The 57,428-nt window shown below is 51.9% G+C and carries 54 protein-coding genes and 3 pseudogenes (2 of these 57 cut by a window edge); 45 read left to right on the plus strand and 12 right to left on the minus strand.

Annotated elements, in window-relative coordinates; genetic code table 11:
- A protein-coding gene (locus tag AWM70_RS03670; protein WP_068694394.1) for a GH36-type glycosyl hydrolase domain-containing protein crosses the window boundary here: on the plus strand, positions 1–1,391 show its 3' portion. Its footprint begins 988 nt before the window's first position; 1,391 of the gene's 2,379 nt are visible here — the last part of the coding sequence; the start codon falls outside the window, past its left edge; it ends in the stop codon at positions 1,389–1,391.
- Between the two features lie 133 nt (positions 1,392–1,524).
- Here the strand turns inward: AWM70_RS03670 and AWM70_RS03675 are convergent, their stop codons facing one another.
- Positions 1,525–2,415, minus strand: coding sequence for a ketopantoate reductase family protein (locus AWM70_RS03675; protein ID WP_068694395.1), 891 nt, complete (start codon positions 2,413–2,415; stop codon positions 1,525–1,527).
- Between the two features lie 84 nt (positions 2,416–2,499).
- Here AWM70_RS03675 and AWM70_RS03680 point away from each other — a divergent pair, with 84 nt between their 5' ends.
- From AWM70_RS03680 to AWM70_RS03690, 3 genes are all read left to right on the plus strand, one after another.
- Positions 2,500–3,186, plus strand: a complete 687-nt coding sequence (locus AWM70_RS03680) for a TetR/AcrR family transcriptional regulator (RefSeq protein ID WP_237167822.1) — start codon at positions 2,500–2,502, stop codon at positions 3,184–3,186.
- A gap of 245 nt (positions 3,187–3,431) precedes the next feature.
- Positions 3,432–4,400 (plus strand): M15 family metallopeptidase, encoded by a 969-nt coding sequence (locus AWM70_RS03685; protein ID WP_068694397.1) that lies wholly within the window; start codon positions 3,432–3,434, stop codon positions 4,398–4,400.
- 107 nt (positions 4,401–4,507) lie between these two features.
- The gene (locus AWM70_RS03690; RefSeq protein ID WP_068694398.1) at positions 4,508–5,653 is read left to right on the plus strand and encodes a stalk domain-containing protein; all 1,146 of its coding nucleotides are present in this window, start codon (positions 4,508–4,510) and stop codon (positions 5,651–5,653) included.
- A 138-nt stretch (positions 5,654–5,791) separates the two neighbouring features.
- On the opposite strand, the gene AWM70_RS03695 is transcribed toward AWM70_RS03690, so the two are convergent.
- Positions 5,792–6,109, minus strand: a complete 318-nt coding sequence (locus AWM70_RS03695) for an ArsR/SmtB family transcription factor (protein ID WP_068694399.1) — start codon at positions 6,107–6,109, stop codon at positions 5,792–5,794.
- Between the two features lie 222 nt (positions 6,110–6,331).
- On the opposite strand from AWM70_RS03695, the gene AWM70_RS03700 reads away from it, so the two are divergent.
- The 4 genes from AWM70_RS03700 (at position 6,332) to AWM70_RS03715 (ending at position 11,347) form a co-directional block, all read left to right on the plus strand.
- Positions 6,332–7,729: an MFS transporter gene (locus tag AWM70_RS03700; protein ID WP_068694400.1), complete on the plus strand. Its 1,398-nt coding sequence runs from the start codon at positions 6,332–6,334 to the stop codon at positions 7,727–7,729.
- Positions 7,730–8,059: 330 nt separating this feature from the next.
- Positions 8,060–9,022, plus strand: a complete 963-nt coding sequence (locus AWM70_RS03705) for a carbohydrate ABC transporter permease (protein WP_068694401.1) — start codon at positions 8,060–8,062, stop codon at positions 9,020–9,022.
- Entirely contained in the window at positions 9,019–9,843 is an 825-nt protein-coding gene (locus tag AWM70_RS03710) for a carbohydrate ABC transporter permease (RefSeq protein WP_068694402.1), read from the plus strand. Before AWM70_RS03705 ends, AWM70_RS03710 begins: the two co-directional genes overlap by 4 nt.
- Positions 9,844–9,928: 85 nt before the next feature.
- A complete protein-coding gene (locus AWM70_RS03715; protein WP_068694403.1) occupies positions 9,929–11,347 on the plus strand; it encodes an ABC transporter substrate-binding protein in 1,419 nt (472 codons plus the stop codon).
- A 124-nt stretch (positions 11,348–11,471) separates the two neighbouring features.
- On the opposite strand, the gene AWM70_RS03720 is transcribed toward AWM70_RS03715, so the two are convergent.
- Positions 11,472–12,377, minus strand: a complete 906-nt coding sequence (locus tag AWM70_RS03720) for a LysR family transcriptional regulator (RefSeq protein WP_068694404.1) — start codon at positions 12,375–12,377, stop codon at positions 11,472–11,474.
- A 122-nt stretch (positions 12,378–12,499) separates the two neighbouring features.
- On the opposite strand from AWM70_RS03720, the gene AWM70_RS03725 reads away from it, so the two are divergent.
- Together AWM70_RS03725 and AWM70_RS03730 are read left to right on the plus strand one after the other, a co-directional pair.
- Positions 12,500–13,171, plus strand: a complete 672-nt coding sequence (locus AWM70_RS03725) for an O-methyltransferase (protein WP_068694405.1) — start codon at positions 12,500–12,502, stop codon at positions 13,169–13,171.
- A gap of 116 nt (positions 13,172–13,287) precedes the next feature.
- Positions 13,288–14,478 (plus strand): alanyl-tRNA editing protein, encoded by a 1,191-nt coding sequence (locus AWM70_RS03730; protein WP_068694406.1) that lies wholly within the window; start codon positions 13,288–13,290, stop codon positions 14,476–14,478.
- Positions 14,479–14,584: 106 nt separating this feature from the next.
- Here the strand turns inward: AWM70_RS03730 and AWM70_RS03735 are convergent, their stop codons facing one another.
- Entirely contained in the window at positions 14,585–15,553 is a 969-nt protein-coding gene (locus AWM70_RS03735) for a nucleoside hydrolase (RefSeq protein WP_068694407.1), read from the minus strand.
- A 285-nt stretch (positions 15,554–15,838) separates the two neighbouring features.
- Between AWM70_RS03735 and AWM70_RS03740 the strand changes: the two genes are divergently transcribed.
- From AWM70_RS03740 to AWM70_RS03765, 7 genes are all read left to right on the plus strand, one after another.
- The gene (locus AWM70_RS03740; RefSeq protein WP_068694408.1) at positions 15,839–16,318 is read left to right on the plus strand and encodes a DUF6530 family protein; all 480 of its coding nucleotides are present in this window, start codon (positions 15,839–15,841) and stop codon (positions 16,316–16,318) included.
- Between the two features lie 37 nt (positions 16,319–16,355).
- Positions 16,356–16,739, plus strand: a complete 384-nt coding sequence (locus AWM70_RS03745; RefSeq protein ID WP_083180116.1) for a GIY-YIG nuclease family protein — start codon at positions 16,356–16,358, stop codon at positions 16,737–16,739.
- Between the two features lie 157 nt (positions 16,740–16,896).
- Positions 16,897–17,310: a MerR family transcriptional regulator gene (locus AWM70_RS03750; protein ID WP_068694409.1), complete on the plus strand. Its 414-nt coding sequence runs from the start codon at positions 16,897–16,899 to the stop codon at positions 17,308–17,310.
- Positions 17,297–17,725, plus strand: coding sequence for an SDR family NAD(P)-dependent oxidoreductase (locus AWM70_RS24165; protein ID WP_335582143.1), 429 nt, complete (start codon positions 17,297–17,299; stop codon positions 17,723–17,725). Before AWM70_RS03750 ends, AWM70_RS24165 begins: the two co-directional genes overlap by 14 nt.
- Positions 17,722–18,300, plus strand: coding sequence for an SDR family NAD(P)-dependent oxidoreductase (locus tag AWM70_RS24170; RefSeq protein WP_335582144.1), 579 nt, complete (start codon positions 17,722–17,724; stop codon positions 18,298–18,300). Before AWM70_RS24165 ends, AWM70_RS24170 begins: the two co-directional genes overlap by 4 nt.
- A gap of 462 nt (positions 18,301–18,762) precedes the next feature.
- Positions 18,763–20,181 carry a group II intron reverse transcriptase/maturase gene (gene ltrA / locus AWM70_RS03760; protein WP_068693838.1) on the plus strand — a complete coding sequence of 473 codons (1,419 nt, stop codon included), beginning with the start codon at positions 18,763–18,765 and terminating at the stop codon, positions 20,179–20,181.
- Positions 20,182–20,377: 196 nt separating this feature from the next.
- Complete coding sequence (locus AWM70_RS03765) at positions 20,378–21,115, plus strand: glycerophosphodiester phosphodiesterase (RefSeq protein ID WP_068694410.1); 738 nt, start codon at positions 20,378–20,380, stop codon at positions 21,113–21,115.
- A gap of 95 nt (positions 21,116–21,210) precedes the next feature.
- Here AWM70_RS03765 and AWM70_RS03770 read toward each other — a convergent pair whose 3' ends face one another.
- Entirely contained in the window at positions 21,211–22,365 is a 1,155-nt protein-coding gene (locus tag AWM70_RS03770) for a glycosyltransferase family 4 protein (protein ID WP_068694411.1), read from the minus strand.
- A 244-nt stretch (positions 22,366–22,609) separates the two neighbouring features.
- Between AWM70_RS03770 and AWM70_RS03775 the strand changes: the two genes are divergently transcribed.
- The 3 genes and pseudogenes from AWM70_RS03775 (at position 22,610) to AWM70_RS03785 (ending at position 26,234) form a co-directional block, all read left to right on the plus strand.
- Positions 22,610–23,356 carry a DeoR/GlpR family DNA-binding transcription regulator gene (locus AWM70_RS03775; protein ID WP_068694412.1) on the plus strand — a complete coding sequence of 249 codons (747 nt, stop codon included), beginning with the start codon at positions 22,610–22,612 and terminating at the stop codon, positions 23,354–23,356.
- Positions 23,357–23,358: 2 nt separating this feature from the next.
- Positions 23,359–24,273, plus strand: a complete 915-nt coding sequence (gene pfkB / locus AWM70_RS03780) for a 1-phosphofructokinase (RefSeq protein ID WP_068694413.1) — start codon at positions 23,359–23,361, stop codon at positions 24,271–24,273.
- 40 nt (positions 24,274–24,313) lie between these two features.
- Positions 24,314–26,234: pseudogene (locus tag AWM70_RS03785) on the plus strand (PTS fructose transporter subunit IIABC).
- A gap of 81 nt (positions 26,235–26,315) precedes the next feature.
- Here AWM70_RS03785 and AWM70_RS23390 read toward each other — a convergent pair.
- Positions 26,316–26,498, minus strand: a complete 183-nt coding sequence (locus AWM70_RS23390) for a hypothetical protein (RefSeq protein WP_068694414.1) — start codon at positions 26,496–26,498, stop codon at positions 26,316–26,318.
- A 290-nt stretch (positions 26,499–26,788) separates the two neighbouring features.
- Here AWM70_RS23390 and AWM70_RS24045 point away from each other — a divergent pair, with 290 nt between their 5' ends.
- The 6 genes from AWM70_RS24045 (at position 26,789) to AWM70_RS03815 (ending at position 33,420) form a co-directional block, all read left to right on the plus strand.
- Positions 26,789–26,965, plus strand: coding sequence for an MCP four helix bundle domain-containing protein (locus AWM70_RS24045; protein ID WP_083180117.1), 177 nt, complete (start codon positions 26,789–26,791; stop codon positions 26,963–26,965).
- Positions 26,962–28,500, plus strand: a complete 1,539-nt coding sequence (locus AWM70_RS24050; RefSeq protein ID WP_083180118.1) for a methyl-accepting chemotaxis protein — start codon at positions 26,962–26,964, stop codon at positions 28,498–28,500. The genes AWM70_RS24045 and AWM70_RS24050 overlap by 4 nt, the downstream gene beginning before the upstream one ends.
- Before the next feature lie 428 nt (positions 28,501–28,928).
- On the plus strand, positions 28,929–30,572 hold the full coding sequence (locus AWM70_RS03800; RefSeq protein ID WP_083180119.1) for a methyl-accepting chemotaxis protein: 1,644 nt from the start codon (positions 28,929–28,931) through the stop codon (positions 30,570–30,572).
- Positions 30,573–30,772: 200 nt separating this feature from the next.
- Positions 30,773–31,675: a LysR family transcriptional regulator gene (locus AWM70_RS03805; protein ID WP_068694415.1), complete on the plus strand. Its 903-nt coding sequence runs from the start codon at positions 30,773–30,775 to the stop codon at positions 31,673–31,675.
- A gap of 104 nt (positions 31,676–31,779) precedes the next feature.
- Complete coding sequence (locus AWM70_RS03810) at positions 31,780–32,736, plus strand: D-2-hydroxyacid dehydrogenase (RefSeq protein WP_068694416.1); 957 nt, start codon at positions 31,780–31,782, stop codon at positions 32,734–32,736.
- 90 nt (positions 32,737–32,826) lie between these two features.
- On the plus strand, positions 32,827–33,420 hold the full coding sequence (locus AWM70_RS03815; protein ID WP_068694417.1) for a histidine phosphatase family protein: 594 nt from the start codon (positions 32,827–32,829) through the stop codon (positions 33,418–33,420).
- Between the two features lie 48 nt (positions 33,421–33,468).
- Here AWM70_RS03815 and AWM70_RS03820 read toward each other — a convergent pair whose 3' ends face one another.
- Positions 33,469–33,651, minus strand: coding sequence for a hypothetical protein (locus AWM70_RS03820; protein WP_068694418.1), 183 nt, complete (start codon positions 33,649–33,651; stop codon positions 33,469–33,471).
- 188 nt (positions 33,652–33,839) lie between these two features.
- Between AWM70_RS03820 and AWM70_RS03825 the strand changes: the two genes are divergently transcribed.
- The 10 genes from AWM70_RS03825 (at position 33,840) to AWM70_RS03870 (ending at position 39,548) form a co-directional block, all read left to right on the plus strand.
- A complete protein-coding gene (locus AWM70_RS03825; RefSeq protein WP_068694419.1) occupies positions 33,840–34,091 on the plus strand; it encodes a type B 50S ribosomal protein L31 in 252 nt (83 codons plus the stop codon).
- A gap of 159 nt (positions 34,092–34,250) precedes the next feature.
- Positions 34,251–34,976 carry a DUF1361 domain-containing protein gene (locus tag AWM70_RS03830; RefSeq protein WP_068694420.1) on the plus strand — a complete coding sequence of 242 codons (726 nt, stop codon included), beginning with the start codon at positions 34,251–34,253 and terminating at the stop codon, positions 34,974–34,976.
- Positions 34,977–35,079: 103 nt separating this feature from the next.
- The gene (locus tag AWM70_RS03835) at positions 35,080–35,367 is read left to right on the plus strand and encodes a Dabb family protein (protein WP_068694421.1); all 288 of its coding nucleotides are present in this window, start codon (positions 35,080–35,082) and stop codon (positions 35,365–35,367) included.
- A gap of 44 nt (positions 35,368–35,411) precedes the next feature.
- Positions 35,412–35,834 (plus strand): DUF86 domain-containing protein, encoded by a 423-nt coding sequence (locus AWM70_RS03840; RefSeq protein WP_068694422.1) that lies wholly within the window; start codon positions 35,412–35,414, stop codon positions 35,832–35,834.
- Between the two features lie 112 nt (positions 35,835–35,946).
- Positions 35,947–36,345 (plus strand): YtxH domain-containing protein, encoded by a 399-nt coding sequence (locus AWM70_RS03845; protein WP_068694423.1) that lies wholly within the window; start codon positions 35,947–35,949, stop codon positions 36,343–36,345.
- A gap of 171 nt (positions 36,346–36,516) precedes the next feature.
- Complete coding sequence (gene racE / locus AWM70_RS03850) at positions 36,517–37,344, plus strand: glutamate racemase (RefSeq protein WP_206093417.1); 828 nt, start codon at positions 36,517–36,519, stop codon at positions 37,342–37,344.
- A 236-nt stretch (positions 37,345–37,580) separates the two neighbouring features.
- Complete coding sequence (locus AWM70_RS03855; RefSeq protein WP_237167823.1) at positions 37,581–38,519, plus strand: M14 family metallopeptidase; 939 nt, start codon at positions 37,581–37,583, stop codon at positions 38,517–38,519.
- A 51-nt stretch (positions 38,520–38,570) separates the two neighbouring features.
- Entirely contained in the window at positions 38,571–38,813 is a 243-nt protein-coding gene (locus AWM70_RS03860; protein WP_068694424.1) for a YkvA family protein, read from the plus strand.
- 163 nt (positions 38,814–38,976) lie between these two features.
- Positions 38,977–39,285 carry a HesB/IscA family protein gene (locus AWM70_RS03865; protein ID WP_068694425.1) on the plus strand — a complete coding sequence of 103 codons (309 nt, stop codon included), beginning with the start codon at positions 38,977–38,979 and terminating at the stop codon, positions 39,283–39,285.
- A 23-nt stretch (positions 39,286–39,308) separates the two neighbouring features.
- Positions 39,309–39,548 carry a YuzB family protein gene (locus AWM70_RS03870; protein ID WP_068694426.1) on the plus strand — a complete coding sequence of 80 codons (240 nt, stop codon included), beginning with the start codon at positions 39,309–39,311 and terminating at the stop codon, positions 39,546–39,548.
- Positions 39,549–39,591: 43 nt separating this feature from the next.
- Here the strand turns inward: AWM70_RS03870 and AWM70_RS03875 are convergent, their stop codons facing one another.
- Both AWM70_RS03875 and AWM70_RS03880 read right to left on the minus strand, forming a co-directional pair.
- Positions 39,592–41,661 carry an LTA synthase family protein gene (locus AWM70_RS03875; RefSeq protein WP_068694427.1) on the minus strand — a complete coding sequence of 690 codons (2,070 nt, stop codon included), beginning with the start codon at positions 41,659–41,661 and terminating at the stop codon, positions 39,592–39,594.
- A 157-nt stretch (positions 41,662–41,818) separates the two neighbouring features.
- Positions 41,819–42,965: pseudogene (locus tag AWM70_RS03880) on the minus strand (THUMP domain-containing class I SAM-dependent RNA methyltransferase).
- Between the two features lie 117 nt (positions 42,966–43,082).
- Here AWM70_RS03880 and AWM70_RS03885 point away from each other — a divergent pair.
- Positions 43,083–43,715, plus strand: a complete 633-nt coding sequence (locus tag AWM70_RS03885) for an O-methyltransferase (protein WP_083180121.1) — start codon at positions 43,083–43,085, stop codon at positions 43,713–43,715.
- A gap of 110 nt (positions 43,716–43,825) precedes the next feature.
- On the opposite strand, the gene AWM70_RS03890 is transcribed toward AWM70_RS03885, so the two are convergent.
- The gene (locus AWM70_RS03890) at positions 43,826–45,028 is read right to left on the minus strand and encodes an MFS transporter (RefSeq protein ID WP_068700347.1); all 1,203 of its coding nucleotides are present in this window, start codon (positions 45,026–45,028) and stop codon (positions 43,826–43,828) included.
- A gap of 236 nt (positions 45,029–45,264) precedes the next feature.
- Here AWM70_RS03890 and hemE point away from each other — a divergent pair, with 236 nt between their 5' ends.
- The 8 genes and pseudogenes from hemE to AWM70_RS03930 all read left to right on the plus strand — a co-directional run bounded on the left by hemE (position 45,265) and on the right by AWM70_RS03930 (position 54,727).
- Complete coding sequence (gene hemE / locus AWM70_RS03895) at positions 45,265–46,362, plus strand: uroporphyrinogen decarboxylase (RefSeq protein ID WP_068694429.1); 1,098 nt, start codon at positions 45,265–45,267, stop codon at positions 46,360–46,362.
- Between the two features lie 22 nt (positions 46,363–46,384).
- Positions 46,385–47,332: a ferrochelatase gene (gene hemH / locus AWM70_RS03900; protein ID WP_068694430.1), complete on the plus strand. Its 948-nt coding sequence runs from the start codon at positions 46,385–46,387 to the stop codon at positions 47,330–47,332.
- Between the two features lie 6 nt (positions 47,333–47,338).
- A pseudogene (gene hemG / locus AWM70_RS03905) lies at positions 47,339–48,752 on the plus strand (protoporphyrinogen oxidase).
- A gap of 148 nt (positions 48,753–48,900) precedes the next feature.
- Positions 48,901–50,301 carry a CapA family protein gene (locus AWM70_RS03910; RefSeq protein WP_068694431.1) on the plus strand — a complete coding sequence of 467 codons (1,401 nt, stop codon included), beginning with the start codon at positions 48,901–48,903 and terminating at the stop codon, positions 50,299–50,301.
- A gap of 110 nt (positions 50,302–50,411) precedes the next feature.
- On the plus strand, positions 50,412–51,188 hold the full coding sequence (locus AWM70_RS03915; RefSeq protein ID WP_068694432.1) for a glycerophosphodiester phosphodiesterase: 777 nt from the start codon (positions 50,412–50,414) through the stop codon (positions 51,186–51,188).
- Entirely contained in the window at positions 51,185–51,820 is a 636-nt protein-coding gene (locus AWM70_RS03920; RefSeq protein ID WP_099093133.1) for a fumarylacetoacetate hydrolase family protein, read from the plus strand. Before AWM70_RS03915 ends, AWM70_RS03920 begins: the two co-directional genes overlap by 4 nt.
- 6 nt (positions 51,821–51,826) lie before the next feature.
- Positions 51,827–52,660: a DUF92 domain-containing protein gene (locus AWM70_RS03925; protein WP_068700349.1), complete on the plus strand. Its 834-nt coding sequence runs from the start codon at positions 51,827–51,829 to the stop codon at positions 52,658–52,660.
- A gap of 75 nt (positions 52,661–52,735) precedes the next feature.
- A complete protein-coding gene (locus AWM70_RS03930) occupies positions 52,736–54,727 on the plus strand; it encodes an ABC-F family ATP-binding cassette domain-containing protein (RefSeq protein ID WP_068694434.1) in 1,992 nt (663 codons plus the stop codon).
- A gap of 100 nt (positions 54,728–54,827) precedes the next feature.
- Here AWM70_RS03930 and serS read toward each other — a convergent pair whose 3' ends face one another.
- Both serS and AWM70_RS03940 read right to left on the minus strand, forming a co-directional pair.
- The gene (serS, locus tag AWM70_RS03935) at positions 54,828–56,135 is read right to left on the minus strand and encodes a serine--tRNA ligase (protein ID WP_068694435.1); all 1,308 of its coding nucleotides are present in this window, start codon (positions 56,133–56,135) and stop codon (positions 54,828–54,830) included.
- Positions 56,136–56,506: 371 nt separating this feature from the next.
- Positions 56,507–57,428: the 3' portion of a M42 family metallopeptidase gene (locus tag AWM70_RS03940; RefSeq protein WP_068694436.1), read on the minus strand. The gene runs 110 nt beyond the window's last position; 922 of the gene's 1,032 nt are visible here — the last part of the coding sequence; its start codon lies beyond the right edge, outside the window; its stop codon occupies positions 56,507–56,509.

Below are 57,428 nucleotides of genomic sequence, written 5' to 3' on the forward strand. Positions count from 1 at the left end.
TCGTCAACCACTGGCTGCCAAGACAGCTATATTACCACGGCATTACGAACCGGCTGACAACGGACCCGCAGACCCGAAATTACCTGCAGGATAACATGGGCATGAGCTATATTAAACCGGAAATGGCCCGGGCGGCTTTCCTTACGGCGCTGAGCCAGCAGGAAGCAAGCGGAGCAATGCCGGATGGCATTATTTTGCATGAGGATGCCGAACTTAAATATATCAACCAGGTGCCGCATACGGATCACTGCGTCTGGCTGCCGATCTGTCTCAGCACTTATCTGGACGAAACCGGCGATGATTCGATTCTGGAGGAAAAAGTTCCGTTCGCGGACAGCAGCGAAGCTGTCACCGTACTTGACCATATCAACCGTGCGATGCAGTGGCTGCTCCGGGACCGCGATGAGCGGGGCCTTAACTTCATCAATCAAGGCGACTGGTGCGACCCGATGAACATGGTTGGCTATAAAGGAAAAGGCGTGTCTGGCTGGCTGACGATTGCGACGGCTTATGCCTTCCTGGTCTGGTCGGACATTTGCGGGCGCAGCGGGCATGCGGAGGAAGCGGAAGCCTACCGCCGGGCCGCTGAGGTAACCAATGCGATCGTCAACGAGCATCTGTGGGACGGAGACTGGTATGCCCGAGGCATTACGGACGATGGCGTTGTATTCGGCGTCAGCACCGACAAGGAAGGGCGGATCTTCATCAACCCGCAGGGCTGGGCATTGCTGAGCGGTGCTGCGGATGAGCTCAAACGGGAGAAGCTGCTGCGCGCAGTGGAAGAGCAGCTGGAGACGCCTTACGGGGTGGAAAAGCTGGCGCCGTCCTATACGGCCATGCGCGAAGACGTCGGCCGGGTTACGCAGAAACATCCGGGCAGCGCGGAGAACGGCGCGGTTTATAACCATGCCGCTGCCTTTTATATCTATGGGCTGTATGCGGTCGGAGAACGGGACAACGCTTACCGGCTGCTGCGGAAAATGCTGCCGGGACCGGACCGTGAAGATATTGTCCGCCGTGGCCAGCTGCCTGTCTTCATCCCGAACTATTACCGCGGCGCTTACCGTCAGTTCCCGAAGACGGCCGGCCGGTCCAGCCATCTGTTTAATACAGGCACGGTGCCTTGGGTATATCGCTGTCTCGTAGACGGACTGTTTGGTGTGCAGGGCACGAAGGAAGGGCTGCAGATCAAACCGCAGCTGCCGTCCGACTGGCAGGAGGCTTCGGTGAAACGGACCTTCAGAGGGGCGGAGCTGCAGATTGAAATGAAACGTGAAGCGGGCGTTGGAGCGCCGGAAGTATACCTGGATGGGGTTTTGGCGGAAGACGGCATAGCCAGAGGCCTTAAGCCGGGCGCCCAGTATAAGGTGCTGGTGAAGCTGCCGGCATAAAGTTAAAAGAATAATGTGAGTCTGAACCTTAATAATAACAGCGGTAGTATTGGACGAGAAAATAAAGTCCTAGACTACCGCTGTTTTATTTAGTTATTTTTCCGGAAAAGTTAAAACCGTAAGGACTCTGAAATCACCTTATTGATATCTTTTTATGAAACATCTCCTCTAGTAACATTAGTTCTGCTTTTTGGCTGACCGCATGGTGTCCAAGCTTTACATCAACAATAAAATCATTGCTCAGCATCTGGTGGTAACGGGAAATAATGTCTTCTTCGGACATGTCCCTCATGGCTTTCGTTTCGGGCGGGATTACTTGAAATCCGGCATGCTGTACCAAGTTAAGGTTTTGTTTAATATCTGCGGCGATCTTGCTTAACGTGCTTACACTTCTTGCTGCCTCTACATCCATCATTCCGTCATTCGTATAAAAATGTTTGTTGACGATAGCCAATGCCGCATGTGAAATATGGAAGGCCTGAATGTCTCTTTGAATTTCGTAATGCAAATCCGCTGATTCAAGGATTCGTGCTAGCCTATTCACTCTATCAGTAGTCCGTCCATTGATTTCTCCGAAAATGGTACCTTGATGTTTTTCGGAACCGAATTGGGCATATAAAACATCTTCTTTAAGATCTCCACCCGCACCAGGGAATCCCGGAAGCAGCCGGTCCCCCACGATTTCAAGCCACCCATCATATCCAATGGTGTTGGTCAAGGTGACTATGGATTTGCTCTGGTTATCCTTAAGCATAGTTAGTGCAGCTTCGGCCTGATCGTATCGTACGGGAACAAAAATAAAATCATAAATGTCGTCATTCTCAAGCTTTTCTATCGTTCGAATCGATATTTGCTTTAGGCTTCCATTATCGTTATATCGCAGGCCGTCCCTTTTCAGTGTTTTTAGCCTCTTTCCCCGCGCCAGCATGGTTACGTCCAGTCCGTACTGAGCAAATCGGAGAGCATACGTACTTCCAATTACACCAGCCCCAAATATCAAGAGTCTAATTTGTTTTGTATTCATTATTATCCTACCTTTCAGTTTAAATTAACCATCACAAATTGTTTAAGCAACATATGTCTGGTAAGATAATATTACTGCACGCTAATGAATTCAACAGGCAGATTCCCAGGAAAGTTGTATAGCCAACATATGGGGATAATTGATGGTTTTGAAGGAGATCTAGGTATGGTAAATCTGCAGGATCCAAGGGTTTTGCGCACACGACAATTAATAAGGGAAGCATTCAGAGAATTGTTGCGGAATGAAGAATTTGAGGCAATAACCATAAAGGATATCGCCAAGAAAGCTACTATTAACCGCGGCACTTTTTATGCCCATTACGAAGATAAATATGCTTTGCTTGATGAAATCACGGAACAGTTCTTTTATAAGAGGGTTCCCGGACAAGTGATGAATGCTCGGGAGTTTACAGCTGAGATATGTGACCAGTTGATCTTGCTGGCATACCACTACATTGTAGACTTTTATCAGATATGCAGAATGGATTCAAAGTCGATTGCTGCACTGGTAGATGAAAAGATAAAGAAGCTGCTGCAGCAAATAATAGAAGGTATTTTATCGAAAGGGCAAAATTTCGACCGCCACCAAATTCAAATTATTTCGGCTATGATAGGCTCAACGATCTATAGCGCTGCGCATCAGTGGTTAAATGTTGAGGATAACACCCGCACCGATTTGCTTATAAACCTTGTTCGTCCCTATGTGATGAAAGGTTTAGAGCAGTATGACAGCTGCGGTAAGTATACAAACGGCTCGCCGGCAGCGCCTTGAGGGTAACACTCATTGAGCCCTTTTACATCATTTACAAGGAACAGCGGGGGCCAATTGAAAGCACACAGCGAACTGCAAAGCCTATCCCTGGAGCAGCTTTATTTGCTAGCATGCCCGCTGCCTACCGCTTCCAGGAAATTAGAGTTATGAAGAAGCAATTTTAATATTTTCTTAAACAATTTGCCCTCTTTTCTTAAGAACTTTCAGGTATGCTGGGGTTCATTAGGAAAAGGGGGATTTTTTGCGTGAAAAAAAGGGCATTTCTGATTATTATTCTGCTGTTGGCAGGTTTTAAAGGAGTGCTGCTGCTGAAACAGCATGCGGGGAGTCTCATTCATTCGGGAGTATCCGGGGCACCATCAGTCAATCAAGGGACAAGGGCAGATCAGGCTGAATACCGGACCGAGGCGGGAGCCGGAGCCGGGTCGTCAGGAGTTCAACAAGCGGGAAACCAGCCGACTGCCGGTGAGTCCGGCGAAGCTGCAGGCAAGCAGGCCCTGACTTTAAGCGAAAAACAGCTTTATAAAGGGGATTTAATCCTGGTGAACCAGGAGCACAAGCTCCATAAAGACGGCGTGATGCCCGATATCGTCCGCCTCTCCAAGCATCCTGAACTTCTGAACGGGTACGGCCTGCTGGATAACAGCATCGAGCTGTCCGCCAGCGTTACGGAGCAATTTTCCCGGATGGTGGAGGCCGCGCGAAAGGATGGGGTCGATCATTTTCTCATCAGCAGCGGATACAGGGATTTTGACAAACAAGATGAGCTTTACAATCAGATGGGCAGCGATTCCGCTTTGCCGGCTGGGTACAGCGAGCATAATTCGGGCAAATCTCTGGACATCGGTTCCACGGAGCAGCAAATGAGCAAGGCGCCTGAAGGGAAATGGCTGAAGAAAAATGCGTGGAAATACGGGTTTATTTTACGTTATCCCGAAGATAAAACTGCCATTACGGGCATCAAATACGAACCATGGCATTTTCGTTATGTCGGCCTGCCGCACAGCGCCGTTATGCAGGAGAAGAATTTTACCCTGGAGGAATATCTGGATTACATAAAGGAGCAGCAGCAAATCAAGGTGAATGTTGAGGGAACCGATTATGAAATCTTGTATATTCCGGCCGCCCAGAAGAAGGTTCAGATTCCGAACAATCGCGGCTACACCGTTTCGGGCGACAATAGCAACGGTTATATCGTAACTTTGACTATGTAGCAGGGGAAGATGCTGGAAGCAAACCTGCAACCTTTTTCCAGCTGCTGACGTCTGAGCAGATGAAATCATCAGCGATAGCCCGTGGAGGGCTGGAAGGAGCTCTGGACATGAACAATAAGAACAAGGTTATTTTGATCACCACTATACTGGGCGTGCTTGGAGCAGGAACGGCTGCTGGCGCCTCAGGTTTTACTGCTAAAGTAACCGGTTTGCTGAGAGGCGATATGAAGGTTACTGTGGACGGACAGGCCACCTCAATGAAACCTGTCGTAATTAACGGGCAGGTCTACCTGCCGGCCCGCGCCGAAGCGGAAGCGCTTGGGTATACCCTTAATTACAGCGGTTCCAAGCGGTCGATCTCGATTGATAAAAAGGATGAAGGAATCCCTGCTGTCGATCCGGAAACGCATCTGCGCAATACCGGCGTTATTGTCGGCATCGGCAAAATGGATGACAGCCGTTATCAAGTGGAGCTGCTGGGCCAGGGAGACGACCGCTGGATCTTGCTCAACGTGGACGGAGATACGGTTATCAAGAACAGCGATGGCAGCAAGGCGGCCGTGAAAGACCTTAAAGCCGGCATGAAAGTGACGGCCGAATACGGGCCGATCGTGGCCAAGTCTTATCCGGGACAATCCCATGCCGCCTCCCTGACGTTGGGTTCCCAAACACTCATCCGGGAGGACGTCATTCAAGACGTGCAGCATACGAGCGACGGTTGGGTCGTTAAGTTCGGGGAAGCCAAAGGCGGTACGTTGATCGCGACCCTGACGGTAACCTCCGGTAAAGAAACAAGCGTGCTGACCGCCGAAGGGCAGCCTGTAAGCTGGGAAGACGTTAAAGCCGGCCAAAAGGTGCGTGTATACTACGGTTCGAATGATACGGACAGTAAAATGCCGGAAGGCCCGCTTTATTACATGGTGATGCTGGACGGAAACTCTTCGAATGACAGCGGGGCATTAACGGAGGATCAGGTTAAAACCTTCCAGGACTTGGCCTGGAAGCAGATCGCCAGCAACTCCACGGTCATAACCGCCAAGAAGGACGCCAAGGTAGAACGGATCGCGGCCAAAGAGGTCAGTCTCATGACAACAACGGAGGCTCAGAAGAAAGACCTGGAAACCCTCCAGGCAGCGGGAAGCCAAGTGGTAACCGTATCTTTTAATACGAAACAGGATGCGCTCTTGGGGCCGCTGGTGCTTGCTTTTAATCCGGACACCCAGGTGTTTCTTGGATATTTTCCGAGAAAGTAATTTGGTAATTAGCAATTTGAATGCAAGGTAAGAAGAAAAAATTTAGAAATAAGGAAACAGAGCAGGTTATCCGAAGATAGCCGGCTCTGTTTTTAATTCCGGAGCGCTTTGTTTCATTGCTAGGAAATGACGATTTTTTTATTTTTTGCTGCTGACTTCAAAAGCGTTGAGGATAGAATGAAGCAACCCCGGGAATTTGTCCTCCAAATCTTTAGTCCTGATGGATATGAACCTTTGTGTTCCTTGACGGCGAACGAAGACCACCCCTGCTTCGCGAAGCGTTCTCAGGTGATGAGACATCGTCGATTTCGCTATAGGAACCTCAAAATAACTACAAGGTTTCTCCCCATTCAGTTGGATTTCGGCCACAATATTTAATCTGATGGGATCGCTAAGAGCCTGTAGTACTGAAGAAAGCTCTATTTCATTCCGTTTTGGGTGGAACAGCAACTTCATTCGAAAGTCTCCTTTTGTGTTCTACGGTGTCACTGAGCTTCGTGACTGCCCAATTAGAAGTTCATTCCAAACAAGATAAATATCGTTAACTTTGATATAAGCTTATCATTTGGAAGTACCTAATTGCATTTTAAATGATCTCATGCTATATTTCAATTGTTCGTAAATTATCGAAATATAACAAAAAGAGTGGGTGAAATCATATGAAGTCAGCATCAATTGATGTTACTTCTCCTCAAGCCAAAGAGGAAAAAACAATCAGCGAGTTCAGGAATAAAGAAAGAAGGTTTGTTCACGATACTTCTTGGTATTGCAGTTGTTCTGCAAATTATGAACACAACCATGTTCAACCTTGCAATTCCAAAGATCTCGTCACAGTTCGAATTAACACCTTCGGTTGCTTCGTTGATCGTAACGGTCTATTCTATTGTATTCGCGGTCGCAGCAATCACCTACAGCCGGCTTTCTGACTTTATTCCTCTGAGAAGAATGATGATATTTGGTCTTCTCGTATTAGGCCTGTCAGCTTTGGCAGGCATATTTAGCAGCAGTTTTATTTTCTTGCTGATCATGAGGATTATTCAAGCTATAGGCGCCGGCTCCGTGCTTTCATTAGGAATGGTGTTATTTACACGTTATATTCCTGTTGAACGGCGCGGCAAAGCTATGGCCTTTATTATGTCGGCTGTTTCACTGGGACTTGGTCTTGGACCGGTAATTGGCGGTATGATTGTTGATTACTTGGGCTGGCGTTATTTATTTGCAGTCATTGCCTTAGTTTTGCTCCTTATTCCGTTTTTCTATGTACTTATGCCGCGGGAAGTCCCTAAGAAGGGAGTTTTTGACACTCTGGGTGCCATTTTTATAGCAATTGGTACATCCGGAGTTCTGCTCTACCTGACCAATCATTATTTGATTGCTTTGTTCCTGGGTATTATTGGGATTATTTTGTTTATTATTCGGATTCGCACCAGCGCACATCCGTTCGTCCAGCCCTCTTTGTTTCGAAACGGCCGATACTTGAGCCTTGCTTTAACCGGTGTATTTTCTTATATGGTTAGTTTTGGGATTTTGTTCTTGATCCCTCAGGTTCTGGTGCACCGCTTTGGTTTTACGGCTAGTCATGCGGGGTTTATTATTTTCCCGGGTTCACTGTGTGCGATTATTGCTTCTCGTAAAGTAGGTTCTATTATCGATCGTCATGGTAACTCGTCTCTTCTCCGTTTTATGCCGCTTGTTCTGTTAACAGGTACAGTTTTATTCGCGTTGTTTGCTGCGGATTCATGGCTGTCTATTTTATTTTTCTACATTCTGGTTAGCTTGAGTTTCTCTACCCTGACAAGCAGCGTTTCGAACCAGATTTCTAGGGTTCTCCAGGGACCGCAGGTTGGTGCGGGAATGGGTTTGTATCAGCTTTTGCAGTTCTTCAGTGGTGCCTTCAGTGTCGCTCTGGCATCAAGTGCTATGGAATGGCAAAAGGGACGGGTACTTCAAGTAGTTTATACGAATATCTTCTGGGGAATGGCCTTATTGGCGGTTATCTGCGTGTTGTGCTCCTTATTCTACAGCCGTAGCTCTTCCCTGGCTGCCGAATCTAACAAAGGGTCTGTCCCAAATTAATCCTGTTATGAAAATAGGAAAATAGCGCCTGATACAAAGGCCCTGAAGCGGACGTCTCAAATCCTCAAACTAGCTTTAAAGAGAGCAGATTATCAAAAGATAATCTGCTCTCTTTTACAAATAAATAAGATTTTGAGAAGTAGTTGGAGATATATACCGCAACCACTTCTGTTTTTTTATGTTACTGCCCTTACCAGCTTTGTTTACAAACCAGATAATTTTTTACATATACCAAAAGATCCGGTGACTTTATCTTAACAAACGAGATTTATAGTGAGTAGGACAAAGCTTCGCCTAACCCCATTCTTGAAAGTTAAAGGAGGCCTCGTGATGAGCGAGCTGGACAATCAGCTGAACATACCCATTGCAGGGAAACCAGCGGCTGAGGTTGCCTATAGTCGAACGGCGTCGCTGAAGAAATTGAGGTTTAAGGAAAACGCCCTGGCCTATACGTTTCTAGCGCCATCCCTGATTTTATTTATCGTTTTCCTGTTCTATCCGCTGGTTAAGTCGGTTTATCTCAGTGTACACAGCACAGACCCTACCGGCCGTATCGCCGCTTTTGTCGGATTCGAGAATTTTGCGGATTTATTCTCCTCCGGTTTATTTATCAGCGGAATAAAAATTACGGCTTTGTTTGCTTTGCTGACGGTTCCTACCGGCATTCTGCTGGCCTTGATTTTGTCGGCGCTGACCCATCATCTGCTGCGGGGCAAACGATTTTTTCAATTTGCCTTCTCGCTACCGATGGTCATTTCGGTGGGTTCCGCCAGCGTCATCTGGAAGTTTCTGTTCCATCCCACGCTCGGCATGCTGAATTACCTGCTCGAGAAGGTGGGCATGACTCCAGTTCAGTGGCTGATCGATCCGCACTTCGCGCTGTTGTCCATTTCCATTATGACCATATGGATGAATTTGGGATTCAATTACATCATTTTATCCAGCGGCATGCAGGGGCTGCCTGATGAAATTTACGAAAGCGCCAAGATCGACGGCGCGGGACCGCTGCGAGTTTTTTACCGGATCACAATGCCGCTGCTTTCGCCGACTTTGTTTTTTGTGCTGGTGGTATCGACCATCAGCGCGTTCCAGTCCTTTGGTCAAATCAATATTTTGACCCAGGGCGGACCAGTGAATGCCACCAACGTGTTCGTTTATTCGATTTACCAGGAATCCTTCATCAACTTCCGCTTCGGAACGGGCAGCGCGCAAGCGATCATGCTGTTCCTGGTCATCATGCTGCTGACCTTAATCCAGTTCAAATGGGTGGAAAGGAAAGTGCACTATCAATGAGAAAGTTTACAGCCGCGCAAGCCTTGTCCTACCTGCTGCTCCTTGCGGCAGCCGTCATGGTGCTGTATCCGGTGGTATACAGCCTCTTTATGTCTGTCATGTCGCAGGCTGAAGCCAGTGCTTATCCGCCCAGCCTGTTCCCGCATACTTTTCATTTAGCGAATATGCAGGAAGTATTCCATATCGTGCCGATCGCGGTGTTTATCGGGAATACCTTCCTCGTATCCGGCATTGTGATGGTGGGCCAGCTCATAACCTCCAGTCTGGCGGCTTATGCTTTTGCCAAGATGGAATTCAAGGGCAAGGGATTGATGTTCAGCTTGTTTGTTGCGACCATGATGGTCCCTTGGGAAGTCACGATGATTCCGAACTATTTGACGGTTCGTGGTCTGGATTGGCTGGATACTTATCAAGGCCTGACCCTTCCTTTTCTGGCGACAGCGTTCGGCACCTTTATGCTGCGGCAGTTCTTCCTGCAAATTCCGAAAGAGCTGTTTGAGGCGGCCCGCATGGACGGCTGCGGACATTTCCGCTATTTTCTGCTTCATATGCTGCCTTTGTCCCGGCCGGCGCTTGGCACACTTGCCGTTTATTCTTTCCTGAATATGTACAACTCTTATCTGTGGCCGCTGCTTATCACGAACAGCAAACCGATGAGGACCATCCAGATCGGCATTTCGATGCTCGAATTCCAGGAGAGCACCTCCTGGAACCTCGTTTTTGCCGGCATTACGCTGGCGATTCTGCCTTCCTTGATTCTGCTGGTTTTTGGCCTGAAGCAGCTGGTGCGCGGGATGGCGGCAGGAGCGCTCAAGGGTTGAGCTCAAGCAAACTAGAAGTATCAAGCGGTCTTTGCCGCTTCATATAAACCAACAAATATACAATAACTAAGGGAGAGATCTGTGCATGAAGGGGTTTCGTTTCAAGAAAAGTTTGCTTCTGCTGACTACGGCTTTGACTGTAGCCTTGGCAGGATGCGGTTCCAATTCCGGCAGCGGCAATGCGGGCGCAAGCTCAAACAACGGCGGCGGCAATAATGGCACGGCCAGCAACAATTCCGGTACGGCAGCTGCTGCAACGGCAGCCCCTGCCCCTGTTAAACTCACATGGTGGCACTCCATGTCGGGAACCAACGAGAAGGCGATTAATGAAATCGTGTCTGATTTCAACGCAAGCCATCAGGACATCCAGGTTGAAGCCGTATTCCAGGGCAGCTATGACGAAAGCTTGAATAAACTCAAAGCTTCGATCGGATCGAACAGTGGCCCCGACCTGATGCAAGTGTACGAAATCGGCAGTAAATTCATGATCGATTCCAAACTGATTACGCCGGTTCAACAATTTATTGATGCAGACAACTACGATCTGTCCCAGCTGGAACCCAACATTACCCGTTACTATACTATTGACGGTAAGTTGAACGCGATGCCGTTTAATACTTCCAACCCGATCCTGTATTACAACAAAGACGCCTTTAAAGCGGCCGGACTTGATCCGGAGAACCCGCCAAAGACGTACGAGGATTTCGAGAAAGCGGCCAAGGCTTTGGCTAAAAACGGCAAACCAGCTGCCTCGATCGCGATTTACGGCTGGTTTATGGAGCAGTTCTTCGCCAATCAAAATGCCGACTACGTCAACAACGGCAACGGCCGTGAAAGCACAGCTACGGAATCACTGCTTAATTCCGACGCCGGCGTAAAAACGCTGGAATGGTGGAAACGGATGCTGGATGAGAAAGCCGTCTCCAACCTGGGACGGAAAACAGACGATACTGACGCCGCGTTTGCTGCAGGGCAAATCGCTATGACGCTTGATTCCACAGCTTCCCTGCGCAACATCGTACAATCCGTTGGCGGCAAGTTCGAAGTAGGCACAGGTTTCCTGCCTAGACCTGCTGACGCTAAAGAAGGCGGCGTGGTTGTGGGCGGCGCCAGCTTGTATATCATGAACAACAAACCTGAAGAAGAACAAAAAGCAACATGGGAATTCATCAAATATTTGGCCACCCCTGAAGTTCAGGCGAAATGGAGCGTAAATACAGGTTACTTCCCGATCACAAAAGCAGCTTACGATCAACAGGTATTGAAGGACAACATGGCTAAATATCCGCAGTTCCAAACGGCTGTTGATCAGCTGCATGCTTCTACGGAATCCACGGCTACTTCGGGCGCGGTAATGGGCGTATTCCCGGAAGCCCGCCAAATCGTGGAAGGCGCTATTGAAGCAGCACTGAACGGCCAGAAAGAACCAAAAGCAGCTTTGGATGAGGCTGCTAAACAAATTACAGATAAAATTGCTCAATACAACAAAACCGTTCAGAATTAAGCTCGAGAGGAATAAGAAGGATCAAACAAGAAATTAGGCACAGCTTGTGACGTATCCCTCGGCCCGGACTGCAGGAAGGAAATGTTCCTCCCTTGCGGACAGGCCGGGGGATTTTTCTAATGTCTTATACCGGAGTTTGCACATAAGGACTCTGCCGGATCATCTGGATGAAGTGATCAGCTGCGGCCGACAAGGGTTCCTTCCTCCGGGTACATACGCCGATGGTGTTCCGAAGCCGGATCCCCTCTACGTCCACCCTGCATAACGCGCCTCGCTCTACGTAATCGCGCACCACCAGCGAAGAAACAAAGCTGGCCCCATAACCGGCAACGACGGAGGTAATGGCTTCGTGCAGGCCGTTAAACTGCAGGGCCACACGGGGAGCCGGCAGATTATAGGTACGGCACAGGGAGAATAACCGCTCACGGGTGGAGCTTCCTTCTTCCCGCATGACAAAAGGCTGCTTGACCATCTCCTCCAAGCCGATCTTCCGGCCGGCATAAGGATGCAGCGGAGAGACAACAAACCACAGCTCGTCTTCAAACAGCTGCTCCATTTGAATGCTGTCCTCCCACTCTTCCGCTGCGCCTCCAAATACCGCCATATCTGCCTCCATATTTAGCAGCAGCTTCATGGCACCGGCCGAATTGGTGGTGGTGATGGACATTTCGACCTGCTCGTATTTTTGTTTGAAACCCGCAATCCATGCGGGAAGCAGAAAATTTGCGGGCAGATAGGTAGCCGCAAGCCTGATGGCACCTTTGGCGCCGGACTGGTAATCCAGCACGAGCTGTTCGATCTGCTGCTCAACGGCAAACAGGCGCGTTGCATGGGCGGCTAATTTTTCACCGGCTTCCGTCAGCGCGATTCCCCTGCCCTGGGGTTTCAGAAGGTTTAGACCGAGCTCCTTCTCGAATTTCTTCACCTGCGCGGTAATGGCCGGCTGGCTGATATTCAGCTGCTCCGAAGCCCGGGTTACGCTGCCTGATGAAGCAATGACATGGAACAGACGCAAGGCATGCAGATTCAAAATGGACAATCCCCTTTCATAACTTATATATATGATTAAGAATAAAAGATATATTATATTTATTGTTTGTATTCCCATACACTATACGTGTAAAGAACAACAAAAACAAGGAGCGGATGACAATGGGATGGCAGAAATTGTGGACGCAAGTAGATGGTTACATGGCGGATCGTTTGGTCGCTGAAGATGAAGTGCTGAAGCGGGTTTGGCAAAACAACAGAGAAGCCGGACTCCCTGAAATCGACGTCGCGCCTAATCAGGGACAGCTGCTGCAGCTGCTCGTGCGGATGCAGGGGGCACAACGGATTCTGGAGATCGGCACGCTGGGAGGCTACAGCACGGTTTGGATGGCCCGAGCTCTTCCGGAAGACGGCGAGCTGGTCACGCTGGAATATGATCCTCATCATGCAGAGGTAGCCCAGCAGAATCTGGAGCTGGCAGGCGTAAGCGACAAGGTGACAATCCGGGTAGGAGCGGCGCTTGATGAGCTTGCGAAAATGGAACAGGAGCGGGCCGGCGATTTTGATTTTATCTTTATCGATGCCGACAAACCAAACAATCCGGGGTATCTGGAGTGGGCCTTGAAATTTTCGCACCCTGGAACAGTTATTGTCGGGGACAATGTGGTGCGCGGCGGGGAGATCTTGAATCCAAACAGCGAAGATCCGCGGGTAAGAGGGGTGCAGAACTTTTTCGACATGCTGGCTAAAGAACCCCGCGTCACCGCAACCGCCCTGCAAACGGTTGGGATCAAAGGTTATGACGGGTTTATGATGGGGATTGTGAACGGATAAGCTTATAACAACCAGACCCGTAAATATTTGAATAAGGATTATCATATCGTTCTGACTTAAGCTACAATAGAGGAAAATCAGCAAACAGGAACGCGCAAGGGAAAGGACAACCATCTATGACGACTAGGCTTTATTACGGCGATGCCGGATTACGGGAATGGACAACAACGGTTACGGACAGGCAGGAGCGTGATGGCGGTTATTATGTCCAGCTGGAGGAGACGGCTTTTTATCCGGAGGGCGGGGGACAGCCGTCGGATACCGGCAGGATTAACGGGATTCAGGTGCTTGAAGTGCAGGCGGACGACAAGGAAACCATCTGGCACCGGGTTGAAAGTTTTCTGGAGGAAACCGAGGTTCGATGTGTCCTAGATGGGGAGCGGCGGTTTGACCATATGCAGCAGCACAGCGGACAGCATTTGCTTTCCGCCGTCTGTTTGAGCCTGCATGGAGCGGCGACATTAAGTTTTCACATGGGGACCGATTATGCCACCATCGACGTGGAGGCTCCGGAATTGAGCCCTTCGCAGCTGGATGCGCTGGAGCAGGAGGTTAACCGGCACATTTATGAGGACCGGAAAATTACCGCTTATTTCGTCAGCCGGGAGGAAGCGGCTTCGCTGCCGCTCGTCAAACAGCCAAAGGTCATGAACAACATCCGAATCGTGGAAATCGACGGCATTGAATATAATGCCTGCGGCGGGACCCATGTTTCTTCGACCGGAGCCATCGGTATGATCAAGCTGCTTAAAGCCGAGAAGCAGAAGGGACATACCCGGATATACTTCAAATGCGGGAGCCGGGCGCTTAAGGAATTTAACGATAATCTGGTTATTCTAAACGCGCTGGCCGCCAAATTTAATACCGGCAAAGAGGAGATCCTGGACCGCTTTGCCAAATGGGAGCAGGAACAGCAGACACTGAAATCGGAGCTCGCGGTACTAAAGGAGCAGAATGACCAATACGTGTCCAAGGAGCTGCTAACGGGGGCTAACGAGGGGGTAATCGGGCAGGTTTTTGAAGAAAAAACGCTTAAGGACGCCCAGAACCTGGCCGTCAAGCTGGCGGCGGACAGCGGTCTTCCTGTCCTGTTCCTGACCGGCATCGACAACAAGGTGTTGCTTGCGTACGGCGGGAAAGGGGAACTCTCCTGCGGCGCGTTCTTTAAAGCCCACCTGGCCGAATATCACGGCAAAGGCGGCGGAAGCGACAAGATGGCTCAAGCCGGATTCGGCAGCCGGGAAGAGGCGGAGCGTTTTTATCAATTTGCTGTAAATGCAGTCGCACTGAAACCTTTAGACCAATAACCTGGCAGTTCGAGCATAAAGGAAAGAGGGTGTCCCCCAAGTAACCTGGGAACACCCTCTTTTTTTATGTGCAGAAACCAGCTTATGAGCAGAAACCCGACTCTAATCAGGCAACCGGATATTCGCTCAGGAATAAAGCCATCATCCGGCTGATGGCGCGTTCTCCGTCAACACCAAGGCAGAAATCGACAGGCCGCCCGACATGCGGTTTGGCTCTCCGGTCGGTGACGACCATGCCGGCCACCTGCTCACCTTCCGTTGCAATAAAAGCGTGCAGATTTTGAGTTGTAACCAGGCTTGGATTCTCGGCGACCAAAACGGCGAGCAAATCATGCATCGGGCAGGCGCCGATCAAGTGGTTGGCCTCCTGGTAGAACCGGAAATAATGCTCGAGTGAATCGCGGAGGAAAGCCACCATCGGCTGCTTAGCAGCCGGGGCATGCTCCAGCAGGTATCCCAGCTGATGCCGGGTCAGCAGCGTCTGGAGGGTGACGTCAAGCCCGACGATGGTCAGAGGCATGCCGGATTGAAAAACAGCCGCCGCCGCTTCGGCGTCCCCGGCGAAATTGGCTTCAGCTACCGGAGATACGTTGCCGGGCACCAGGACGCTGCCGCCCATAACGACAACCTGCTTGAACATGCCGGCAATGCCGGGATCAAGCTCCAGAGCCAAAGCCAGGTTGGTCATGCGGGCCAGCGTAACCAGCGTAATTTCGCCGGGATATTTATGAGCCATCTCAACGATGTATTCGGCTGCCGACTGGCGGATCACCTGCTGGTTGGATGCGGGCAGCTCGGCGCCGCCGATGCCGTTGTGGCCGTGCACATGCTCGGAGAACCGGACGTCGGTTCGGACTAGCGGATGAGCGGCCCCTTTGGCGACGGGAATGTCATTTTCCAAGCCGGCTAATTTTAATAATCTTAACGTGTTGTCCGTGGCTTGCTCGACATCGATATTGCCGAAGCAGGTTGTGATGCCCTCGACTTGGATTTCAGGCGAAAGCAGGGCATAAAGAAGCGCGATCGCGTCGTCGATGCCGGTGTCCGCATCCAGAATCATACGTTGCTTATTCATATATTTCCTCCAAATATAAACGAAAAATAAGATGTTAGGGGAAAGACCCCCGTCCTATTATCAGGGATACGACAGAAGAGGACAAGACGTGAGCGGAAAAAGCTTAATAAAACTTATTTGAGTAAGTAGCGGTCTGTTTTGAGCGGCGCGGCTTGACAGGGGATGGCGGGTATGGATAAAATGAAATCATGGATTTAGTAAATTAGTAATTTAGTTAATTAGTAAATGAATAAACGAGAAAGTCCCTAACCTGGTGACAGCAAATAAATCGAAGGTGGCCTTTACATGAAAATTCCTACCAGTCTTAAACATAAGCCGGTTATTGTTTCCGAGAATTATGAAAATGTGGACGGCAGATACGCCGGAGAAACGGACGCCAAAGGCCTGTCCCTGGGTTTGGCCCAATGGAATGACCGCGGCAAGGTGGATATTTCCGCCAAGGTCTGGCGGTACACCGGGGAGAAGTGGTCAAGACAGTCCGAGGAGCTGCCGCTCCACCGGGTGCTTGACCTGGCGATTTTGGTGACGAGCAGCATGGCCCATTTTCGTGAAGCGTACCGGTATGAAGATTTGTATGATCCGGAGAATCCGGTTATTGACCGCGTGGGCCTGCAGGGGGACGCCATGACGGTTGCGGTGGCTACGGACAACGACAAAATCAAGGAAGACATCAAACTGTTCAGCCAGGCGCTTAGCGATGACAGCGAGCTGATCGGAGAACGCCTGCGGACGCTGTCGCGAATTTTAAAGGAAATGGGATATTAATCGAAGGGACTTTTTAATAACAGGGGAGGGGTAATTCGTGTCTTTGGACAAACAGCGCAAGAAGGAATTGGCATCACAGTACACCCAGACGTTTCGCAGAATGGGCATTTATCAAATCCGGAATACAGTGAATGGAAAAAGATTAGTCGCTTCCGCGATGGATCTGGACGGCGCCCGCAATCGTCTGGCCTTTACCCAGCAGAACAACGTAAACAGCATGGGTGCGCTGCAGCAGGACTGGAACCGGTACGGGGGAGCAAGTTTTGTGTTCGAAGAGCTGGATGAGATCAAGCCGGAAGAAGATTTTGCCGATGCCGCCGGATTGGAGAAATACAAAGGAGAGCTCGAAGCGCTGCTGGAAATGTGGATCGAGAAACTCCAGCCGTTCGGGGATCAGGGATACAATAAACGCCCCAAATAAGGGAAAAGATAAAATCGTTCTGCTCTGAATAAGAGGGGGCGATTTTTTTTATAAAAGGAATTGATTTGTAAATTTATGGGTTTGACTTGGAGTTCACTCCAACGGGTATGATGATCGTGTTAACCGAATTTCGAGCCATAGCAGGGGAGGTCGCCAAGTGTACGGGTTTGATCATAACCGGTCCTACACCATTGCCGAAATTGCCGAACAGACCGGTCTTTCGCCGGATACGCTCAGGTATTACGAGAAAATCGGGCTGATTCTTCCGCCGGAACGTGGGTATAGCGGGCAGCGCAAGTATAGTCCAGCGGACTTAAGCAAAATCGTATTCGTCACTCATCTCAGAAACACGCGCATGCCGCTTAAGAAGATTCAGGAATATATTGAAGCTTATAACGTACAGAATGAGGAAAAATGCTACGCCCTGCTGGACGAGCACCGGCAGACCGTTGAATCGGAAATTGAGGAATGGAAAGCCACGCTGGATTTGCTGAAGTACAAGCTGGAGCATTTCCAGGAAGTGAAAGACGGCAAGTTATCGAAAGGAGCAGATCAACATGAAGACAAATGACACGATTACACCTCAGGAGCCGCTGAATACCGGTTTCGGACCGCGCACAACGGCGGCGGAAGCGGTTGGGAAGGTCAATCTAGAAGGGAAGGTCGCCATCGTCACGGGCGGTTATTCCGGACTGGGGCTTGAAACCACGCGGGTATTGGCCGCTGTAGGAGCCAAGGTGATCGTGCCGGCGCGTACGCCTGAGAAAGCCAAGGCCGCCCTGGCTTCGATTCCCGGGGTGGAGCTGGAAATGCTGGATCTGATGGATCCGGCTTCTATCGACGCTTTTGCCGAGCGGTTTGTCCGCTCCGGACGGCCATTGCATATTTTGGTCAACAGCGCAGGGGTCATGGCTTCGGAGGAGGCTTATGACAGCCGCGGGTATGAGCAGCAATTTGCCGTGAACCACCTGGGCACTTCCAATTGACGGCCCGGCTGTGGCCCGCGCTTAAAGCTGCCGGCGGCGCCAGAGTGGTGTCCGTATCCTCCAAAGGACACCGGCTTGGAGGCGTAGATTTCGACGATTTGTTCTTTAAAAATAAACCTTACAGCAAGTGGGCGGCTTACGGGCAGGCCAAAACGGCTAACGCGTTGTTTGCGGTAGAGCTGGACCGCAGGGGCCAAAAGGAAGGGGTGCGGGCCTTTTCGGTGCATCCAGGCAGCATCCTTACGGATCTGGCCCGTCATCTTTCTGACGATGAGCTGATGGCGATGGGGGCAGTTAACGGGCAAGGCGAACGTGGATACGCTGCTTATGACAATGAGCGGAAAACGGTTCCCGAAGGCGCGGCGACCATCGTCTGGTGCGCAGTGAGTCCGATGCTGGACGGAAAGGGCGGCGTTTATTGCGAAAACGTGGATATCGCCCGCCAGGTTGAACCCGGGAAAGAAGGCGAGCCGAATATGTCCGGCGTCTGTTCCTGGGCGGTTGACCCGGAAGCCTCTGCCCAGTTATGGAACGTCAGCGAGCAGTTGACGGGCGTAAATTTTGAAACAAACTAACCCGGTGCAAGCAGGATTACAGAAAAGGCGTCTCCGTTAATCGGGGATGCTTTTTCTTAGTGTGCCACGCATGGCGATTAACTAGGTGGTGAAAGTCCACTGTGGGGGTTTGTAGTTACCAACCACTAGCCAAGAGCAAGGGTGTCCACCGCGAGGTGGAATCCAAAGGAAGCTGGAGGCAAACTTCCGGCCCAAGGAACACGAACATCATCAGGCATAGGATACGGGATGAGTCTGCTAAACAAGACGAAGTCCAATTAACTACACGGACGTACCAATGTAAATGATGTGGGTATATGGAAGGAAAGTGAATCGTCTTACCGTGGGAGGTCTCATGGACGTGAGGAGATGCACTTCGAATCACGGTTGAAACAAGATTTATCATGAGAAGTCAGCAGACGCCATAGTACCGCGAACAGTCGACGGTTCGAGGGAAGGGCTGAACCTTAGGAGGTGAAGTCAATGAAAGTTACCGAAACAGGAGCCAAGGGCAGCCAACTTCTAACGGAAGACTCTTTGCAAAAGAATAGTGCGGAACACGAAGGATATGCGGGAGTGCACAGTCCTGCGAGGATAACCGAAACCGACGACACCAACGCAACCGAGTCGAAGGACCGGTTGCTTGAGAAAATCGTTAGCAGGGACAACTTGAACGAAGCATTCAAGAGAGTCAAAGCGAACAAGGGATCGCACGGAATCGACGGGATGGGAGTAGATGAACTTCTACAATATCTCAGAGACAACGGCGAGACCATCAAGCAACTGATCTTGGGCGGCAAGTACCGCCCGAATCCCGTTCGAAGGGTAGAGATTCCCAAAGAGAACGGAAAGAAGAGAAACCTTGGCATCCCAACAGTGGTTGACCGAGTCATCCAGCAGGCAATCGCCCAAGTGCTTACGCCAATTTATGAGAGGCAGTTTTCAGACAACAGCTACGGATTCCGACCCAAACGGAGCGCACACCACGCGATGAAACGAAGCCAACAATACGTGCAAGAGGGATATCGTTACGTGGTGGATATGGACTTGGAGAAATACTTTGACACCGTCAACCAAAGCAAGCTTATCGAGGTGCTTTCAAGAACGATCAAAGACGGACGAGTGATCTCGCTCATCCATAAGTATCTCCGGGCGGGAGTCGTCGTGAAGCATAAGTTTGAGGACACGGAAATCGGCGTACCGCAGGGAGGGAACCTAAGTCCGATTCTCAGCAATATCATGCTGAATGAATTGGACAAGGAACTGGAAGCAAGAGGACATCGATTCGTGCGATACGCAGACGATATGCTCATATTCTGCCGGAGCAGGAGGAGTGCGGAGCGTACCCTGACGAAAATTCTCCCTTACATCGAGAAGAAGTTGTTTCTCAAGGTAAACCGGGAGAAAACGATTGTGGACGATGCGACAAAAGTTAAATTTCTTGGCTTCTCATTCTACCAGAGCAAAGGGGAAACGCGGGTCAGAATCCATCCCAAATCCGTATCCAAGATGAAAGCTAAAGTGAAAGAGCTAACGTCGAGAAGCAACGGAATGGGCAACACCGACCGGGCGCTGAAGCTTAGGCGTTACATCATGGGATGGGTAAATTATTTCAAGCTTGCTGACATGAAACAACTACTCCAAACCACTGATAAATGGATGAGAAGGCGTATCCGAATGGTCTTCTGGAAGCAATGGAAACGAGTGAGGACGAAACTCGAAAGGCTTATATCGCTCGGAATTCATGAACAGAAGGCGTGGGAATACGCAAACACAAGAAAGGGCTATTGGAGAATCTCCAATAGCCCAATCCTCTCGAAGTCCCTCGGTAACAATAGGCTGAAGAACCTCGGATTCCTTTTCTTTTCTGATTATTATCGACAAGTTACTGCGCATTCCTAATGGAACCGCCGTATACCGAACGGTACGTACGGTGGTGTGGGAGGTCGGCTGCCCAATTAATGGGTAGCCTCCTACCCGATTTGATTTCCTCATAATATTAAAGGAATAGCGATAACATTTTACATAAGTCATGATTTCTCTAAATTTTGAGGCGATAAAATAGTTTGTACTCATTCGTAAACATGGAGGTAATCTGGTGAACAACTTTTTAAATATTGCCCACAGGGGAGCATCCGGCTATTGTCCGGAAAATACGATGGCAGCGTTTAAGCGTGCTATTGAGCTTGGCGCAAACGGCATCGAAACTGATGTGCAAATGACGGCTGACGGTCATCTGGTGCTTATTCATGACGAAGGGCTGCAAAGAACCGCCGGTTCGCCGAAGCGGGTCAAAGACGTGACCTTGGAAGAGCTCCGCACTTTGGACGCAGGCTCCTGGTATGACCCATCTTTTGCCGGAGAACGGGTGCCAACGCTTCGCGAGCTGCTGGAATTGGTGCTGCCGACCTCTGTCCAGGTCAATATTGAACTGAAGAACGGGATCGTGCAATATCCGGGGCTGGAAGAAGCCGTTATCCAGGAAGTCCGCGAACTCGGATTAAGCGACCGGATCATTATTTCCAGCTTTAATCATTATTCGCTGGTGAAATGCAAACAGCTGGCACCGGAAATCCGGACAGGCGTGTTATACATGGAAGGTTTATATGAGCCTTGGAAATATGCGGCCGGTTTGGGGGCGGATGCGCTGCATCCTCACTACTTTGCCGTGCTGCCTGAATGGGTGGCGGCTTCGGCGGAACAGAACATCGCTTACCATCCTTTTACCGTTAATAAGGAAGAGGACATGAAGCGGCTGCTAGAAGCCGGCGTTGCGGCCATCATCACCGATTATCCCGACAAGCTCGGCAGCCTGCTGCAGGTGAAGAACAAGTAAAGTCACGTTAGGAAAATGGTCAGGGGCACGCTTTTAAATGAAAAAAATCCCTCCTTGCTGCAAGTTCAGCAAGGAGGGATTTTTTTGCTCCAGAATCAGCCTGTTTTAATTTCCCGGTTTGCCCGTCTCGTTTCGATGGCTTCCTCGTAATCCCGAATCAGGCCGTCGAAGATGCTTTCCCAGGATTGGCGGAGCGCATGGTTGCGCGCTTCACGCCCCATATCAGCAAGCAGGGAAGGCAGCGCCGCGAGCCTGCTGATCTCTTCGGCCAGCACATCGGCGCGGCGCGGCTCCACGAGGCTGCCGGTAACGCCCGGCATAACGAGATCCTTGACCCCGCCTGCATTCACGCCAATAACGGGCAGTCCGGAAGCCATTGCTTCCAGGACGACGTTCCCGAACGTTTCCGTGCTGGACGGAAACACAAACAGGTCGGCGGAGGCGTACAGCTCCGCCAGTTCCTCGCCGTGTTTGTACCCAGTGAAGGTGACGTTGCCTGGGACCTGGCTTCTCAGCTCGGGCAGCATCGGCCCATCGCCGACTACCAGCAGATGCATCTGCGAGCGGACGTTGTCCGGCAGCTGCTGCATAGCCTGGGCCAAGGTAGCGATATCCTTCTCCGGCGCGATCCGGCCAACGAACAGCAGCAGCAGCGGGGCGGTGATCCCGTAGCGTTCCTTGACGCTGTCAGTGTTGCGTGCAGCCGGGGTGTAGAACGTACAGTCGACGCCGCGAGACCAAAGACGAAGCCGCTGGAATCCCTGCATGCGAAGCGTGTCTATCGTTTCCTGGGAGGGAGCAAAGGTGGCATCGCAGGTCTGGTGAAACCATCTCATGTATCTCCAGTACAGGGGAACGATTTTCTGCAGGCGGTAATATTCGAGATACCGGTCGAAATGAGTATGATAGGAGATGACATGAGGCAGGTTATGGGTGTTGGCATAACGAAGTCCGCATAATCCAAGGTTAAACGGGGTCGCCATGTGAAGCAGATCAGGCTGAAAAGCGCTGAGCTGCTTGCGGATGGCCGGCAGATTCGGCAGCGCCAGGCGGCATTCCGGATAGAGCAGAAAGGGAATGCTTGCAATCGGGCGGATCGAACCGGCGTATTGCTCCTCGGGAGCCGATTTCGGGGTAAACAAAAGATGTTCGATGCCTCTGCGTTCCAAATGCCGGGTCAGCCGGTTGAGCGTCAGAGCAACACCGTTCGTCTGCGGGAAAAAGGTGTCCGTAAACAAGGCTAATCGCATGGATGACCTCCTCACTACTCGTATTCCTCTTATCTTAGTCTTTAAATATTCAGCACAAATCAAATGGATGTTAAGGCAATAAAAATCCCTTTACTTTAATGAAAAAGGAATACGGCTTTTGCCTTCAGCATAAGCGCTGGGCCCTTCGGTTAAAGGGCGATGAAAGTTTTTTGAATTATTTTGAATGAATTTGATTGATTTTGATTGATTTTATGTTATGATAAAAGCAGTTGGAGGTATGCATATGCTGACTGAAGAACGCTACAACTTAATTTTACAGCGCTTACATGATCAGGGGATTGTAAAACTGCAGGAGCTGGTAGACTTGATAGGCGCTTCGGAATCCACGATCCGCCGGGATTTGGTTGATTTGGAGAGCAGGCGGCTGCTCAAGCGGGTTCATGGAGGAGCCAGCTTGCCCGGGGAGAAAAGCAAAGAACCGGGTATCGAAGAGAAAACGTTCAAAAACGTTCAGGAGAAAGCAGCTATCGCCCGGATGGCAGCCAAGCAGCTGCAGGACGGGGAATGTATCTATCTGGATGCAGGAACGACAACTCTGGCCATGATTTCCTTCATTGAGGCCCGTGACATCACGGTTGTGACAAACGGCTTGTCGCATGTAGAAGCCCTGGTGAGCAAACAGATTCGCAGCTATTTGTTAGGCGGAATGATGAAAACGCATACGAAAGCGGTGATCGGCAGCATTGCGCTCCAGAATATCGACAACTTCCGGTTTGATAAATGTTTTCTCGGCACAAACGGGGTGGATCCCGAAATGGGATATACGACACCCGATCCTGAAGAGGCTTTGATCAAACGAAGGGCCCATGAATTATCCGGCCAATCTTATGTGCTGGCGGATGCCAGCAAGTTTGGTGAAATCACTTTCGCCAAGCTGTTCGATCTGGAGGAAGCCGTATTGATTACTGACAGGATGCCGGAACGCTGGAGAACCTCCATCACACAGAAAACCAACATAATTGAGGGATAACCATGATATATACGGTAACGCTGAATCCTTCCATCGATTTTATCGTGGAAGTGGAAGATTTCAAACTGAACGGCTTGAACAGGATGACGAGGGATTTGAAGCTGCCCGGCGGCAAAGGCATTAACGTCTCCCGGGTGCTGAACCGGCTCGGAACTGACAACACTGCAGTCGGCTTTATCGGCGGATTTACGGGCTGCTACGTGGAGGATTGCTTGAAAGCCGAATCCGTACGGACCGGTTTTGTTAAAGTCCAGCAGGACACCCGGATCAACATCAAGCTGAAGCACGGGGAAGAGACGGAGATCAACGGACTTGGACCCGCCATCCGTGAAGAGGATGCCTTGCAGCTGCTGCGGCAGCTGGAGGGGGTGGGTGTAGGCGATGTATTGGTGCTTTCGGGGAGTGTGCCTCCTTCACTCGGGGAAGATTTTTACGACCGATTGATCGAGGGATGCCAGCGGAAGGGGGCTGAATTTGTCATCGACACCACGGGGGCAGCCTTAAGAAACGCCTTGAAGCACAAGCCGCTTCTGATTAAACCCAATCACCATGAATTAGCGGAGCTGTTTGGCGTCACGCTGAAGGACAAAACCGAAGTTGCTGCCTACGGCCGCAAGCTGCTTGAGCTGGGAGCACAGCACGTTCTTGTCTCCATGGCAGGAGAGGGTGCTTTGCTGCTCACAGAAACAGAAACCTACGAAGCCAACGTACCGGCCGGCCGGGTACGAAATTCCGTAGGTGCGGGGGATTCCATGATCGCCGGATTTATCAGCGCATGGACCGAAGGCAAAGGTTTGCTGGAAGCTTTCCGGACAGGGGTGGCTGCCGGCAGCGCAACCGCCTTTTCCGATGATCTGGCCACAGGGGAATATATCCGCGAATTACGTTCGCAAGTCCATCTTACGAAATGGAATTAACGGGTGCAGGGAAATCGATATTAGCTAAGGGGAGAAAGTCATGAAAATCACGGATCTGATGATTAAAGAAACGATGATTATGAATCTGAAGGCGGTAACGAAAGAAGCGGCCATCGATGAACTGATCGCTAGTCTGGCCGCGCATGGCCGGATCAACGATCCGGTTTTGTTCAAGGAAATGATTTTGAAGCGGGAAGCGGAGGCCAGCACCGGCATTGGCGGAGGCATTGCGATGCCTCACGCCAAAACGAAGGCGGTCAACGAAGCGACGGTTGTTTTTGCCAAAAGCGAAAAAGGAGTCGATTACGATACGTTGGACGGAGAGCCTGCAACCCTCTTCTTTATGATTGCCGTACCGGAAGGTGCAGGAAATGTGCATTTGCAGACGTTGGCTTCGCTTTCCAAGCTGCTGATTGACAGCGGTTTCATCGAACAGCTGCAAGCCGCTTCCACGCCTGACGAGGTGGCGGCCTTGTTTAACGGGAAACAGCAGGAAGAAGCGGGGGCTCAAGACGACTCATCAAAATCCGAACCGTCTGGATCGAAAGCTGACGAATCCGATGATTTTGTAGTTGCCGTTACAGCTTGTCCTACTGGCATTGCCCATACTTATATGGCCGAAGATGCCTTAAAGAAAAAAGCGGCCGAGCTCGGTGTGCAGATCCGTGTGGAAACCAACGGCTCGGAAGGCGCAAAAAAACGTGCTGACCGCCGAGGAAATCCGCCGGGCCAAAGGGGTTATTATCGCCGCCGACAAGCAGGTCGAAATGAGCCGCTTCGACGGCAAGCCGCTGCTGCAGAGACCGGTAAGCGACGGCATCCGCAAACCGCAGGAGCTGATTGAGAAAGCGCTGCGCGGAGATGCGCCGGTTTACCGCAGCACAGGGGCCAAAGCCGAGCCGAACACTTCTTCCGGCCAAGGCAAATCAAGCGTAGGCAGTAAAATTTACAAAGATTTGATGAACGGGATTTCCCACATGCTGCCGTTTGTGGTTGGAGGCGGTATTCTGATCGCGATTTCCTTCCTGTTTGAACAGGTAGGAGGAGCGGACAATCCGATTTACAAACTGCTGATGACCATTGGCGGAGATGGAGCGTTCCACTTTCTGATTCCGATTCTGGCCGGCTTTATTGCGATGAGCATCGGCGACCGTCCGGCTCTGATGCCCGGCATGGTCGGCGGCCTGATGGCAGTCAACTCGAATTCCGGTTTCCTTGGCGGTCTGGCGGCAGGTTTCCTGGCCGGTTATATTGTCATCGGTTTGCGGAAAGTATTTGCCGGTCTGCCGAAAACGCTGGACGGCCTGAAGCCGATCCTTCTGTATCCGGTTGTTGGCCTGCTGATAACCGGCGTAATCATGTATTACATCTTTGATCCTGTCTTCAGCACCATCAACGAATGGGTGGTTTCCGGCCTGAATAACCTGGGCACCGGCTATGCCGTCTTGCTTGGCCTCGTTCTGGGCGGCATGATGTCCATCGACATGGGGGGGCCTTTCAATAAAGCGGCTTATACTTTTGCGATCGGCGTATTTACCTCAAGCGGCAACACCAACGGTACGATGATGGCAGCCGTTATGGCAGGCGGCATGGTTCCGCCTCTCGCCATTGCGCTTGCGACGACATTGTTCAAACGCAAATTTACGGAAGATGAGCGAAAATCCGGCATAACGAACTATGTACTCGGTTTGTCCTTCATTACGGAAGGCGCGATCCCGTTTGCGGCGGCCGATCCGCTGCGCGTGCTTACTTCCTGCATCCTGGGTTCTGCGGTGGCCGGTGGCCTGACCCAGCTGTGGCACATCAATATTCCGGCTCCGCACGGCGGCATTTTTGTGGCAGCTCTGGCCAATCACGCTTTGCTGTTCCTGCTGGCGGTGGTAATTGGAGCTGTGTTGTCCGGCCTGATACTCGGCATTTGGAAAAAAGCTCTGGATCCCGAGCGGAACCAGGCTCTATAAGGAGACCAAGGAAGAAACCGGCAGCCGCATGGCTGCCGGTTTCTGTACGAGGTCACCAGTCCGGCTCGGCATAAAGGTTGATCAGATTGCTGCCGCATGCCTCTTGCGGGTGTCGTAAGAGCGGCTGGCCAGCACAAGCGCCAGATTGCCGAGATGCTGGACGCTTCGGCTTCGGAAGCCGTGGGAGCAAGGATGAAATCGGCCAGCGTCCATCAAGAACATCTGCCGCCCTTCCTCCAGAACCTGCTCTTTTGGGTCAAGCAAGCATGTCCCGGCAGGACTCCTGCCACTGGTGTCCTTGCTTACCTGCATTTCCGTGAACCAGCCATATGTTGGGAGAAGATAAATCCGGATAGTCTTTTTCGTTAAGTGACTGTCAAAATTTACAATCCAATTATTAAAAAATAAATATAAAAAAACAAAACCTATTTCCGATATGTATAGTGGTGACTCCGTTTCAAGCACAGCCCCTGCTTACGCAAGAAACCTAGCACATCAAAGAATAATAATGGGAAGAACGGCATGCACTGCGGTTCACCTTTGGAGGAGAAGACATGTTCAACTTGCGTAATGTGAAAATTCGATTCAAACTCCTGTTTCTAGTCATCACGGCAATCGTATTTTTACTGCTGATCGGAGGCACGGGCTATTATTATCTGGACCTTACCGTGAACAACTCAAAGGTGCTTTATGAGAAGAACCTGATGAAGGTCAAAACGATTAACGAATGAATTCAAATTTTAATACGGCTATGAATGATATACTCGGATTAATGCTGACCGAGGATGTGAAACTGAACGATAACCTCAACAAAGATTATGGCGAAATGAACAAAGTAAATCTGATGCTCCTTGAAGACTATGGAAAGCTGATTGCTGGACAAGAGGAGAAAAAGAACTATGACGAGCTGGTCAAGCAGGTTGACAAGCTGATCAAGGACTCGGACAAAATGGTAGTTCTCGCTACCAACAACCATAACGCTGAAGCTTATAAAATTTATCTGAATGAAATCACCCCTGTTAAAGATTCGATTGAGAAGTCGATTGGGGAGTTAAGCCAAATTACGGCTCAGGACTCGATGAACCGGAATGATGAAAATATCCAGGCTGGCACAACGGCTAAAATGGTGAGCATCGGCCTGCTGGCCCTGGCGGTTCTGCTGCTTGCTGCGATGGCTCTTCTGATCATCAGACTTATTACCCGTCCTCTGGAGGGTTTAGAGAACCTGATGGCGAAGGCCGCAGGCGGAGACTTGACGGTCAAAGGCACTTATTTGTACCGGGATGAGCCGGGCAAGCTCACCCAATCTTTCAACAAGATGGCAGACTCGCTGCGCTCTCTGGTCATAGAAGTGAACGAGAAATCCTCGATGCTTGCGTCCAGCTCTGAAGAGCTGCTGGCTGTTTCCGAACAAACGGCAAGCTCTACGGAGAACATCTCCAGACAAATTCAGGAGATCAGCGAAGGAACGGATTCTCAGGCACGGGGCTCGGCGGAGGTGAGCCGGACCATGCAGGAGATGACCAAAGGCATCAGCCGGATCGCAGAATCTACCGGAGATTTGGTGGAAACGTCCCGCCAATCAGAGAATAACGCAATCACCGGGCATGAGTTTGTAACACAGGCGATGCGGCAGATGGAGCAGATTCATGAGTCTGTTGTTCATCTGGCCGAAGCGGTCGAGGAGCTGAACCGCAAGTCGGAGAACATCGGGGAAATTACGAATACGATCAATGACATTGCGGCACAAACCAGCCTGCTTTCGCTGAATGCGGCCATCGAAGCCGCCCGGGCGGGGGAAGAGGGCCGGGGATTTGCCGTTGTAGCCGCAGAGGTGAGAAAGCTCGCTGAACAAACCGGACAGTCGGCAGGCAACGTATCAGAGCTGATTGGCGAAATTCAAAGGGATACGTCGAGCCTGTACCGCACAATGGAGGACAGCAGGCAATATGCGCAAAGCGGACAGTCGGTGATGAAGGATGTCAGTCATAACTTTGACAACATCCTGCAGAACATTCGTGAGCTGTCGGAGCAGCTTCAGGAGGTATCGGCCGTCACGGAGCAAATGTCGGCAGCTTCTGAAGAGGTGCTTGCTTCCGCCGAAACTTCAGCCGAGATCGCCGACAATGCCAAAGGGCTGTCCCAGAACGTAGCAGCTGCGGCTCAAGAGCAGCTGGGTTCTGTCGAGGAGGTCAGCGGCTCGGCCGGTCATTTGAGCGGGCTGGCTCAAGAGCTGAAGGCTTCAATTGAACGATTTAAGGTGTAAGCGCTGACCGGATGCGGCTGGTTTGTTTTCAGCAACTGGTTGTCGGTAATAACCAGAGTCTGCTCCTTTAAGACGCGGTCCTTCGGGACCGCGTTTTCCTGCTTGGACAATGTATAGGAATCGGAAGGGTCTCCTGGGGAGAAAGGCTGCCGGCAAAGTTGTCTTTTTTGGGTAAGCGAGAAGGTCTCTGGGACTTGAGGCTTAAAATTTTACGCGCCGTTTACAAAACTAGATAAAGAAATTATCAAATTTAGTCGATAGTTAAATTGTCTGCAGTAACATTAGCAAGATAAAAGGGACAGCACCGCTTACGGAGGCGGCTGTTCATGGAGGAGAAGCCATGTTGAATGTACTTAAAAAGCTTAGCTTGCGTCATCTCAAAATCCGCCAGAAGCTGCTGATTCTAAATTTGACGTCGATCGTTTTTTTTGCTGCTGATTGGCGGGACCAGCTATTATTATGTGAACCTTACAGTGAACAACTCCAAAGTGCTGTACGAGGAGAGTTTGATGAAGGTTAAGAAAATCAATGAAATGAAAGCCAATTTCAATGTGGCCATCAATGATATTTTAGGCTTGGTCCTTACGGATGATGAGAATCAGAATCATGATTTGAACAAGAACTATGAAGATATGATGAAAGCCAACCAAACGCTTCTCGAGGAGTATAAAACGCTGATTGATGACAAAGCGGAGCAATCTCAATATGAAAGTTTGGTAGATCAGTTTCAAAGGCTTATCAAAGACTCCGATCAGATGGTGGCGCTTGGCTTATCCAACAAAAACGAGGAAGCCTACCAGACTTACGTCAATCAAATCGTGCCTAATAAAACAGCCGTAGAAAGATCCATTGATGTCTTGACCCAAAATACGGACCAGGATTCCAAGAAACGTTATGATGAGAACGAATCCGCCGGTAAAACGGCTAAAATCGTCAGCCTTGGCTTGCTGGCCCTGGCCGTCCTGCTGCTGTCAACGATTGCTTACCTGCTGGTCCGACTGATTACTCACCCGCTTATAAATCTCCAGAAGATGATGGAGAAAGCTGCAGGCGGAGATTTAACGGTGAAGGGTACATATCTGTATAAGGATGAACCGGGCAGACTTACCTTGTCTTTTAATCAGATGGTGGATTCGCTGCGCTCCCTCGTCATACAGGTGAACGAGAAATCTTCGATGCTGGCCGCAAGCTCCGAGCAGCTGACGGCTGTATCCGAGCAAACCGCCAGCTCGACTGAACATATCTCCAGACAAATTCAGGTGATCAGCGAGGGAACGGATTCGCAGGCGCGTGGATCAGCGGAAGTCAGCCGGACGATGCAGGAGATGGTTAAAGGCATCAGCCGGATTGCCGAGTCCACCGGAGAGCTGGTAGAAACCTCCAAACAATCCGAGCACAACGCAGTCACCGGTCATGAATTTGTGGCCAAAGCCGCCCGGCAGATGGAACAGATTCATCAGTCCGTTGTTCAGCTTGCTCAAGCGGTCGAAGAATTGAACCGGAAATCCGAGAATATCGGAGAAATAACGAATACGATTAATGATATTGCGACGCAAACCAGCCTGCTTTCACTGAATGCGGCTATCGAGGCCGCACGAGCCGGGGAAGAGGGCCGAGGGTTTGCGGTCGTTGCTGCGGAGGTCAAGAAGCTGGCCGAGCAAACAGGACAATCGGCGGGCAACGTTTCAGCGCTGATTGGAGAAATTCAAAACGATACGTCCCAATTGTTCCGCACCATGGAGAGCAGCAAACAATATGCGCAAAGCGGACAAGCCGCGATGGCGGATGTAGGGCATAACTTCGACAACATCCTGCAGAATATCCGGGAGCTTGCCGCCCAGCTTCAGGATGTGTCAGCCGTGACGGAGCAGATGTCGGCCTCTTCGGAAGAGGTGCTTGCTTCGGCCGAAACTTCAGCCGACATTGCCGATAATGCCAAAGAGCTTACGCAGAGCGTAGCTGCAGCCGCGCAGGAGCAGCTGGCTTCTGTCGAGGAAGTCAGCGGTTCTGCGAGCCATTTGAGCGGTCTGGCACAAGAGCTGCAGACTTCGATTGAGCGTTTTAAAGTGTAATTTGGATCTGACGGCTGATTGAGCTGATCGCTTTGGAGCGGCCCTGCGGGGCCGCTTTTTGGGTTCACAAGAAGGTGCTGTCGATTTGGAGCCCCAAGTTCTTGCTGAATGAAAGTCGGCGATCAATATATAATAGAGCTGGTAGATAGAAGCTGCAGAGCAAGTTTAACAGGCTGGCACAGGTTGAAAGGAGTGGGCAGATGACTTTACAGCAGCTGAAATATGTCATTGAAATTGCGACCCGCGGCTCAATGAACGAAGCGGCCAAACGTTTGTTTATTACCCAGCCGAGTTTATCCAATGCGATCAAAGATTTGGAGGAAGAGCTGCGGATTACAATCTTTGAGCGGACGAACAAAGGGATCATTCTCTCTAAAGATGGGGTAGAGTTTCTAAGCTACGCCCGGCAGGTCGTCGAGCAGGCCGAGCTTTTGGAAGGGCGGTATTTGAACGCCAAACCGTCCCCGCAGCATTTTTCGGTGTCGGCTCAGCATTATGCTTTTGCGGTCAACGCTTTTGTGAAGCTGGTTCAGGATCACGGACAAGAAGAATACGAGCTGGCCCTGCGGGAAACGAAAACCTACGAAATTATTGACGATGTCAAAACGCTGCGCAGCGAAATCGGCATTTTATACCTGAATGAATTTAATGCCAAAGTGATCAACAAGCTGCTAAAAGATGCCGGTCTGTTGTTCACGAGCCTGTTTATTGCCCGTCCGCATATCTTCATCAGCGTCAAGAACCCGCTTGCACGCCAGTCGGTCGTTCAGATCGAACAGCTGCAGGACTATCCGTACCTCTCCTTTGACCAGGGGGAATATAATTCCTTTCATTTCTCGGAGGAGATACTGAGTACGTTGTCTCATAACAAAAGTATCCGCGTGAACGACCGGGCTACGCTCTTTAACCTGTTGATTGGATTAAACGGCTACACGATTTCAACCGGCGTGCTCAGCGCCGAATTAAACGGCCGCGATATTATTGCGGTTCCGCTTGCCACGGACGAGACCATTAACGTCGGCTGGATCAGGCATAAAGACGCCGCCTTGTCCAAGCTGGGCCTTGCCTATGTGGAAGCGCTGAAGGAATTTGTTCCTCTATAAAGTAAAGCCAATATAAAGGAAAGCAAGCAAGGCCGGATGCCATTTGACACCTCTGTCTGCGGATGCTAGCATCTTTGTCAGACAAAGGAAACGGAGGGATTACCATGGGGAAAATCGTAGCGGTCCGCCCGCTGGAGGAAGAAATCCGCGGGAGAATTAAAGCAGCCGCTCCCGGCTGGGAGCTGGTGGACAGCAGGGATGCGCAGGAGCTGGAACGTCATTTGCAGGAAGCCGAGGTTCTGATGGGCTGGAAGAGCAGCTATGCAGACCTGCTGCTGCGGGATGGAACCTCCCTAAAGTGGGTGCAGAATTGGGGAGCGGGCGTGGAACATCTGCCACTCAAGCGCTTCAGGGAACTCGGCATTGTCTTGACTAATGCCAGCGGGGTGCATCCTTTTCCGATCTCAGAGCATATTTTTGCCCTGCTCTTATCTCTGACCCGCCGCGTGCATACGGCCATCCGCAATCAGGCGGCCCGTAGGTGGGATTTGCCTGAGGAAGGGATCGGCGAAGCCCATGGCAAAACCATCGGCATTTTAGGGGTTGGAGCGATTGGCTCGGAGACGGCGAGGCTGGCTAAAGCTTTTCATATGACGGTTCTCGGGCTTCGAAATTCAGACAAGCCGGACGAGTGGGTCGACCGGATGTACAAACCGGAACAGCTGAACGAGCTGCTGGCTGAATGTGATTATGTGGTGAACTGCCTCCCGCATACGAGAGAAACGGAGAAGCTGATCGGGAAAGCCCAGTTTGCCGCGATGAAGGCCGGGGCTTTCTATATCAATATCGGCCGCGGGGCGACGACGGATACGGAAGCCCTGGTTGAGGCCCTGCGAAACGCAGCGATTGCCGGGGCCGGGCTGGATGTGTTTGAGGAGGAACCTCTGCCGTCCGATCATCCGCTGTACGAACTGGAGCAGGTTATTATTACGCCTCATAATGCCGGCGCGTCGCCAAGTTATAATGAACGGCTGGTAACCATTTTTATCGATAATTTGAAGCTTTACCTGCAAGGCCAGCCGCCTGGTGTTAATGTGGTTGATCTGGTAAGGCAATATTAGGATTAAAGAATAATGGAAGAGAGGGGAGAACCCCAATAAACTCTCTTCCGGCAGGTAGTGCAGGGTGTTGCAATAAAGGAGGTACGCTTCATGACGCACGTGGGATTAATTAGACATGGCAGCACCTTGTGGAACAAAGCAGGCAGGGTTCAAGGCTTGACGGATAATCCGCTGGATGAGGACGGCAGAAGGGAAGCGAAGCTGCTGGGGCAATGGCTGAGCAGTCAGCAGTGGGATCGGATTTATGCCAGCGATTTGATCCGGGCGCGGGAGACGGCTGAAATTATCGCCGGGGAACTGGGGATTAAGGATATACAGGTTGACCCGCGGCTGCGTGAGATGAATGCCGGACAAATTGAAGGAACAACCGAAGAAGAACGCCGGAGCAAATGGGGGCTGGAATGGAACAAGCTTGAGCTTGGACTGGAGGCGCCCGACCAAGGCATGGAACGAGGTTCTGCGGTGATCACGGAAATTGCCGACAAACACGCGGGTGAACGTATTCTGATTGTGAGCCACGGCGTGCTTTTGCATCACAGTCTCAGAAAGCTTGTTCCCGGGCTGGCGGATAAAATGAACTTGAGCAATACCGCCTTTACGTTGCTTGTACGGGACAACGGGAACTGGGTTTGTTCTTTATATAACGGGACTGAACATTTAGGTCGCAAAAAAACTTCCCTGTGACCGCCAGTCAGATGGCGGGCAGGGAAGTCTGTTATTAAAGAAAAAAGTTTAACCTATCTTGCGGTTCTCAAGCAGATGAAGCTTGTCCCGCATGGCCAGGTGAAAATAAATGCTGTTCATCAGCTCCGGATTATGCAGGCTTTCTGCTTCGCGAATCCGGCGGAGTTTCACTTGGTCCGAACTGCACAGAAATTCAGTCATCCACAAACTCAAATTGGTTTCGGGTTTCATACCAAGTCCTCCTTCAGCTTTTTAAAGTTACTTCATGTTTCTATTATATCCAAAAGATATTAATATATTATTAAATTTCCATAAATAATTGATATTTTTATTTCATGCTGGCGTTTTTCTGACGAATTAGTTATAATAAAAAGTATCGTAAAAGTTACGAAATAATTTCAACAGTAAAGGTGATCACAGTGAAAGAGCAAATTCACCCTAAATTTCAACAGGTGATTTTTTTTGACGCAAGTGCAAACTACAAATTCCTGAGCGCGTCCACGAAATCTTCCAACGAAACTATGGAATGGGAAGACGGCAACACTTATCCGGTAATCCGTGTGGATACGAGCTCCGCTTCTCACCCGTTCTTTACAGGCAGACAACGTAACAATGACGTTGGCGGCCGTGTAGACCGTTTCAACAAGAAATACAACCTGAACAGCAAATAAGTTGTTCATCCGAAGACATCTGCCAAACCGAAAGGGATGGCGGATGTCTTTTTTTTGTATGATTATTGCCTTTTATTTGGTTTAGTAACTAATGGAGGGGCTTGAGCGTTAGGTTTATAAGATAAAGACATAAAGCAGTTTCTACCCCAAGGAGGTTTTATGAGGCGAACAAAATCTGAACTCCATTATCCGGCCAAATGGTATGTGGTTCTGGTGCTGGCATTGGTTACGGCAGTCTGTCTCAAGAATTTATACGATTTCCAGCTAAACTCCGGACGGAGACCTTATTTGTTTATATTCTGGAATATGTTTCTGGCTTGGCTGCCGGTTGGGTTTATGCTGCTTATCGACTGGACGCTGCAGCTTTCTCCCGGCAGATTCAGACGGCTGATGCTGGCGGGATTCGGGCTGCTGTGGCTGGGCTTCTATCCGAACGCGGCTTATCTGGTTACCGATCTGCTGCATGTATTTGTGAATTATCCGGTGGATACATCCAGTCGTTTCTGGCTGGCCGTTCCTTTCTGGGACCATCTGCTGGCTATGCTGCTGACGGCCGTTCTTGGGCTGCTGTTGGGCTCCTTCTCACTGCTGTCGATCCATGAGGAAATCCGCCGCCGGTTTGGTGCTTTGCTCGGATGGCTGTTTGCAGGCCTTATGCTGTGCCTTGGCAGCTTCGGCATTTACATGGGGCGGTTCGTACGCTGGAACACCTGGGATTTATGGGAGAACCCGAGGATGATCCGCCGGGATTTATTGGATCTGGTGAACGATGCCGGACAGCGTTCGTTTGCAGCTGATTTTTGCCTGAAGATGTTTATGTTGACGGCCGGCTTCTATATCATTTTATATTTTATCGGCTCTATGCAGGCGGTACGGCGAGAATAGGCCGGTTCAAAAGCCTGCCAGGTGGCAATTTTTGAAACAGATATGTTATATTTTGATCAGATCGTACCCGCAACAACTAATACAAGCAGAGGATGGAGTTTACATGATCAAACATATCGTTTTGTTTAAATTGAAGGATCGTTCCCCTGAAAGCGTGGAGAAGACGTATGCCGTCCTGAACGGAATGAAGGGAAAGGTCGAGCAGCTGGTCGATCTTCACATCGGCAAAAATGTGGTGGATACCCCGCGTTCCTATGATCTCTCGTTAGAAGCAACGTTCCGCTCGCTTGAAGACCTTCAAGGCTACCAGGTCCATCCGGAGCATAAAAAGGTCATCGAGCATATCAGCGAAGTCCGTGAGTCGCAGTCGGTGGTCGACTACGAATTTTGATCGGCGGCTGGCAGAAGCCGCTTTCTGAATGAGGGGGAACGTTCATGTATTATGTCAACCGCGAGCAAATTGATTTGAGGCTGAAGGTGCTGCCTGAGATTATCCAGGTGCTTGGCAGCTCGGAACAAACGTCCGGCGAGGATTTGCTCCATCGTTATGCGAAAGAACGGGCTCTGCATCTGGCGCTTGAGGTCGTTACCGATGTGGGCAGCTATTTAATTGACGGCTTTATTATGCGCGATGCCAGCAGTTATGAAGACATCATCGACATCATTCATGATGAGAAGGTGATCGGGGATGAGCTTGTTGCCGTATTAAAGGAACTTGTCCGTCTCCGCAAGCCTTTGGTCCAGGAATATTACGGCCCGCTCACGGAACGGCGGATCGGTACATCTCAGCTCACCACCGCACTAGAGCAGTTTGCAGTAAAGGTCCAGGCTTATCTGGACCATGAGCTGGCCCTTTAAAAATATATTTCTCCGCTTTGTGACCGGTCAAGCCCATGCTGCTTATAATGAACTAAACAATAGGCATTCGCCCGGAAACGGATTGGGCGCGGCCGCAAAGGAGAGATGAATCATGGGCAAAGCAGGCAAAGGTTTTCTTTGGGGAACGGTGGTTGGGGCGGTGGCCGGATCGGTAACGGCGCTTCTGTTTGCGCCAAAACCTGGCAAGGAGCTGCGCCAGGACATCGCGGAAACCGCACGGACTGCGGCGGAGAAAACCCACGCGGCAGCCGAAAGAGTCGGCGAGCACAGCGCAGAGTTATATTCCCGCATCAAAACGGCTGCCGGGCATCTCGTACAGGACGTACAATCCCGGTTAAGCCAAGAGAAAGAGCTTGAGGAGGAGGTTCTTGTTTCCTCTTTTGAAGAAGAATCGGATTTCTCCGAAGACGAATTCTTTGATGAAACGGATGAAGCCTCCTTGGAGGAAGAATTGAATGAAGAGCAGGCCGCTGAAGCTGCGGAGAAATAAAGGATGAACGTTCATCCGCAGGGCCTCCGGCAGGAGGCCTTTTTGGTACGCCCGGCGTTTCATTTATAAAGGGATTGGGTGAAGCGGCATCGGTTAACCATCAGGTACGCTTTAATTTGTCTATGCATAAAGTAACGGAGAGTCTTTCAAACCTACGATAAAGGAAGCGGTATGTTCGTGCATCAAGCTATCGCAATATTGGATTCAGGAGTGGGCGGATTAACGGTTGTCAAAGAAGTGATGCGCCAGCTGCCCCGGGAAAAAATCATTTATTTTGGAGATACGGCGAGAGCTCCTTACGGTCCACGTACTCCCGAACAGGTCCGCTTGTTTACAGAGCAGATTGTAGATTTTCTGATTCAATTTAATCCTAAAATGGTGGTGATCGCCTGCAATACGGCGACTGCGGCGGCGCTTGACTTCATTTCGGAGAAGCTGACGATTCCGGTGATCGGCGTCATTCATCCGGGGGCCCGGGCAGCCATCAGCGCAACCAAAACGGGGCGTGTTGGAGTGATCGGGACCATCGGCACGATTCAAAGCGGGGCTTACACTGTTGCGCTCAAGGAGCTTTCGCCCTATATCGAGGTCGTCAGCGAAGCTTGCCCGGAGCTGGTGCCGCTGGTCGAGCAGGGAGAGTTTGAAACCGAGCACACCAGAGAGATCGTACGCAGCTCCTTAGCCGGAATCAAGCAGTATGACATGGATTGCCTGATTTTGGGCTGTACGCATTATCCCTTCCTCCGCAAGGCTATCAGGGAAGTGATGGGGCCTGGAGTGAAGCTGATCAGCTCGGCGGACGAGACCGCCAGGGAAATCAGCACCGTGCTGTATCAGAAAGGCCAGCTGGCCCGCGGAGCGGAGGCCCCTGTTCATCAATTTTTCTGCAGCGGGGATGAGAGGATATTCAGGCAGATTGCGAAAGAATGGCTGGGTGAAGAAATCCAGCTGACCCCGATTGTCTGGCATGTCGGACGAATGGCGGAAGATGTGGGATAAAGGGAGCATTTGAAGTTTCAATATTTGGACGCAGTTCGAACGATGGGAACCATGGCTGCTTTCTGCTGCTGCTTCTAGCAGCAGAAAGTCCCATTGGGATCAGAAGAATGGGCGCGTTCTTGCTGAACAAGAAGATAAACCGCAGCCGCAGCGTTTGTGGAAGCGTTTACTTTACGGGGCATATCGGACAACAAGGTGATCATACAGTTTACCAAACAGGTGGAGGTGTTCTTGATATGATGCCGTGTCACGGGGACAACCCGGAACGTATTGTCCATATTGAAGACCGGAAATTCAGATATGCCGACTTTTGCCAGCAGTGCGGCAAGCTGCAAAGCCGATATTCGGTGCTGAAGTTTGCTTCCATTGGCCAAAGCGTGCTTGGCAAGCCGATTTGGTGCGTCCGTATCGGCAAAGGCTCGCGGCAAGTTCATGTGAATGCGGCGGTACACGCTAATGAATGGATTACCGCTGCACTGCTGCTGCGATTTCTCGAGGATTATGCAGCCGCGCTGGAGGATGAAGATCCGAAATCAGGCCAGACCACTACTCGCAGACAGGCCGAGGCCTGGTACAGCGATTACACCTTATGGGCGGTGCCGATGGTTAATCCGGATGGCGTAGACCTGTCGCAAAACGGGGCGGACCACTGCGGTCCCTACAGGAGCAGACTGCTGGAATGGAATGGCCAGTCCCCGGATTTTACCCGCTGGAAAGCGAATATACGCGGAGTCGACCTGAACGACCAGTTCCCGGCCTTCTGGGAAGTGGAGCGCGAACGAAGGGGCATAGGCGGACCTTCTCCCCAGGATTACAGCGGGCCCGCTCCGCTGAGCGAACCGGAAGCTTCCGCATTGGCGGTTCTGACCCGGGGGGTCCCTTTTGAGCATGTCGTGTCCCTGCACAGCCAAGGCAAAGAAATTTATTGGAATTACAGGGATCTCGAGCCGGCTGAAGCCGAAAGCATGGCGGCACGCCTGGCGGCAGCCGGACGGTATCGGGCCGTGAAGCTGGAGGGGAGCGATGCAGGGTATAAAGACTGGTTTATTCAGGAGTTTCGGCGTCCGGGCTTTACGGTAGAGGTAGGGGAAGGCGTTAACCCGCTGCCGCCTGAGGATTTTGAGGAGATTTACCTGGACGTTCACGCCATCCTGGCGGAAGCCTTGTCGCTTTAACTTTTCGAATAACCGGAAATGGGGTATCCTTACTGCAAAGGAGGGATAACCATGAAGTGGAGAAAAATCTGGTCGATCCGGCGGTGGGTCCATGTGTTCAAACGACTGCCGGGTCTGCTTTTTTCATCCCGGGTGCCTTGGTCGGACAAGCTTCTGCTGCTCGTTCCCGCGGCTCTCTATTGGGTGCTGCCCGATGTGCTTCCTTTTATACCGATAGACGATATGGCCGTAACTTTACTGCTGATGAACTGGTTTGTGGACCGGGTCGAGCGGCGGAATCCGAGCCTTCGTTAAATTCGGGGGAATTCGGCTTCCGTGCGCATTTATCCCGGGTTATACCGCTTCGGATGCCCTGAGGGAGAAAGGTTGTCCTTGCGCAGTACGGCCGGATTCTTTACAATAGGAATGTTAATTCAGTTTTAGATAGCGGATTTCAAACAAGACAGGAGCGAATGCAATGAGTGTCAAAATTACCCGCAATGCGGCCAAAGTGATAAAGAGAGAACTCGATAAAGAAGAGAACAAAGACAAAGGACTTGCGCTTAAAGTATTCGTCACCCATGCTCATGGCGACCACGCGCATTACGGCCTGGATCTGGTTAAACCGTCCGAATCAGACCAAGTGATATCCACGGATAAAGAAATTGACGTTCTGATTGATCTTAGCGATCCTTTCTTGAACGGCGTGAAGATTGACTACCTTTATTTCCCTGAAGAAGGTTTTGTCATCACCAACCCGTCTCAAGGCAACCACGGCGATCACTGATCGGCGGGGAGCGGAGAAGAATCATGGCTAACGACATTCGCGTATGCGATAAATGCAAGTTTACCCGGATCAAATCGATTGTGCCCAAGCTGCAGAAGATGGCCCCAGATGCCGAAATCAAGGTCGGGTGCAAATCCTATTGCGGCCCATGCGGCAAGCGCGCCTTTGTTTATATTAACGGACGTTATGTCAGTGCTCCTACTGAAGAAGAAGTGCTGGCCAAGGTTGAACCGTTTATCAAAAAAACTGTGCAATCGTCCTGACGTACTTTTGAGCATAAATATCAAAGCACCCCTTAAGGAAATCTTAAGGAGTGCTTTTTTCTTGTTCCAATTGGCGGATCAGATCGTAAGTAATCACCTCATCGGAGATCTGCAGCCGTTTCTGAGCTTCTTCGCTGCCGGCCCTGCACGATCCGATAGCCACTTTCTCCCCGCTTTCTTCGCTGTAACAGGATCCGTTCTCGAACAGGCCGTCCGGAGAAGGAATGTAATGGACACGTCCGTCGGTGAAAGCTCCTGTGCGCAGGACAACCAGGTGGTTCGGATTGCCGTCAAACATATTGTTGCCCATCATATATTTGTCGGCTGTGGAGATGCCGAGCAGGTGCAGCAGGGAAGGTGCCAAATCGAGCTGACCTTCGGCTTCCGCATAAGTGCCGGCTAGCTTGTCGTCAGGCAGATGGATAAACAGCGGCACCTGGTTCATGATTTTGTGCATGTCCAGCTCGTTCAGGCTGCGGCCGAGGAATTTCTCGTAATCGGCCTGATCGGCAACAGAATTATCATGATCGCCGTAAATGCAGAGAATGGTATTGTCCCACAGCCCTTCGGCTTTCATCTGGTCAATCAGTTCGCCGATCGCTTCATCTACATAATGAACGGCCTCCAGATAGTCGCCGAAGATTGTCCCCTTAAAGGAGCCGACATCCAGCGTCTGTACCTTCTCCGGCAGGGTATAAGGGTGATGGCTTGTCAACGTAATCATAAAGGCGTAAAAAGGCTGTTGTTCTTCAGACAGCATCCCAAGCGACTGCTTGAAAAACGACTTATCCCCCAGCGACCAGCCGAGCGGCTCGTCCATCTGATAGTCTTTTTTGCTGAAGAAACGATCATATCCCATCGAATTGTACATCGTCAGCCGGTTCCAGAAGCTGCTGTCATAAGCATGGAACGCAAAGGCGTGATAGCCGTCTTCTTCCTTCAAAATTTGCGGCATGACGTCGAACTTGTGATCGGCGAACCGGGTGGCTACTGAACCGCTTGGAAGCGGATGTAGGGAGCCGTTCGATGCAAAATCCGCATCCGAGGTCCGCCCTTGGCCTGTCTGATGATAATAATTCGAGAAATAGAGGCTCGTCTGCTGGAGTTTGTTCAGGTTTGGCGTTACTTCCTGGCCGCCGATCTGCTTCCCGATCATAAAGTTCATCAGCGCTTCGGTCTGAATCACGATCACGTTGCTGCCCTTGTATGCCCCGAAAGTGGCATTCCTAACGTCGCGGCTCTGGCCCGCTGCTGCAAACCACTGCTTCATCTCTTCTTTCTCCTGGGCAGTCAGCGGATCTCCGCCGATATGATCCTTGGCAAACCGGTAGATGTCGTAGAAATGGAAACCCAGCAGACCTGTAACGTTATACAGGGACATGCTCCAGTAGTTTCCTGTAAAAAGTCCGGCGGCCCAGGTGCTCGTATAGGACTTGATCGGCCCGAGCGTAAGCGCGAGGCCCAGTATAAAGGCGGCCAGCCCGCTTGAAAGCCGGAGCAGCGTTTCTTTAAGCCCTTTTCCTTTAAGTCCTTTGTGCCCGCGATTGCTGCCGGCGCTGCCATTAGCGCTGTAAGAGTGGACAGAAGAAAGGGAAGGGGAGGGGGAAGCCATTTTCCAAGGAGCCGCTTGAACCCGATAAGAAGCTCGGCGGCGGCGCCGAAGGATTTTGTAAATGGGGAACAAGACAATCAGGGCGATCCAGTCGGCTGCAAACCGGAGGTCAGAGCTATGCAGCAGCGATTTGATGCTGTCGCCGAGTTCTCCAACCTGCCCTGCCTGCAGCAGTACGGGAACCGTAATAAAGTCCTGGAAATAACGGTAATAAACCAGATCTGAATAAATAAGAGCGGTAAGCAGCAGATCCAGAACCAGCAGGGCGATGATTTCGGCGCGGACAGAAAGCCAGAGCGTCCAGAACGAGACCAGCATCAGAGAGCCCATCGCGATGACGAAATCCGTCTTGTTCATATCAATATAACGAGCATGCAGATGGGTATGCAGATACCAAAGCTTCAGCACCATGACGATGAGGAACAGCAGATAAACCCCGTATTTCCGGATCAGGGAAGGCAGCCTATCCGGAGGCGAGTCTTTGATAAACAAGGCCTTCATGAGCAGACAGCTCCTTTCCCAGGACAAACGGCCCTACATTTAAGAACAAATAACCCCACAGCTGTGGGGCAGAGGTTTGGGGGCAGCTTTGCGGCCGCAGCAGGAAGGCAGCCCGTCCGGATTCCCTTTGCAGCGGCCAGCGGCCGCATTTAGCTGTTTAATCCCGGTTTCTCGGGGGAAGTGGGCCCAGGTATTGATAATACTGGCATTCGATTCGCCCATTGAAGAGCTTGCGGCGTTTGTCCGCCGGACGGCCGAAATCTTTTTCAAAGGTTGGAGTCGGACTGATCGCAAAAAAAAGACCAGGTCGGCATTTCCGCAGACAGCCGTCCCAACTGGGAAATCAGCCTGCGGATTTCTTTCTCATCGCCAATCCGCTCCCCGTAAGGAGGGTTGGCGATCAGGCAGCCGTATTCGCCGGTTTTGGTCATGCGTGCGGCAGGCTGCACATGGAATTTGATTTCTTTGGCGAATCCGGCGGCTTTGGCTGCCGCCCGGGCGATTTCAATCGCTTCCGCATCTATATCGCTGCCGGTTATTTCAAGCGGAATAGAATCGTCTACCGCGTCAAAGGCTTCTTCCCGCGCCTGCTCCCACAGCTCCTCCGGAATGACCGGCCAATTCTCCGAATTGAAGGAGCGGCGCAGACCTGGCGCCACGTTCCAGCCGATCATGGCCGCTTCGATCGGCAGCGTGCCCGAACCGCAGCATGGATCATAGAACGGACGTGATGGGTTCCAGCGGCTGAGCTGGATCAAAGCGGCAGCAAGCGTCTCCTTGAGCGGGGCTTCGGTAGCGTGCTTCCGGTAACCCCGCTTGTGCAGGCCGGCACCTGTCGTGTCCAGCGTCAGGGTCGCCACGTCATTCAGCAGAATGACTTCAATGACATAACGGGGGCCGTTCTCCGGGAACCATTCCGTATGATAGGTGCCTTTCAGCTTCTCGACAATCGCTTTCTTGACGATGCCCTGAGAAGCGGGAACGCTGCTGAGCTGCGATTTGTGCGAACGTCCCTCCACTGGAAATTCGCCGTTCGCCGGAATAAAGTCCTGCCATTCAATCGCTTTGGTGCCTTCAAACAGCTCATCGAAGGTGCGGGCCTCGAATTCGCCCATCTTGATCAGCACGCGGTCCGAGGTGCGCAGCCATAAATTGCAGCGGCAAATATCAATCAACTCGCCGGGGAACGTGACCCGGCCGTTTTCAACTTTTACATCGGTGTAGCCCAGTTCTTTCAATTCGCGGGCAACGACTGCCTCCAGACCCATCGGGGCGGTGGCGATTAACTCCAGTTTGGATGCCATGAATGTTCTCAACTCCGTTTATACTTGTAGGGATCGTCCAAAAACCATACAATCTAGTATATGGGAATGTGACTGAAGATACAAACCGAATTTGACGGGATTTATAAGGAGGATACGGTGATTACGCCTGAACAATACAGCGAAGAGCTTTACAAGGAAGACGAGGCGCTGCTAAACGTCAAACGTACGCTTGCCGAAGCAGGCATACAGGATGTATCGGTGGCCGCAGGCTATGGCCGCCTGCTGACGATGCTGGTCCGCATGTCCGGGGCCAAGTCGGTGCTGGAGATCGGCGCCCTTGGCGGATACAGCGGTATCTGCCTGGCCCGCGGATTTGCCGGTGAAGAAGGGCGGGTAGTGTCCCTGGAGATCAGCGATGTAAATGCCGGGCTGGCGCGCCGGAATATGGAGGCGGCCGGTTTCGGAGGCGTCGCCGAATATATGATCGGCGAAGCGCTGGACAGCATCGAAGTGCTGGAGCAGCGCGGCGACCGGTTCGATTTGTTTTTTATTGACGCGGACAAAGGCAATTACCTGAATTATTTAGAGAAAGCTATCGCGCTTGCCAATCCCGGTGCCATCATCGTCGGGGACAACACGCTGCTTCGCGGACGCACTCTGAATCTGGACAAGAACGGCCCGTCCGTACAGATTATGCGGCAGTTCAATGAGCAGATCGCTTCCGATCCGCGTCTGCTGAGCACCTTTCTGCCGGCGTATGACGGACTGGCTCTGGCGATCGTCAAGTAGGCTCGCTTACAACTTAAAAGATCCGCCTTTGCAGGAGGTTTCCTCGGCTAAGGCGGATCTTTTTTTGGGGATCTTCGAATGACCGGTTTGAAAAAACGTTTTGAATGATCTTATCGGAACGAGGTTTGCTTGCGCTTGTCCTTGTCCTTGTGAGCGTACAATTTCATCCATACCCAAACGGTATTCAGCAGCAGCAGAATGCCGGAAATGACGAACAGCCCTTCGATTCCGATATAGCCGGACAGAAATCCGCCGATCAGCGCGCCCAGCATATTGCCGAGTGCAAGCGTACTGCTGTTGAAGCCGAAGGCCCGGCTTTCCATGCCGTCAGGGGTGTACATGCGGATCAAGGCGTTTACGCTTGGCAGCAAGCCGCCCATACAGACGCCCATGAGGAAGCGGACGGCGGCCAGCTGCCACACCGAACCGACGAAAGCCTGCGGGATCAGCGTGATCGAGGCGCCGATCAAAGCGAGCGTCAAAATTTTATGCGTGCCGACCTTGTCGGAAAATTTGCCGAGAATCGGCGAAGAGATCATGTTGGACAAACCGGTTACCGCGCTGACGAAACCCGCCCAGAAGGGCAGGTTAAGCGAAGAGCCGTGCAGCTTCTCTACATACAAAGGCAAAATCGACATCGGGCTGATCATCGCAAACTGCAGCAGGAACGTGACGGCGAACAAGGCAGGGAGCTGCGGCGTTTTGCCGAGTTCCCGGAAACCGGCCAGCACGGATACTTCATCCCGTTTCGCGGCTTCCTGCCGGTCGAATTTCTCGCGGACGAGGAAGAGGGCGAGCATCGAAGCGGCGAACAGCAGAGCCCCTGTTATGTAAAAGATCGGGCGGAAGCCGACATAATTGGCCATAATCCCGCCGAGCAGCGGGCCCAGAATCGTGCCGGCCACAGTGCCGGACTGAATGATGCCCATAGCGAAGCCGATGTTTTTCTTCGGCGTTGTGCTGGATATCAGGGATACGGCGGCCGGATTGAAGCCGGAAATCGTGCCGTTCAGCATCCTTAGCGCCAGCAGCTGCCAAGGGGCGGTCGCAAAGCCCATCAGCGTAATGACGACAGCCATGCCGAATCCGGAGCGGAGCAGCATAATTTTTCGGCCGTATTTATCAGCAAGTTTGCCCCACAGCGGCTGGAACATAAACGAAGTGGCGAAGTTGGCGGCAAAGATGAGCCCTGCCCACAGGCCAAGGGCTTTTTCGCCTTCGACATGAAGATTTTGCGCTAAATAAAGAGACAGGAATGGCGTGATCATGGTCATCCCGGCATTGACTAGAAAAGCTCCAACCCAAAGCACCATAAGATTGATTTTCCAGGTTTTCAAAGGGTTTCACTTCCTTTCTGTACGTCGATTCAGACAGCCATTCAAACCAGCCGGTCCATGCAATTTTTTTAGTATAACATATTTTATATACCCTGGTTGCACCGGAAGGTTCGGAGTTTTGTCAAGGCTTGGCGGGTTGTGATGGTTGTTACTTACTTTTGAAAAGGGCATAATGTACTTTAGGGATTCTTTTAAGATGGAGGCTTTCTTTCATGACCTATAATGACCGGTTTATACGCGCCTGCTTCAAGCAGGACGTGGATCAGCTGCCCGTGTGGTACATGCGTCAGGCAGGCAGATATGATCCGGAATACCGTAAAATCAAGGAAAAATACAGTTTGCTTGAAATTTGCAAGCAGCCTGAGCTGGCCGCAGAGGTCACGATGATGCCTGTCCGTAAATTGGGTGTGGACGCGGCTATTTTATATTCAGATATCATGAACCCGGTTGCTTCGATCGGCATTGATTTTGATATTGTCAAAAATGTCGGTCCCGTCATCGATAATCCGATCCGCACGGCGGCGGACATAGACCGGCTGAAGCCGATTGATGTCGAAGGCGATTTGGCTCATATTTTGAATACAATTGAAATGCTGAACCGGGAGCTGGAGGTTCCGCTGATTACCTTCGCGGGCGCTCCATTCACCATTGCCAGCTATTTGATCGAAGGGCGGCCTACCAAAAGTTATATCCGCACCAAAAGCCTGATGTACGGCGAACCGGAGCTTTGGCACCGTCTGATGGATAAACTGGGCGATATGGTCATCGCTTATTTGCGGGCCCATGTTGCCCATGGCGGCCAGGCTTTCCAGCTGTTCGACAGTTGGGTCGGCGCACTTGCACCTAAAGACTTTGAGCAGTTTGTGCTGCCGACGGTCACCCGTATTTTTGCCGAACTTCAGGATTTGAATGTGCCAAAAATATATTTTCCAGGCGTCAGCTCGGGCGAGCTGCTGCCGACGCTTGCCGGACTGCAGGCCGATGTCATCGGTTTGGACTGGCGTGTCTCCCTTGCTGAAGGGCGCAGAAGATTAGGCGGCAAACACGCTGTACAGGGCAACCTGGACCCTTATTTGTTAACGGCTCCCATGGAGGTTATCAAGCGCCATGCGGCTGCGATTATTGATGAGGGCATTCAGGAGCCGGGTTATGTGTTTAACCTCGGGCATGGCCTGTTCCCTGAAGCTTCCCTGGAGAAGCTGCAAGAATTAACCGAATTCGTTCATGAATACTCCGCAGGGGCGATCAGCCGGCGCGGGTCTCTACGAACAGCAAATAAACTAGACCAACAACATCCAACTTCATTATAAAAGTCAAAGGTGGTTTTCTAGGATGAGCAACAAAATCGGCGTGCTGGTCATGTCTTACGGGACTCCGGCGAGCATGGACCAGATCGAAGCTTATTACACTCACATCAGAAGAGGCAATCGCCCGACAGAGGAGCAGCTGAAGGAGCTGACCGACCGCTATCAAGCGATTGTCGGCGGCGTTTTTCCGCTCAGAGCCAATACGGATCATCAGGCCGAGTCTCTGCAGCAGGCCTTGAACCAGCTGACAGCAGAGGGGCGCGCAGATGCTGAATTCGTCTGTTATCAGGGCTTGAAGCATGCAGCGCCTTTCATTGAAGATGGCGTGGAGCAAATGGCTAAAGACGGCATTAAGGAGGCTGTCGGCATCGTGCTGGCGCCTCATTATTCCGTGATGAGCGTAGGCGGATATATCAAACGGGCAGAAGCTAAAGCGCAGGAGCATGGCATCGTCATGAAGTTCGTGAAGGAATACCATTTGAATCCTTCGCTCATCGAAGCGATCGGCCGTAAGGTTTCAGCCAAGCTGGACCAGTTCGAGGAAGCAGGTGCCCAACGCGACCAGGTCCGCGTGCTGTTCAGCGCGCACAGCCTGCCTGCCAGAATTCTGGAGATGGGGGACCCTTACCAGGATCAGCTGCTGGAAACGTCCAAAGCGGTTGCTGATAAGCTGGGTATCGAACATTGGCAGTTCACCTGGCAGAGCGCTGGACGTACGTCTGAGCCTTGGCTTGGCCCGGACATTCTGGATACCCTCAAATCGTTAAGCACGGAGCAGGTAGAAGATGTGCTGGTGGTGCCGGTCGGATTCGTGTCCGACCACCTGGAAGTGCTTTATGATCTGGACATTGAAGCCAAAGCGATTGCCAAAGAGCTGGATATGCGTCTTGAACGCATTGAAATGCTGAATAGCGATCCGCTTTATATCCGTGCGTTGTGCGAGTCAATTACCGCTGTATTGGAAAAGGGATGATCGGGGATGAGTGGGGCTTCTCCAAGCCGTGTTGTTATTGTCGGGGGAGGACTGACCGGGTTGACCGCAGCGTTCTATATCCGGAAATTCTACCGGGAGAAAGGGCTGCGTCCTGTTATTACCGTTCTGGAAAAAAAGCAAGGTGATGGGCGGCAAAATTGAATCGCTGCACCGTGACGGGTTTGTGATCGAGAAAGGGCCGGATTCCTTCCTGGCCCGGAAAACAGCGATGATCGACCTCGCCAAAGAACTCGAAATTGATCATGAGCTTGTGCAGCAGAATCCGAATTCCAAGAAGACGTATATCGTCAGCCGCGACCGGCTGCATCCAATGCCCGGCGGTCTTCTGTTAGGGATCCCTACGGAGCTGAAGCCTTTCCTGAAGACCGGATTGATCTCCGGTACGGCCAAGCTGCGGGCGCTGATGGACTTTTTGATTCCGGCCCGCAAAGGCTACGGGGATGAGTCCCTGGGGGATTTCATTGAACGCAGACTCGGAACCGAGGTGCTTGAGAACGTTACTGAACCGCTGCTGGCCGGCATTTATGCCGGGGATACGCGTAACCTCAGCCTTCAAGCTACCTTCCCGCAGTTCCGGGAAGTGGAGAAGAGCTACGGCAGCCTGATCCGGGGGATGATGACCGGACGCAAGCCGGCTGAAACCCATACAGGCACGAAACGCAGCGCTTTCCTGACGTTCCGTCAAGGGCTGCAGAGCTTGATTCATGGGTTGATCTATGAATTGGACGATGTCGAGCTTCGTACGGAAAGCGAAGCCGTCTCCTTTACCCGGACGGCGGATGGCGCCTATGAGGTGATGCTTGCAGGGGGCGATCAGCTTTATGCCGATCAAATGGTCGTTACCTCGCCGGCTTTTGCTGCGGCATCTTTCCTCCGCGGTCATATAGACACGTCGGCGCTTGAAGCTGTTAATTATGTGTCGGTAGCCAATGTGGTGCTGGCCTTCGACAAAGCCGGTTTCGGCGAAGAGTTCGAGGGTTCAGGGTTTCTCGTTCCGCGCAAGGAGAAACGCAACATTACCGCCTGCACGTGGACCTCGACCAAATGGCTGCATACCAGCCCGGATGATAAAGTTCTTCTGCGGTGTTATGTCGGGCGCTCCGGTGAAGAAGAGAACGTATTTCTGCCGGATGAGTCGCTCACACAGCTTGTCCTGAAAGACTTGAAGGAATTGATGGGACTAACGGCTAAACCGTTGTTCGCCGAAATTACCCGGTTGCCTAAATCCATGCCGCAATATCCGGTAGGACATCTGGACAATATTGACCGGTTCCAGAAGGAGCTGCGGGACAAACTGCCGGGCGTGTATGCGACCGGAGCGGCTTTCAGAGGGGTTGGCCTGCCCGACTGCATCAAACAGGCCAAGGAGCTGGCTGTAGAGATGGCAGAGCGCCAATAGACAGCCTGCAACCAAACACGACTAAAGAACTGCGTAAATAGAACCCTTTGCTGCGGCGGGGGTTCTATTTGTTCTTGGCGAACTGGTATAATAAAATCAATTTGGTGTATAAGGAGATTGTCCCTTATACGGGATTGAGGAGTGAACCATGTACCCACCTAGATCAGCAAAATATAAACAAGAGAAAAAACAGAAACAGCAGCGGCAAAACAAAGTCTGGATGATCATCAACCTTACGCTTATTGTCGCCGTCTGCTTAGTTGGACTTTATATCTATTACAGCTCGGATAATCCTACGTCAGCCAATCCGGATGCGGCCGCGGCCGGTGACCTTGGGTTGAATCCCTCGAATGCCGGATCGGCCGGCGGGGAAGGATTCTCTTCTGCTTCAGAGACTGGACAGGGATCAGCGGCTTCGAATCCTCAGCATGGCGATTCTTCTGCCGGGGATTCCGCTTCACCGTCTGTGAACCCGGAACCAGGAACAGGAACGGCGACTGGAGCGGGTAAAGAAGACGCCTCATCGGCTGACTTGGCCACAGCGGGAAGCTCGGGCGTTCAGCCTGCCAATTCTTCTGCCGGTGGAGCAGTGCCTGTTAATGAAGAGCCTTCAGTGGTGCTGCATTTTGGCGGGGATACCTTGTTCTCCGGCAAGGTCGAGGCTAAACTAGAGAAGACCGGTTATGATTATCCGTTTCAATACGTCAGCCGATTGTTTCAGCAGGATGATTTGACCCTGCTTAATCTGGAGACCCCAATCACTCATGGCGGCGTCGGAGCCGAAGATAAACAATATGTATTCAAATCTTCGCCCAAGGCGCTAAATGCGATGGCGCAGGCCGGCGTTGACGCCGTAAACCTGGCCAATAACCATACGCTGGATCAAGGGGTGGAGGGCTTGCTGGATACGCTGGATCACTTAAAAAACGCCGGCATTGCTTCGGTCGGAGCGGGTGCCGATGCCGATCAGGCTTATGCCCCTCAATATTTTGAACGCAAGGGCATACGTATTGCCGTGTTTGGCTTCAGCCGTGTCCTTCCGAAAGCGGATTGGGCGGCCGGAGCCGGCAAACCGGGCATCGCCGGCGTTTATGATGCTACGCGGGCAATAGCGGCCATCAAACAGGCCCGCCAACAGGCTGATCTCGTCATTGTGATTGCCCATTGGGGCAAAGAGCGCGTACAGCAGGTTGAGGACTCGCAAACGAAGCTGGCCCGCAGTTTCGTTGATGCCGGAGCCGATCTGGTCGTCGGCGGACATCCTCATGTGCTGCAGGGCCTGGAGCAATATAAAGGAAAATGGATTGCCTACAGTACGGGCAACTTTATTTTCACCCGCTCTTCCAACGAGAAGACTTGGGAGACCGCGGTGTTCGAAGCCCGCTGCAGCAAGTCGGGCGCGTGCAGTATGAAGCTTATTCCTTATACCGCCGAATTGGGGCAGCCGGTCCCTATGAATGCGGAGGACGGAGCCAAACTGCTTCAAGAGATTCAATCCTTGTCTCCAGGGGTAACCGTTGACATGGCAGGAAATGCGGCAGCGTCATGAGGAGCGCCGGTTCCTGTACAGAACATAGATTAAAGGGTTATTGGTGACGATAAATTTTGGAGAGGAACAAGCTTTCAAGTCGCCGTCCCTGCCGAAGGGAGCGATCGGAAATGAACCGATATTGCGCCGCTCACCGGGGGTATTCCGGTGTAGCGCCAGAGAATACAATGGCCGCAGTCCGTATGGCTATGGAAGAGCCTTGTGTAACCTGGATGGAAGTCGATGTTCAGCTGTCCAAGGATGGGGTTCCCGTCATCTTTCATGATTATTCGGTGAACCGCACGACCAATGGGCGTGGAGCGGTTCGGGAGAAGACGTTCGCCGAGTTAAGGAAGCTGGATGCCGGCAGCTGGAAGTCGCCTTTTTACGCCGGTGAAAAAATTATAACGCTGGATGAGCTTTTGGATACCGTTAAAGGAAGATTGAAGCTGAACCTCGAAATTAAAACCCAGGAAGGCATGTATCCCGGCCTGGAGAACAAAATGATCGATGCCGTAAGAAGCAGGAACATGCAGGATGATGTTGTCATGACTTCCTTTGATGTTGCCGCGCTGGGCAAAGTCAAATTCGAGGATCCCGGCATACAAACCGGGCTGATTACAGACCGCCAGACGCCGGAGCTCTTCCGGAGACTGAAGGATCTGGGCTGCAATTTCTTATCCATGGCGCACCGGAAGATTGACGAAAGACTGGTTGCTGAGGCCGGAAGGAGAAAGATTCAGATAATGGCTTGGACGGTGGACCGGCCCAAATCCATGCTTAGGCTTGCAGCACTTGATCGGAACATTCTGATCTGCACCAACAGACCGGGCATCTTCCGGGAGACTTTTATTGAAACTGAGGCAATCAAGCCGAAACGAAAATGGTGGAGACTGGGAGGCAGATAAGAATGGGAATCCAAAATGTATATTGCGTCGGAAGAAATTATAAGCTGCATGCGGAGGAGCTCGGCAATGACGTGCCTACAGAGCCGATGATTTTCCTTAAACCAAGCCATGCGGTAGTGAAAGCTGATGGACAAGTGCTGGAAATGCCGGCGGGACGGGGCGAAATTCATTATGAAACAGAGCTTGTCATCCGGATTGGCCGGCCTTATGAGAAGGGGATTGACATCCAGGAGCTTGTGGACGTAGCGGCGCTCGGCATTGATTTTACTTTGCGGGATGTACAGAACGTTTTGAAGAAGAAAGGCCAGCCGTGGACGGCAGCCAAAGGCTTCCGGAATTCCGCGCCGGTCACCTCTTATTTTGCTTTGCCGGATAAAGAAGAGCTGGAAAGCAAAGATTTTACGCTGCTCCTGAACGGTCAGGAAGTGCAAAGAGGAAATGTCAAAAATATGATTTTCTCCCTGCAGACCATCGTCGATTATATCGCCGAGCATTATGGACTGGGCGAAGGCGATCTGATCTTTACAGGAACCCCTGAAGGCGTGGGCCCCGTAGCAGCAGGCGACAAGCTTGAGCTGGCCTGGGACGGGACGGTCCTTGGCTCTTGCCTGATTGGCAGCAAGGAGAATTAAGCGGTGCTGCACTGGCTGATCGGGTTTGCCGGGGCGGCAGTTGTAGCCGGTCTCGCTTACGTCAAACGTTCCTTATCCCTGTCGGGGCTGATCGCGGCGGTTATCATGGGAACGATTTATTATGGAGCAGGCAGCGCTTTCTGGTTCGGCACTCTGCTCTTCTTTTTTATAACAGGGACTTTGTTGTCCAGATGGAAAAAAGACCGCAAAGACGATTTGGAGAAATCGTATGCCAAAACCGGAAGGCGGGACGCCGGCCAGGTTCTGGCCAACGGCGGATTGGGCATGCTGATTTGCTTGGGTTATGTCGCAGCACCAAACGTGCTGTGGGTTTACGGATTTGTTGGCGTGATGGCTACGGTAACGTCCGATACCTGGGCGACAGAACTCGGCGGGCTGAGCAGGAAGCCGCCGCGTTCCGTGCTGACTGGCCGGGTGGTGCCTAAAGGGACATCCGGCGGAGTATCACTCGCGGGCAATACCGCCGCATTAGCCGGAGGTTTGTGCATCGGGCTGGCCGCCTGGCTGCTGATCCGGCTGGGCGGGGATTTCATGGGTACAGGCGCAGCGGACGGGGCGTTGTCGCTTCCCGGGCTGCTGCTGCTTGGGGCGGCAGGCGGTTTTGTGGGCGCGATGGCCGATTCCGTGCTGGGAGCTACGGTTCAGAAGATGTACCGCTGCCTGGTCTGCGGGCAAATCGTCGAGGTCGAGCGGCATTGCGGGCATGAAACGGAACGTTACCGTGGCCTTCCATGGATGACCAATGATGCTGTAAATTTGATCAGCTCCGCCGTTGGCGGCGGGCTGGCTTTGTGGCTGGGCTGGGGCATTGGCGTTTGACCCGGCCAAGCTTTTTTTCATGGCGTTTCAACGAATACATGTTAGATCAATTCTGCAGATAATTAAGGAGAGGCAATGAATATACTAACGGCTGAAGGGCTATCCAAAAGTTATGGTGAGAAGATTTTATTTGAAGACGCCTCATTTGGGATGGAGGACCAGGATAAAATCGGGCTTGTTGGCGTTAATGGGACGGGCAAGTCGACTTTCCTGAAAGTGATTGCCGGGCTGGACAGTCCGGATGCGGGCAAAGTAGCCGTCAATAATGAGGTTCGCATCCGGTATCTGGCACAGAATCCCGAATATGAGCCGGAAATGACCGTGCTGCAGCAAGTCTTCCGCGGGGAAGGCGAGGAGCTGCGCTGCGTTTATGAATACATGGAGACGCTTAGAGCGCTGGAACAGGGTGGAGACAATGCCGCTCTCCAGGAGAAGCTGGTCCGTCTGGGTCAAACGATGGACCGCCTTCAAGCCTGGCAACTTGAGAGCGAAGCCAAAAGCGTTTTGTCCAAGCTCGGCATTACCGATTTTGATCGGAAAATGAAAGAGCTGTCCGGCGGTCAGCGCAAACGGGTGTCGATGGCCTCCGCGCTGATTCAGCCCTCCGAGCTGCTGATTCTGGACGAGCCGACCAACCATATTGATAATGAATCGGTAGCCTGGCTGGAGCAGTATTTGCAGAAACGCCGCGGCGCGCTGCTGATGATTACGCATGACCGCTATTTTCTGGACCGCGTATGCGATGTGATGCTGGAGCTGGATCAGGGCAAGCTGTACCGTTATGAAGCCAATTACAGCCGCTTTCTGGAGCTGAAGGCCGAACGTGAGGAACGCGAGGCTTCCGCGGAGCAGAAGCGGCAAAACCTGCTGCGCAATGAGCTGGCCTGGATTCGCAGAGGGGCCAAGGCTCGGAGCACCAAGCAGAAAGCGCGGATCGACCGCTTTGAGAAGCTGGTCACGCAGGCGCCGAACCAGAAAGCGGCTTCGCTGGACATGTCGGTGGCCTCATCCCGTCTCGGCCGCAAGATTCTGGAGATTTCCGAGCTGCATTATGAGGTGGGAGGGCGGACTCTGATCAACGAGCTTACTTATACGGCTGTTCCACAGGACCGGGTTGGCATCGTTGGGCCTAACGGCAGCGGCAAATCGACGCTGCTCAACCTGATCGCCGGCAGGCTGCAGCCGGGCAAAGGTTATATTGAGCTGGGGCAGACGGTCAAGCTCGGTTACTACACGCAGGAGCACCAGGAGATGAAACCCGAACAGCGGGTGATCGAATATATCAAGGAAGAAGCTGAGGTTGTAACGACGGCTGACGGATCACGAATTACGGCTTCGCAGATGCTGGAACGATTCCTATTCCCGTCCGCGCTGCAGTGGACACCGATTGGCAAACTTTCAGGAGGGGAGAAACGCCGGCTGTACCTGCTGCGCGTGCTGATGGGCGCGCCAAATGTGCTGCTGCTGGATGAACCGACCAACGATCTGGATATTCAGACGTTAAGCGTGCTGGAGGCTTATCTGGATGAGTTCCCTGGGGCGGTGTTTACGGTGTCCCATGACCGTTTCTTCCTGGACCGTACCGTGGATAAGATCATGGCGTTTGAAGGCGGCGGACGGGTTGCCGTTCATGTCGGCAATTACAGTGAATATGCTGAGCGTACAAGCGGCGCAACTAAAGAGCCCGGTATGCAGGAAAGCGCCGGAGCTGGCGGTGCAAAGGCGAGCGGGGGCAAAAGCAGCAAAGCCGATGGTCAAAGCGATTCTTCGGCCAAGGGCGGCTCCGCCTCGGGCAGCAGCCGGGACTCTTCCAATCCGCGGGGGGAAAAACTGAAGTTCAGTTACAACGAACAGCGCGAATATGAAGCGATAGATGGTCTGGTCGAAGCTGCCGAGAAGGAGCTTGAGCGGCTTGCAGCCGAGATGGAGCTGGCCGCAAGCGACGCCGCCCGGCTGCAGGAGCTGATGCAGCAGCAGCAGGCAGGCGAAGCTGAGCTTGAGCGGCTCATGGAACGCTGGACATACTTGAACGAGCTGGCGGAGCGGATTGAAGCGCAAAAGGGATAACTAGAAGAACAATGCTGAAGATAACACTATAGGCCATGCAAAAGAACCAGCGTCCTGATCAGGAGGCTGGTTCTTTTGTACGGGCAGCTCTTGCGGAAGGTTACTCTGCGTTGGCTGCGGCCGCTTCAGGGGGAAGCAAAACCTCCCGGCCGCCCATATAAGGTCGGAGAGCCTTCGGAATATACACCGAGCCGTCCTCCTGCTGATGGTTCTCAAGCAGCGGGATCAGAATGCGTGGGGCAGCCACGGCCGTATTGTTTAGCGTATGGCAATAACGAAGGCTGCCGTCAGCATCACGATACCGGATGTTCGCGCGCCGTGCCTGGAAATCGCGCAGATTCGACGACGAATGGGTTTCGCCGTAACTGCTGCGGCTTGGCATCCAGGTTTCGATGTCATATTGCTTATAGGTTTTCTGTGACATGTCTCCGGCGCATACGGCCATAACCCGATAGGGCAGCTCAAGCAGCTGCAGAATTTCTTCGGCATTGGCGGTAATTTCCTGGAGGAGCTGCTCCGATATCCGCTCATCGCCCCGGCACAGCACCACCTGCTCCACTTTCGAGAATTGATGAACCCTGTAGAGTCCGGTTGTATCCCGTCCAGCCGAACCAACCTCGCTGCGGAAGCAGACCGAAGCCGAAGCTGCTTTAATCGGTCCGGCAGACAAATCCACCACGTCCCCGCTAAAGTAGCCGATCAGCGGCACTTCCGAGGTTCCGACGAGCCAGCGCTCTTCTCCGCCAACCTTATAGGTCTGATCTTCGCCAAGCGGGAAAAATCCCGTATTCACCATGGCGTCCTGGCCCACCATAAGCGGCACCTCCAGCATTTCAAATCCTTTGCGCTCCAGCACGTCAAGCGCCAGCTGCTGCACGGCCCGCTGCAGCCGGAAGCCGTCCCCCTTCAGGTAATAATGACGGCTGCCGGCCACCTTGACTCCCCGCTCCATATCCAGAATACCGAGCATACGGCCGAGCTCAACATGATCATGCGGCTGGAAAGGGAAGATGGGCGGCTGTCCCCACTGTCTGACGGTTACATTGTCCGCATCCGAGGTTCCTTCAGGCGTATCCTCCGAAACGATGTTGGGGACTAGCAGCAGCAGCCGTTTATATTCGGCATCAGCCTGATTGAACGAAATTTCTGCTTCCTGAAGGCGGATTTTGTTGTCTGCTATTTCTTGTCTTAACGCTGTCGCTGCTGCCTGCCGTCCTTGCCGGATCGAAAGGTGGACTTCTTCGCTAAGTCTGTTTCTGTTTTGTCTTAACTGCTCAAGCTCCGTTAGCAGGGTTCTTCTAACCGCATCCCGTTCCAGCAGTTCCTTGACCGATAGCTTGATGTGTTTGCGATCTGCAGCTGCCTGCACCTCATCCGCATGCTCCCGGATCCATTTCGTGTCCAACATTTCACACCGTCTCCTTTGTCCTGTAAAAATACAAAAAGCGCCCTCGTCTTTTGGGACGAGGAGCGCTTTGGACTCGCGGTGCCACCCAACTTGATCCCGCCTGAAGGGCAGAATCCTCTTGGTTCCGCGATAACGGGCGGTGCCGGTTAACTTAGGAGCGCCGCAAGGCGGGCCATGCGGGCGCTCTTGACGAAAACGCCTCCGAGTTGGATGCTCTTCCTAGGCGTGATCCGGATATAAGGATTTGTTACAGTATAACGAACCCCTAATCGTTTTGCAAGGGGGAGAGCGAGAGTCGAGGGTCAGCAGAACGAAGCTTTCGACTCAGGTTTGGCAGGCGCCGCGTCCTTTGAAGCGTTGTTGTACAGGAGCTAGGCGTTAATATAAGCGCCGAGCAGGCGGGCCGTATTGACGACGGCTTGTTTCGTCGTGCGCTCCATCGCATGGGAAGCATGCACACCGGGGCCGATCAGGGCCGCCCGGATATTGTGGCCGGCCCGCAGGGCGGCTGAGGCGTCCGAACCGTATTGCGGGTAAATATCAACCGCGTAAGGAATATTTTCCTGCTTGGCCAGATCAATCAGTTTGCTCGTCATATGGTAATCATACGGGCCGCTGGAATCCTTGGCGCAGATGGACACATCCGTTTCTTTGCAGGACAGGTCATCTCCCATGCAGCCCATGTCCACGGCGATCATTTCTTCGAGGCCTTCGGGAATATAAGCCGCGCCGTGTCCCACTTCCTCGTAGTTTGAAATCAGCATAACTACATCCCGTTTCGGTGTCCAGCCGCCGTTTGATGCCGCTTCAAGCAGTCCGAACAGGGCGGCCACACTTGCTTTATCGTCGATATGGCGGGATTTCACGAAGCCGCTGTCCGTGATGACAGCCCGGGAATCAAAGGAGATAAAATCGCCATTGTTAATGCCCAGCTTCTGTACATCTTCTTTGCTGTTCACCAGCTCGTCGATGCGGACCTCCATATTTTTCTCCACGCGAGGGAATTCGCGGGCATCCCCATACACGTGAACCGAAGGATGGGTGCTCATGATCGTGCCGGTATAAACCTTGCCGTCCCGGGTGTGAATTTGGCAGTATTCATTTTCGATGCTTTGCATCATAAAGCCGCCCACAGAAGAAATCGCCAGTGTTCCACGCGGCGTGACGGAGCGGACGATGGCTCCTAACGTGTCGACGTGGGCGCTGAGGCAAAGCGGGTTCGTGCTGCTTTCGCCCTTCAGACGGAGAATAGCGCCGCCTTTGGCATTGCGTTCAAACGGAATGCCCAGCTTG

The sequence above is a fragment of the Paenibacillus yonginensis genome (genome assembly GCF_001685395.1).
GTDB lineage: Bacteria > Bacillota > Bacilli > Paenibacillales > Paenibacillaceae > Fontibacillus > Fontibacillus yonginensis.

What these genes read in the sequence shown, in the direction of transcription:
- AWM70_RS03675 (WP_068694395.1), bottom strand. Translation starts at nt 2,415, where the DNA reads ATGAATACAAAACAAATTAGACTCTTGATATTTGGGGCTGGTGTAATT.
- AWM70_RS03680 (WP_237167822.1), top strand. Translation starts at nt 2,500, where the DNA reads ATGAATTCAACAGGCAGATTCCCAGGAAAGTTGTATAGCCAACATATG.
- AWM70_RS03690 (WP_068694398.1), top strand. Translation starts at nt 4,508, where the DNA reads ATGAACAATAAGAACAAGGTTATTTTGATCACCACTATACTGGGCGTG.
- AWM70_RS03695 (WP_068694399.1), bottom strand. Translation starts at nt 6,109, where the DNA reads ATGAAGTTGCTGTTCCACCCAAAACGGAATGAAATAGAGCTTTCTTCA.
- AWM70_RS03700 (WP_068694400.1), top strand. Translation starts at nt 6,332, where the DNA reads ATGTTACTTCTCCTCAAGCCAAAGAGGAAAAAACAATCAGCGAGTTCA.
- AWM70_RS03705 (WP_068694401.1), top strand. Translation starts at nt 8,060, where the DNA reads ATGAGCGAGCTGGACAATCAGCTGAACATACCCATTGCAGGGAAACCA.
- AWM70_RS03710 (WP_068694402.1), top strand. Translation starts at nt 9,019, where the DNA reads ATGAGAAAGTTTACAGCCGCGCAAGCCTTGTCCTACCTGCTGCTCCTT.
- AWM70_RS03715 (WP_068694403.1), top strand. Translation starts at nt 9,929, where the DNA reads ATGAAGGGGTTTCGTTTCAAGAAAAGTTTGCTTCTGCTGACTACGGCT.
- AWM70_RS03725 (WP_068694405.1), top strand. Translation starts at nt 12,500, where the DNA reads ATGGGATGGCAGAAATTGTGGACGCAAGTAGATGGTTACATGGCGGAT.
- AWM70_RS03730 (WP_068694406.1), top strand. Translation starts at nt 13,288, where the DNA reads ATGACGACTAGGCTTTATTACGGCGATGCCGGATTACGGGAATGGACA.
- AWM70_RS03735 (WP_068694407.1), bottom strand. Translation starts at nt 15,553, where the DNA reads ATGAATAAGCAACGTATGATTCTGGATGCGGACACCGGCATCGACGAC.
- AWM70_RS03740 (WP_068694408.1), top strand. Translation starts at nt 15,839, where the DNA reads ATGAAAATTCCTACCAGTCTTAAACATAAGCCGGTTATTGTTTCCGAG.
- AWM70_RS24165 (WP_335582143.1), top strand. Translation starts at nt 17,297, where the DNA reads ATGAAGACAAATGACACGATTACACCTCAGGAGCCGCTGAATACCGGT.
- ltrA (WP_068693838.1), top strand. Translation starts at nt 18,763, where the DNA reads ATGAAAGTTACCGAAACAGGAGCCAAGGGCAGCCAACTTCTAACGGAA.
- AWM70_RS03770 (WP_068694411.1), bottom strand. Translation starts at nt 22,365, where the DNA reads ATGCGATTAGCCTTGTTTACGGACACCTTTTTCCCGCAGACGAACGGT.
- AWM70_RS03775 (WP_068694412.1), top strand. Translation starts at nt 22,610, where the DNA reads ATGCTGACTGAAGAACGCTACAACTTAATTTTACAGCGCTTACATGAT.
- pfkB (WP_068694413.1), top strand. Translation starts at nt 23,359, where the DNA reads ATGATATATACGGTAACGCTGAATCCTTCCATCGATTTTATCGTGGAA.
- AWM70_RS24045 (WP_083180117.1), top strand. Translation starts at nt 26,789, where the DNA reads ATGTTCAACTTGCGTAATGTGAAAATTCGATTCAAACTCCTGTTTCTA.
- AWM70_RS24050 (WP_083180118.1), top strand. Translation starts at nt 26,962, where the DNA reads ATGAATTCAAATTTTAATACGGCTATGAATGATATACTCGGATTAATG.
- AWM70_RS03805 (WP_068694415.1), top strand. Translation starts at nt 30,773, where the DNA reads ATGACTTTACAGCAGCTGAAATATGTCATTGAAATTGCGACCCGCGGC.
- AWM70_RS03810 (WP_068694416.1), top strand. Translation starts at nt 31,780, where the DNA reads ATGGGGAAAATCGTAGCGGTCCGCCCGCTGGAGGAAGAAATCCGCGGG.
- AWM70_RS03815 (WP_068694417.1), top strand. Translation starts at nt 32,827, where the DNA reads ATGACGCACGTGGGATTAATTAGACATGGCAGCACCTTGTGGAACAAA.
- AWM70_RS03820 (WP_068694418.1), bottom strand. Translation starts at nt 33,651, where the DNA reads ATGAAACCCGAAACCAATTTGAGTTTGTGGATGACTGAATTTCTGTGC.
- AWM70_RS03830 (WP_068694420.1), top strand. Translation starts at nt 34,251, where the DNA reads ATGAGGCGAACAAAATCTGAACTCCATTATCCGGCCAAATGGTATGTG.
- AWM70_RS03835 (WP_068694421.1), top strand. Translation starts at nt 35,080, where the DNA reads ATGATCAAACATATCGTTTTGTTTAAATTGAAGGATCGTTCCCCTGAA.
- AWM70_RS03840 (WP_068694422.1), top strand. Translation starts at nt 35,412, where the DNA reads ATGTATTATGTCAACCGCGAGCAAATTGATTTGAGGCTGAAGGTGCTG.
- AWM70_RS03845 (WP_068694423.1), top strand. Translation starts at nt 35,947, where the DNA reads ATGGGCAAAGCAGGCAAAGGTTTTCTTTGGGGAACGGTGGTTGGGGCG.
- racE (WP_206093417.1), top strand. Translation starts at nt 36,517, where the DNA reads ATGTTCGTGCATCAAGCTATCGCAATATTGGATTCAGGAGTGGGCGGA.
- AWM70_RS03855 (WP_237167823.1), top strand. Translation starts at nt 37,581, where the DNA reads ATGATGCCGTGTCACGGGGACAACCCGGAACGTATTGTCCATATTGAA.
- AWM70_RS03860 (WP_068694424.1), top strand. Translation starts at nt 38,571, where the DNA reads ATGAAGTGGAGAAAAATCTGGTCGATCCGGCGGTGGGTCCATGTGTTC.
- AWM70_RS03865 (WP_068694425.1), top strand. Translation starts at nt 38,977, where the DNA reads ATGAGTGTCAAAATTACCCGCAATGCGGCCAAAGTGATAAAGAGAGAA.
- AWM70_RS03870 (WP_068694426.1), top strand. Translation starts at nt 39,309, where the DNA reads ATGGCTAACGACATTCGCGTATGCGATAAATGCAAGTTTACCCGGATC.
- AWM70_RS03875 (WP_068694427.1), bottom strand. Translation starts at nt 41,661, where the DNA reads ATGAAGGCCTTGTTTATCAAAGACTCGCCTCCGGATAGGCTGCCTTCC.
- AWM70_RS03890 (WP_068700347.1), bottom strand. Translation starts at nt 45,028, where the DNA reads ATGGTGCTTTGGGTTGGAGCTTTTCTAGTCAATGCCGGGATGACCATG.
- hemE (WP_068694429.1), top strand. Translation starts at nt 45,265, where the DNA reads ATGACCTATAATGACCGGTTTATACGCGCCTGCTTCAAGCAGGACGTG.
- hemH (WP_068694430.1), top strand. Translation starts at nt 46,385, where the DNA reads ATGAGCAACAAAATCGGCGTGCTGGTCATGTCTTACGGGACTCCGGCG.
- AWM70_RS03910 (WP_068694431.1), top strand. Translation starts at nt 48,901, where the DNA reads ATGTACCCACCTAGATCAGCAAAATATAAACAAGAGAAAAAACAGAAA.
- AWM70_RS03915 (WP_068694432.1), top strand. Translation starts at nt 50,412, where the DNA reads ATGAACCGATATTGCGCCGCTCACCGGGGGTATTCCGGTGTAGCGCCA.
- AWM70_RS03930 (WP_068694434.1), top strand. Translation starts at nt 52,736, where the DNA reads ATGAATATACTAACGGCTGAAGGGCTATCCAAAAGTTATGGTGAGAAG.
- serS (WP_068694435.1), bottom strand. Translation starts at nt 56,135, where the DNA reads ATGTTGGACACGAAATGGATCCGGGAGCATGCGGATGAGGTGCAGGCA.